This is a genomic window from Cryobacterium sp. Y29 (assembly GCF_002929825.1).
In the GTDB taxonomy this organism is placed as follows: domain Bacteria; phylum Actinomycetota; class Actinomycetes; order Actinomycetales; family Microbacteriaceae; genus Cryobacterium.
Window position 1 is genome coordinate 1 of sequence record NZ_PJJN01000029.1, and the last position, 57671, is coordinate 57671.

General features: G+C 60.8%; 50 protein-coding genes, 3 tRNA genes and 1 pseudogene (1 of these 54 running past the window's edge). 33 read left to right on the forward strand and 21 right to left on the reverse strand.

Annotated elements, in window-relative coordinates; translation table 11 throughout:
• The 3 genes from CXY74_RS05050 to CXY74_RS05060 form a co-directional block, all read left to right on the forward strand.
• The coding region (locus CXY74_RS05050) for a class I SAM-dependent DNA methyltransferase (protein WP_104199431.1) at window positions 1-1653 on the forward strand (1653 nt) is incomplete at its 5' end.
• Complete coding sequence (locus tag CXY74_RS05055; protein WP_104199432.1) at window positions 1650-2945, forward strand: restriction endonuclease subunit S; 1296 nt, start codon at window positions 1650-1652, stop codon at window positions 2943-2945. The genes CXY74_RS05050 and CXY74_RS05055, both read left to right, overlap by 4 nt.
• Window positions 2945-6022: a type I restriction endonuclease subunit R gene (locus tag CXY74_RS05060; RefSeq protein ID WP_104199433.1), complete on the forward strand. Its 3078-nt coding sequence runs from the start codon at window positions 2945-2947 to the stop codon at window positions 6020-6022. Before CXY74_RS05055 ends, CXY74_RS05060 begins: the two co-directional genes overlap by 1 nt.
• A gap of 805 nt (window positions 6023-6827) precedes the next feature.
• On the opposite strand, the gene CXY74_RS05065 is transcribed toward CXY74_RS05060, so the two are convergent.
• On the reverse strand, window positions 6828-7106 hold the full coding sequence (locus CXY74_RS05065; RefSeq protein ID WP_104199434.1) for a helix-turn-helix transcriptional regulator: 279 nt from the start codon (window positions 7104-7106) through the stop codon (window positions 6828-6830).
• Between the two features lie 114 nt (window positions 7107-7220).
• Here CXY74_RS05065 and CXY74_RS05070 point away from each other — a divergent pair, with 114 nt between their 5' ends.
• Together CXY74_RS05070 and CXY74_RS05075 are read left to right on the forward strand one after the other, a co-directional pair.
• The gene (locus tag CXY74_RS05070; protein ID WP_146070060.1) at window positions 7221-8108 is read left to right on the forward strand and encodes a site-specific integrase; all 888 of its coding nucleotides are present in this window, start codon (window positions 7221-7223) and stop codon (window positions 8106-8108) included.
• Window positions 8105-9862, forward strand: a complete 1758-nt coding sequence (locus CXY74_RS05075; protein ID WP_104199436.1) for a hypothetical protein — start codon at window positions 8105-8107, stop codon at window positions 9860-9862. Before CXY74_RS05070 ends, CXY74_RS05075 begins: the two co-directional genes overlap by 4 nt.
• A 223-nt stretch (window positions 9863-10085) precedes the next feature.
• Here the strand turns inward: CXY74_RS05075 and CXY74_RS05080 are convergent.
• Window positions 10086-10169: transfer RNA gene (locus CXY74_RS05080), tRNA-Leu, on the reverse strand.
• 347 nt (window positions 10170-10516) lie between these two features.
• On the opposite strand from CXY74_RS05080, the gene CXY74_RS05085 reads away from it, so the two are divergent.
• The 7 genes from CXY74_RS05085 to pknB all read left to right on the forward strand — a co-directional run bounded on the left by CXY74_RS05085 (window position 10517) and on the right by pknB (window position 19371).
• Window positions 10517-11275, forward strand: a complete 759-nt coding sequence (locus CXY74_RS05085; RefSeq protein ID WP_104199437.1) for a DUF3662 and FHA domain-containing protein — start codon at window positions 10517-10519, stop codon at window positions 11273-11275.
• Window positions 11272-11820, forward strand: coding sequence for an FHA domain-containing protein (locus tag CXY74_RS05090; protein WP_104199438.1), 549 nt, complete (start codon window positions 11272-11274; stop codon window positions 11818-11820). Before CXY74_RS05085 ends, CXY74_RS05090 begins: the two co-directional genes overlap by 4 nt.
• Before the next feature lie 3 nt (window positions 11821-11823).
• Entirely contained in the window at window positions 11824-13053 is a 1230-nt protein-coding gene (locus CXY74_RS05095) for a PP2C family serine/threonine-protein phosphatase (RefSeq protein WP_104199439.1), read from the forward strand.
• Window positions 13046-14431 (forward strand): FtsW/RodA/SpoVE family cell cycle protein, encoded by a 1386-nt coding sequence (locus tag CXY74_RS05100; protein ID WP_233193232.1) that lies wholly within the window; start codon window positions 13046-13048, stop codon window positions 14429-14431. The genes CXY74_RS05095 and CXY74_RS05100 overlap by 8 nt, the downstream gene beginning before the upstream one ends.
• Entirely contained in the window at window positions 14432-15883 is a 1452-nt protein-coding gene (locus CXY74_RS05105; protein ID WP_104199440.1) for a penicillin-binding protein 2, read from the forward strand.
• Window positions 15880-17598, forward strand: coding sequence for a protein kinase (locus tag CXY74_RS05110; RefSeq protein WP_104199441.1), 1719 nt, complete (start codon window positions 15880-15882; stop codon window positions 17596-17598). Before CXY74_RS05105 ends, CXY74_RS05110 begins: the two co-directional genes overlap by 4 nt.
• 78 nt (window positions 17599-17676) lie before the next feature.
• The gene (pknB, locus tag CXY74_RS05115) at window positions 17677-19371 is read left to right on the forward strand and encodes a Stk1 family PASTA domain-containing Ser/Thr kinase (RefSeq protein WP_104199442.1); all 1695 of its coding nucleotides are present in this window, start codon (window positions 17677-17679) and stop codon (window positions 19369-19371) included.
• 187 nt (window positions 19372-19558) lie between these two features.
• Here pknB and CXY74_RS05120 read toward each other — a convergent pair whose 3' ends face one another.
• Both CXY74_RS05120 and CXY74_RS05125 read right to left on the reverse strand, forming a co-directional pair.
• On the reverse strand, window positions 19559-20197 hold the full coding sequence (locus CXY74_RS05120) for an aminodeoxychorismate/anthranilate synthase component II (RefSeq protein WP_104199443.1): 639 nt from the start codon (window positions 20195-20197) through the stop codon (window positions 19559-19561).
• A gap of 167 nt (window positions 20198-20364) precedes the next feature.
• Complete coding sequence (locus CXY74_RS05125; protein ID WP_104199444.1) at window positions 20365-21183, reverse strand: class E sortase; 819 nt, start codon at window positions 21181-21183, stop codon at window positions 20365-20367.
• Window positions 21184-21263: 80 nt separating this feature from the next.
• Between CXY74_RS05125 and CXY74_RS05130 the strand changes: the two genes are divergently transcribed.
• Window positions 21264-21509 carry a cell division protein CrgA gene (locus CXY74_RS05130; RefSeq protein WP_104199445.1) on the forward strand — a complete coding sequence of 82 codons (246 nt, stop codon included), beginning with the start codon at window positions 21264-21266 and terminating at the stop codon, window positions 21507-21509.
• Between the two features lie 160 nt (window positions 21510-21669).
• Here the strand turns inward: CXY74_RS05130 and CXY74_RS05135 are convergent, their stop codons facing one another.
• Together CXY74_RS05135 and CXY74_RS05140 are read right to left on the reverse strand one after the other, a co-directional pair.
• Complete coding sequence (locus CXY74_RS05135) at window positions 21670-22368, reverse strand: rhomboid family intramembrane serine protease (protein ID WP_370446124.1); 699 nt, start codon at window positions 22366-22368, stop codon at window positions 21670-21672.
• Window positions 22369-22532: 164 nt separating this feature from the next.
• A complete protein-coding gene (locus CXY74_RS05140) occupies window positions 22533-23072 on the reverse strand; it encodes a peptidylprolyl isomerase (RefSeq protein ID WP_104128760.1) in 540 nt (179 codons plus the stop codon).
• A 153-nt stretch (window positions 23073-23225) separates the two neighbouring features.
• Between CXY74_RS05140 and CXY74_RS05145 the strand changes: the two genes are divergently transcribed.
• On the forward strand, window positions 23226-23750 hold the full coding sequence (locus tag CXY74_RS05145; protein WP_104199447.1) for a hypothetical protein: 525 nt from the start codon (window positions 23226-23228) through the stop codon (window positions 23748-23750).
• Between the two features lie 198 nt (window positions 23751-23948).
• Here the strand turns inward: CXY74_RS05145 and CXY74_RS05150 are convergent.
• The 9 genes from CXY74_RS05150 to dnaA form a co-directional block, all read right to left on the reverse strand.
• A tRNA-Ala gene (locus CXY74_RS05150) sits at window positions 23949-24021 on the reverse strand.
• 59 nt (window positions 24022-24080) lie between these two features.
• Window positions 24081-24154, reverse strand: a tRNA-Ile gene (locus tag CXY74_RS05155).
• A gap of 139 nt (window positions 24155-24293) precedes the next feature.
• Window positions 24294-24698, reverse strand: a complete 405-nt coding sequence (locus tag CXY74_RS05160) for a DUF3566 domain-containing protein (RefSeq protein ID WP_104128758.1) — start codon at window positions 24696-24698, stop codon at window positions 24294-24296.
• Window positions 24691-27255: a DNA gyrase subunit A gene (gene gyrA / locus CXY74_RS05165; RefSeq protein ID WP_233193233.1), complete on the reverse strand. Its 2565-nt coding sequence runs from the start codon at window positions 27253-27255 to the stop codon at window positions 24691-24693. Before gyrA ends, CXY74_RS05160 begins: the two co-directional genes overlap by 8 nt.
• Window positions 27256-27331: 76 nt before the next feature.
• Window positions 27332-29362 carry a DNA topoisomerase (ATP-hydrolyzing) subunit B gene (gyrB, locus tag CXY74_RS05170; protein ID WP_104199449.1) on the reverse strand — a complete coding sequence of 677 codons (2031 nt, stop codon included), beginning with the start codon at window positions 29360-29362 and terminating at the stop codon, window positions 27332-27334.
• 121 nt (window positions 29363-29483) lie between these two features.
• The gene (locus CXY74_RS05175; protein ID WP_370446125.1) at window positions 29484-30023 is read right to left on the reverse strand and encodes a DUF721 domain-containing protein; all 540 of its coding nucleotides are present in this window, start codon (window positions 30021-30023) and stop codon (window positions 29484-29486) included.
• A complete protein-coding gene (gene recF, locus CXY74_RS05180) occupies window positions 30016-31182 on the reverse strand; it encodes a DNA replication/repair protein RecF (protein WP_104199451.1) in 1167 nt (388 codons plus the stop codon). Before recF ends, CXY74_RS05175 begins: the two co-directional genes overlap by 8 nt.
• Window positions 31183-31187: 5 nt before the next feature.
• Window positions 31188-32345, reverse strand: coding sequence for a DNA polymerase III subunit beta (gene dnaN / locus CXY74_RS05185; RefSeq protein ID WP_104199452.1), 1158 nt, complete (start codon window positions 32343-32345; stop codon window positions 31188-31190).
• A gap of 479 nt (window positions 32346-32824) precedes the next feature.
• On the reverse strand, window positions 32825-34243 hold the full coding sequence (gene dnaA, locus CXY74_RS05190; RefSeq protein ID WP_104199453.1) for a chromosomal replication initiator protein DnaA: 1419 nt from the start codon (window positions 34241-34243) through the stop codon (window positions 32825-32827).
• A 471-nt stretch (window positions 34244-34714) separates the two neighbouring features.
• On the opposite strand from dnaA, the gene rpmH reads away from it, so the two are divergent.
• The 8 genes from rpmH to CXY74_RS05230 all read left to right on the forward strand — a co-directional run bounded on the left by rpmH (window position 34715) and on the right by CXY74_RS05230 (window position 39860).
• A complete protein-coding gene (gene rpmH, locus CXY74_RS05195) occupies window positions 34715-34852 on the forward strand; it encodes a 50S ribosomal protein L34 (RefSeq protein WP_010204566.1) in 138 nt (45 codons plus the stop codon).
• Window positions 34853-34875: 23 nt separating this feature from the next.
• A complete protein-coding gene (gene rnpA, locus CXY74_RS05200) occupies window positions 34876-35253 on the forward strand; it encodes a ribonuclease P protein component (protein WP_104199454.1) in 378 nt (125 codons plus the stop codon).
• Complete coding sequence (gene yidD / locus CXY74_RS05205; protein ID WP_104199455.1) at window positions 35250-35561, forward strand: membrane protein insertion efficiency factor YidD; 312 nt, start codon at window positions 35250-35252, stop codon at window positions 35559-35561. The genes rnpA and yidD overlap by 4 nt, the downstream gene beginning before the upstream one ends.
• Window positions 35562-35569: 8 nt before the next feature.
• Window positions 35570-36544: a membrane protein insertase YidC gene (yidC, locus tag CXY74_RS05210; RefSeq protein WP_104199456.1), complete on the forward strand. Its 975-nt coding sequence runs from the start codon at window positions 35570-35572 to the stop codon at window positions 36542-36544.
• Window positions 36545-36582: 38 nt separating this feature from the next.
• Window positions 36583-37146, forward strand: coding sequence for a R3H domain-containing nucleic acid-binding protein (locus CXY74_RS05215; RefSeq protein ID WP_104199569.1), 564 nt, complete (start codon window positions 36583-36585; stop codon window positions 37144-37146).
• Between the two features lie 56 nt (window positions 37147-37202).
• Entirely contained in the window at window positions 37203-37868 is a 666-nt protein-coding gene (rsmG, locus tag CXY74_RS05220; RefSeq protein WP_104199457.1) for a 16S rRNA (guanine(527)-N(7))-methyltransferase RsmG, read from the forward strand.
• Window positions 37869-37944: 76 nt separating this feature from the next.
• On the forward strand, window positions 37945-38898 hold the full coding sequence (locus CXY74_RS05225) for a ParA family protein (protein WP_104199458.1): 954 nt from the start codon (window positions 37945-37947) through the stop codon (window positions 38896-38898).
• Entirely contained in the window at window positions 38898-39860 is a 963-nt protein-coding gene (locus tag CXY74_RS05230) for a ParB/RepB/Spo0J family partition protein (RefSeq protein WP_104199459.1), read from the forward strand. The genes CXY74_RS05225 and CXY74_RS05230 overlap by 1 nt, the downstream gene beginning before the upstream one ends.
• A gap of 313 nt (window positions 39861-40173) precedes the next feature.
• Here the strand turns inward: CXY74_RS05230 and CXY74_RS05235 are convergent, their stop codons facing one another.
• From CXY74_RS05235 to CXY74_RS05260, 6 genes are all read right to left on the reverse strand, one after another.
• On the reverse strand, window positions 40174-41130 hold the full coding sequence (locus CXY74_RS05235; protein ID WP_104199460.1) for a D-alanine--D-alanine ligase: 957 nt from the start codon (window positions 41128-41130) through the stop codon (window positions 40174-40176).
• Window positions 41131-41172: 42 nt separating this feature from the next.
• Window positions 41173-42537, reverse strand: a complete 1365-nt coding sequence (locus tag CXY74_RS05240) for a PLP-dependent aminotransferase family protein (RefSeq protein ID WP_370446126.1) — start codon at window positions 42535-42537, stop codon at window positions 41173-41175.
• 102 nt (window positions 42538-42639) lie between these two features.
• Window positions 42640-42963: a thioredoxin gene (trxA, locus tag CXY74_RS05245; RefSeq protein ID WP_104199462.1), complete on the reverse strand. Its 324-nt coding sequence runs from the start codon at window positions 42961-42963 to the stop codon at window positions 42640-42642.
• A 10-nt stretch (window positions 42964-42973) separates the two neighbouring features.
• A complete protein-coding gene (gene trxB, locus CXY74_RS05250; RefSeq protein ID WP_104199463.1) occupies window positions 42974-43945 on the reverse strand; it encodes a thioredoxin-disulfide reductase in 972 nt (323 codons plus the stop codon).
• Window positions 43946-44128: 183 nt separating this feature from the next.
• Window positions 44129-45754, reverse strand: coding sequence for a murein biosynthesis integral membrane protein MurJ (gene murJ, locus CXY74_RS05255; RefSeq protein ID WP_104199464.1), 1626 nt, complete (start codon window positions 45752-45754; stop codon window positions 44129-44131).
• Window positions 45747-47915: a DUF6049 family protein gene (locus tag CXY74_RS05260; protein WP_233193235.1), complete on the reverse strand. Its 2169-nt coding sequence runs from the start codon at window positions 47913-47915 to the stop codon at window positions 45747-45749. The genes murJ and CXY74_RS05260 overlap by 8 nt, the downstream gene beginning before the upstream one ends.
• On the opposite strand from CXY74_RS05260, the gene CXY74_RS18180 reads away from it, so the two are divergent.
• The 11 genes and pseudogenes from CXY74_RS18180 to CXY74_RS05310 form a co-directional block, all read left to right on the forward strand.
• Entirely contained in the window at window positions 47857-47979 is a 123-nt protein-coding gene (locus CXY74_RS18180; protein ID WP_255409520.1) for a hypothetical protein, read from the forward strand. The two genes, CXY74_RS05260 and CXY74_RS18180, sit on opposite strands and share 59 nt — an antisense overlap.
• A 165-nt stretch (window positions 47980-48144) precedes the next feature.
• Window positions 48145-49575, forward strand: coding sequence for a CCA tRNA nucleotidyltransferase (locus tag CXY74_RS05265; RefSeq protein WP_104199466.1), 1431 nt, complete (start codon window positions 48145-48147; stop codon window positions 49573-49575).
• The gene (locus CXY74_RS05270; protein WP_104199467.1) at window positions 49565-50446 is read left to right on the forward strand and encodes a carbohydrate ABC transporter permease; all 882 of its coding nucleotides are present in this window, start codon (window positions 49565-49567) and stop codon (window positions 50444-50446) included. Before CXY74_RS05265 ends, CXY74_RS05270 begins: the two co-directional genes overlap by 11 nt.
• Entirely contained in the window at window positions 50433-51263 is an 831-nt protein-coding gene (locus tag CXY74_RS05275; protein WP_104199468.1) for a carbohydrate ABC transporter permease, read from the forward strand. The genes CXY74_RS05270 and CXY74_RS05275 overlap by 14 nt, the downstream gene beginning before the upstream one ends.
• Window positions 51264-51306: 43 nt before the next feature.
• The gene (locus CXY74_RS05280; RefSeq protein WP_104199469.1) at window positions 51307-52647 is read left to right on the forward strand and encodes a sugar ABC transporter substrate-binding protein; all 1341 of its coding nucleotides are present in this window, start codon (window positions 51307-51309) and stop codon (window positions 52645-52647) included.
• Between the two features lie 152 nt (window positions 52648-52799).
• A pseudogene (gene rpsF, locus CXY74_RS05285) lies at window positions 52800-53168 on the forward strand (30S ribosomal protein S6); the annotation flags it as partial.
• 255 nt (window positions 53169-53423) lie between these two features.
• Window positions 53424-53942: a single-stranded DNA-binding protein gene (locus CXY74_RS05290; RefSeq protein ID WP_104197299.1), complete on the forward strand. Its 519-nt coding sequence runs from the start codon at window positions 53424-53426 to the stop codon at window positions 53940-53942.
• Window positions 53943-53990: 48 nt separating this feature from the next.
• Complete coding sequence (gene rpsR, locus CXY74_RS05295) at window positions 53991-54254, forward strand: 30S ribosomal protein S18 (RefSeq protein WP_035835236.1); 264 nt, start codon at window positions 53991-53993, stop codon at window positions 54252-54254.
• A 9-nt stretch (window positions 54255-54263) separates the two neighbouring features.
• Complete coding sequence (gene rplI, locus CXY74_RS05300; RefSeq protein ID WP_092110565.1) at window positions 54264-54713, forward strand: 50S ribosomal protein L9; 450 nt, start codon at window positions 54264-54266, stop codon at window positions 54711-54713.
• A gap of 458 nt (window positions 54714-55171) precedes the next feature.
• Window positions 55172-56599 (forward strand): replicative DNA helicase, encoded by a 1428-nt coding sequence (dnaB, locus tag CXY74_RS05305; RefSeq protein ID WP_370446127.1) that lies wholly within the window; start codon window positions 55172-55174, stop codon window positions 56597-56599.
• A gap of 508 nt (window positions 56600-57107) precedes the next feature.
• Window positions 57108-57671, forward strand: partial view of a DUF3375 family protein gene (locus CXY74_RS05310; RefSeq protein ID WP_158252299.1) — the beginning only. Its footprint extends 939 nt past the window's final position; the window shows 564 of its 1503 coding nt (coding positions 1-564); it begins with the start codon at window positions 57108-57110; its stop codon lies beyond the right edge, outside the window.

The window sequence follows — 57671 nt, forward strand, 5'->3', positions numbered from 1 at the left end:
CCACTACGGTTATCAACAGCCAGCATTGGCAGCGTAGAAGAAACCACTAATTCCGCTGTCCGAAATGCCCGCGGCAGGTCAAAATTCGCCGGCGTCGACCTGCACCCCGACCGCGTCAGCAACACTGAGATGGGCCTCATCTTCGAAGAGCTCATCCGCCGCTTCGCAGAAGCCTCTAACGAAACTGCCGGAGAGCACTTCACGCCGCGCGAGGTCGTGCGCCTCATGGTCAGCCTGCTCTTCACCGAGCATCCCGACGAAGACCCCGCCCGCTCCCTCACCGTGCCCGGCGCCGTTCGCACGGTCTACGACCCGGCCGCCGGCACCGGCGGCATGCTCAGCGTCGCCGACGACTACGTACGCGAACACTTTCCCGACGCCTCCCTCACCCTCGTCGGCCAAGAACTCAACGCCGAATCCTTCGCCATCGCCAAAGCCGACATGGTCATCAAAGGCCAAGCCATCGAGAACATCATCTGGGGCGACACCCTCACCCACGACGGCCACCACGGCAAAACCTTTGACTACGGCCTCTCCAACCCACCCTTCGGCGTGGAATGGAAGAAACAGCAAGCCTTCGTGCAGAAAGAGTACGACCTGCAAGGCTTCGACGGACGCTTCGGCCCCGGCTTGCCCCGTGTCTCCGACGGCTCCCTGCTCTTTCTCATGCACCTCGTCAAGAAGATGCGCCCGAAAGCGCAAGGCGGCGGCCGCGTCGGCATCGTCCTCAACGGCAGCCCCCTCTTCACCGGCGGCGCCGGCAGCGGCGAAAGCAACATCCGTAAATACGTCATTGAGAACGACCTGCTCGACGCCATCATCGCCATGCCCACCGACCTGTTCTACAACACCGGCATCGCCACCTACATCTGGATCCTCGACAACGACAAACCGGCCAGCCGCAAGGGCAAGGTCCAGCTCATCGACGCCACCGACCAATGGATCAAAATGCGCAGGAGCCTCGGCTCCAAACGCCGCCAGATCACCCCCGAACAAATCCAGCACATCGTGAAGCTCTACGGACAGTCCTCCAATATTTCCGAAGCGGATGCCGACGCTTCCAAAATTCTCACCATCGCCGACTTCGGCTACACGACGATCACCGTTGAACGACCCCAGCAATTCAATTGGGCGCTCACCACTGGGCGCCTCACCTTGGCGCTGACCGCGAAATCGCTCCTACCAGTGGCGGAGGCCGTAGAAACGGCACTCCTGCCGTTGGTCGAGCGTGCCGAGGACGCCTCAGCCGAACTGGCCGTTTTTGCGAAGCGCATCAAAACGGCCCTAGCAGCCGCCAACATCACCCTGACCGCCCCGCAGCTTAAAGCCCTCCTCGCCGGCCTATCTGAGCGGGACGAAACCGCCCCCATCGTCACGGGAAGCAAAGGCCATCCGGTTCCGGACACCGACCTTCGCGACACAGAGAACGTGCCGCTCGGCGAGGACATTGACGCCTATATTCAGCGTGAAATAGCCCCGCACGTCGAGCATTTCTGGGTCGACCGCACCAAAGACAAGATCGGGTACGAGATCCCCTTCACCCGCCATTTCTACAAATACGTACCGCCGCGCTCCCTTGAAGACATCGATACTGACCTCAACAAACTCGTGGCAGAAATCACTGTCCTTCTCCGGGAAGTTGAGCGCGCGTGAGTGAAAACTCGGCTCTACCGAAGCATGTTAGAAACCTCCCAGACGGGTGGCGTCATCTCCCGATTAAACGTGTTGCCGACACTTTCAGCGGGGCTGGCTTTCCGATAGATCAACAAGGAGTTACCGACGAAGAAATCCCATTTCATAAGGTTGCTTCGCTTTCCGGAGCCGATTCGACGGGCTGGATTCACGGCTCCGACGACACAATTTCCAAATCGACTGCGGCTAACCTTCGCGCCCCTCTGCTTGATTCAGGAACGATTGTGATCGCGAAAATTGGCGCCGCTCTCCTGCTCGGCCGAATTCGCCAACTTGCGCAAAGATCCACCATAGACAACAACATGCTCGGAATTATTGCCTCAGGTTCGCATGCGCGTTTCCTCTACTTCGCCCTACAGACCTTGGATTTCGCGGCTCTAGTAAATCCCGGTGCAGTCCCGTCGCTTTCTGACCGGAACCTGCGAATGTGGCCCATCATGCTGCCGCCGGACGCAGAACAGCAACAGATTGCAGCTTTTCTGGATCGGGAGACCGGGCAGATTGATGCGCTCATCACCAAGCAGGAGCAGCTCGTCGAGACATTGACCGAGCGCCGTCAAGCCGTGATCGCCCAAGCCGTCACCCGTGGCCTAGACCCCACCGTCGAAGTGAAAGCATCCGGCGTTGATTGGCTCGGCGACATCCCGTCGGGTTGGCGGATTCAGCGTCTAAAACGTTTGGGGTCAACCCAAATCGGGTTAACGTACGATCCGGACGACATCGTCGGCGAGGAATCTGGGACGCTTGTACTTCGCTCGGGCAACGTTCAAGGTGGCCAGATTTCGCTTGTGGACAAGGTGTACGTATCCACTCGTATACCCCTTGCTCTAAGGCTACGGGAGGGCGACATCCTCATTTGCGCACGAAATGGCAGTCGGGCTCTCATCGGAAAGAACGCCAAAATTGGCCCCGAGCTGGTCGGAGAGACCTTCGGTGCATTCATGTCCGTGCTGAGGTCTGATGTCGGCGACTACCTTCGCTGGGTTCTGAACTCATCGATATTCCAGTTTCAGATGGGTTCGTTCGTTACCGCCACAATTAACCAGCTAACAAATGGTACTTTGAATAACTTTGAGATTCCCGTTCCTCCTCGCCGCGAACAACTCGAAATCATCGACTATTTGACTGATGAAACCGTACGGCTCGACGCGCTCGTAGTGAAGGCGCGTCAGGTCGTCGAGGTCCTGAAAGAGCGCCGGCAAGCCCTGATCAGCGCCGCGGTGACCGGGAAGATTGACGTGAGGGGTCTCTGATGGCGGACCACAACGAGAAGCCGTTCGAAGATGAACTGGTGCAGCACCTGCACGCCAACGGATGGCTCTACTCCCCCACCAGCACTGGATACGACACGGAACGCGCGCTGTTCCCCGCCGATGTCTTCGGCTGGCTTGAAGATACCCAGCCCGAGGTGTGGGCTCGGGCGGTGAAGCCCATTGATGCGGCTTCCGTTCAGCAAAAATCACGCGATGCACTGTTGGACCGGCTGGTGAAGTCGCTCGACGCGTCATTCGACAGCGTGAACGGGGTGCAGGGCGGCACTCTCTCGGTGCTGCGCCGCGGCTTCAAGGCGACGCCGCTGTCGTTTCGGATGGCGCAGTTTAAGCCGGTCACCGCGCTGAACCCGAAAACCACCGCTGATTACGGCAAGATGCGCCTGCGTGTGATGCGGCAGGTGTTTTACTCCACATCAAGCAAGAAGAGCATCGATCTGGTTCTGTTCATCAATGGGCTGCCGGTCGCGACGATCGAACTGAAAACCGACTTCACACAGAACGTGCAGGACGCGATCTCGCAGTACCGCACCGACCGCAACCCTAAAGGCGAACCGTTGCTCTCATTCGGGCACCGCGCACTGGTGCACTTTGCGGTGAGCAACTCCGAAGTGTTCATGACCACGCACCTGCAGGGCCCGGACACGTTCTTCCTTCCGTTCAACAAGGGCAATGACGGGCGGGCCGGCAACCCGGTCAACCCCACAGGGTCAGAAACGGCGTACCTCTGGGAGCGCGTCCTGCAGAAGGACGCTTGGCTCGGCATCCTCGGGCAGTTCATGCACCTGCAGGTGGAAAAAAACATCGATCCCGTGACGGGCAACCTTGAGAAGAAGGAGACCTTGCTGTTTCCGCGCTTTCAGCAATGGGAATCGGTTACGCGGCTCATCGAGACGGCCCGGGCCGAGGGGCCGGGGCATCGGTATCTGATTCAGCATTCAGCGGGCTCGGGCAAGACGAACTCGATCGCTTGGACCGCGCATCAGTTGTCGACGCTGCACCGCGCCGACGGAAGCAAGGTGTTTAACTCGGTGATTGTGGTCACGGACCGCACCGTTTTGGACACGCAGTTGCAGGATGCGATCAAGCAAATCGATTCTAAGACCGGTGTTGTCGTTGGTATCGATAGCAAGGTCGGCGGGTCGAAGTCGAGCAGGTTGGCGGAAGCCCTCACGCACGGCGCACAGATCATCGTCGTAACCATTCAGACGTTCCCGTTCGCGATGGCGGAGCTGGCCAAGCTGGAGGGTTCCCTCGCGGGACGCAGCTTCGCAATTATCGCCGACGAGGCGCACTCCTCCCAGACGGGAACGACATCGAACAAGGTGAAATCGGTGCTCAACGCTGATGAGCTTGCGGATCTTGCCGATGGTGGTGAGGTCGACATGGAGGCGCTCCTCGCCGCTGACATGGAATCGCGGGCAAACGCCACGAACATCTCTTACTTCGCGTACACGGCCACCCCGAAGGCGAAGACACTGGAACTTTTCGGTCGGTCCGTCGACGGCGGCCTGCCGAAACCCTTCCACCTCTACACAATGCAGCAGGCCATTGAGGAAGGCTTCATCCTCGATGTGCTGCGCAACTACACGCCGTACAAGGTGGCATTTAAGCTCGCACACAACGGTCAAGAGTACGACTCCGACGGCCCCCTCGTCGAAAAGGCGCAGGCGGTGAAGGAGCTCATGCAGTGGGTTCGCCTGCATGACTTCAACATCACTCAGAAGGTCGCGCTCATCATCGAGCACTACCGCGAAAATGTGGCTTGGCGACTGAACGGTAAGGCGAAAGCCATGGTCGTCACCGGGTCACGACGCGAGGTGGTGCGGTACAAACTCGCCTTCGACGCCTACCTCAAGCGCACCGGCCACACGGATGTTCGCGCTCTCGTCGCCTTCTCCGGCGAGGTACTCGATACGGACCTCGGCCCCGAGAAGTTCACGGAGACGAGCATGAACCCCGGCCTTAAAGGCCGCTCCCTTCCCGAGGCGTTCAAGACGGATGGCTACCAAGTGATGCTCGTGGCGAACAAGTACCAGACCGGGTTCGATCAACCGTTACTCGTGGCCATGTACGTCGACAAGAAACTCTCCGGCGTCACGGCGGTGCAGACCCTGTCTCGGCTGAACCGGATGGCGAAGGGCAAAGACAATACCTTTGTGCTCGACTTCGTGAATGACCCCGAGGTCATTCGGGAGTCGTTTGAGCCCTATTTCAAGGACGCTCGGCTGTCGGCGGTGTCGGACCCGAACATCGTGCACGACATCAAGGACAAACTTGACGCCCTGCATCTCTACGAAGAGCACGAAGTGGATGCGGCGGCATCCGTCGAGGTTTTCAAGAAAGGCAACAACGCCCTCGCTGCCGCCGTCGCACCGGGAAAGGACCGGTTCAACAAGCGTTATGACGCCGCGATTGAGGCTGGCGACCATGAAGAAGTCGACCGGTTGGAGCTATTTCGCAGCGACCTGACCTCATTCATCAACGCCTACGACTTTCTGTCGCAGATCATCAACTTTGAGGATGTGTCGATCGAGAAGCACGCGATCTTCTACCGAGCCCTTGCGCGCGTGATCAGCGAAAAAACTCGCCGCAGCGCGATCGACCTAACCGGCGTCGCCATGATCGGGTACGGCATCAAGAAACAGGGCCAGCAGAACATCAGCCTGACCGGTGACAAGGAATTGGACCCACTCAGCGGCTCCGGGTCCAAGAGCCCCGTCGATCCGGTTCTCGCGCGTCTTCTCGAGGCCGTGAATCAACTCAACCAACTCTTCGACGGTGATGGCCTCACGGATGCCGACATGATGGGGTTTTATTCCCACGTGAAGGGCAAAGCATCCGAGAACGAGAGGATCACCATGCAGATCAAGGTGAACAGCGAGCAGCAGTTTCTGGCGAGCCCAGACTTGGGAAGCACGGTCACAAACGCCATCGTTTCGTCGGGCACCAACTTCACCGCGATGGTGGCCGAGGCTCTCACCAGCGACGACAAGCTCGCCAAGATCATCGATATCATCGGCCGCGCCCTCTACCGGGACGAGCGCGAAGCAGCGTAGGTCGATATTGGCATGTGGAATCCCCGTGACGGCGGGCCCCGGTTGCCGCGACATGACCAAATACCAGTGCAATACGGCAATAGTGGCGCGACTAACTTCACCCTGCGCCTTAAGTGCGGAAAGGACCGGCCAACCCGAACTGGTTGGGCTGAACCGTGCCTTCGGTTACGAAGCCGGCGTTGAAAGCTTCACAGCCGACGGCGAAAATGCTCGACCGCCACTCCCAGCGTTATCTGGACCGGTGGCCTCAGCTGGTATCCAACTGTCCTCGTCCGCCAGAATTGCTCGCACTGTTGCGAATCGTTGCGCCCAGTTGACGAGGTCGGCAAGTTGCATGAGGGTCTCTCCGCGTTGGATCCGGACGAGGCGGTCGTACGTCATTCCCGGGGGACGCGGCCTCAAGCCGGTGACGAACGCCTCAAGACTCGGGCCGCGCAGCAGCGCTTCCCGAACTGCGTTTGCCACTCGATGTTGCAGTTGGGCGGCGATGAATCGCGGGTCACTCAGGCTAAATCCCGGCGCCGGGCGGAGCGGTTCACTTGATTTGCCGAATTGTCTGGGGGCGTCTGCCATTGCGCGCGGTTCATATTTGAACCCGCCTGGTGCCGTAGCTGTTCTCACCTAATGATATTAGGGGTGAAGGTTGACTGAATTTGTCTACCTTGACGGAATTATTTTTAATGTAGACATAATTTTGCTCTACTACTAGGGAAATTCCCCGCCTAGGTCTTGAGCCAGAACCCAGCCGATCGTCGGGCTCGCGCATGGAAGGGGTATGACACCATTCTCTGACCGCCCAGCCGCTTTAGTCGACCACGCCGGGCCACAACGAGGCCTTCAGGCCAAGCTCCAGCTTGGCGAGGGTAGCAATGTCCGGCCAAGACAGTCCGTTGAGCAGGGCGCCGATGCTTGCGCGGTCAACGCCGGTCTCGCGGGCGACTTCTCGTATGCTGCGACTACCCATAGCACCGCGGAGGTTCAGCACGAATTGCCGCGCTATTTCGGCGACAGGGTCATTGCTCCGCGTCCCCGGCCAATCGACACACAGCTCGTGTGGGGTGACACGAGATGGGCGCGGACTCATAGAACGAGCCTAACCGCCCACATTGGCACGTTCGCCGATTCTACGAATGCTGACATCTGTGCTTTACTCAGTGGCTGTAGCTACGGCCAAATGAGCGAGAGGGTGCGCGCGACTATGACCAAGTACAAACCCAAGCGCGCGCCCGGTGAATGGGCGCTTATGGAGTCGTTCGTCAAAGACGCGTGCTCTCTCGCCGCACCGCACACCGCCTATACCGCATCGATGCTCCTGACGGTCACGAGCGCCTTTGCACTGTGGTGCGTCACCAATCAGGGATGGCCATTACAGACCGACGTTGTCTTCAGTCGCCTCGCCATCGACTTGTACTGCACCCAGAAGAATTCACCGCTCTCTGAGGGAACGCGGCGCAATTACCGCGCCATCCTGATGCGCGTCTCTGAGGTTGTCGCGCCGGAAGAACACCCGGAGGCAATGACGCCCCTTGCTCGGAAACGCGTCGCACCTCCGTACACGTCAAAGGAAATGGAAGAATTTTCGCATTGGGCGCGCGGTCAAGTCACCGATGAAAAACGTCGTCGCGCCATGCTCATGCTTGTGCTCTGCGCGGGTGCAGGACTCAGGCCGAGCGACGTCAGCACCATCTACCCCGACGACGTTCTCGTCGACGACGCCGGCATCATTCTCACCATCCACGGCACAACCCCCCGCATTGTGCCGCTGCTCCGCCCGTGGGAAGAATGGATGGTCGCCATCCTGCAACAGGTCCCCGATGACGTGCCTCTGTGGGGTCCCACTAATACCGTTCGGGCGAGCAACCTGCTGTCGAATTTCACGCAGTACACGGTGGGCCAGCGCCCCCGCAGTGACCGTCTTCGGGCCACGTGGATTGTTGCCCACCTTCGGGCGGGCACTCGTATCAAAGACCTCACCGCAGCTCTCGGTGTGGAGAAATTCGAAAATCTTCCACGTTACCTCGAACACGTTCCAGCACCCGATATTGCTTCTTATCGCGCGCAACTTCGCGGGGCGGTCAATCAGTGAGCGCCGCCTCGGTCTCGTCGGATGCCGCCCTGCTCGAAGAGCGGATGCAAACCACATTCGGGATGACACGCTTGAAACACGAGACTGAACGCGCCCGCGGACCCGTATCGCGCGCGTATCTCAACAACGCCCTTCGCATCGTTGACAACTCAGCAGTGATAACAAAACTCGAAGACTGGCGGCACGAGCGCCTCAAATCAAACGCTGGCGTCAAACCACTAATTCCATTCCGGGCCGTACTCGTTCTCTTTTTACTGCATGTTCAACTCGGGTACGGCATCAACTACCGCCGCATCGCGGAAACTCTAGACGTTCACTTTAAAGCGGAAGAATTTGCCCTACTCGGGATACTGAATCAGGCGGGAGACCACCGCGATTGGTACCAACGACTGTGGCGTTCAGCCAATCGCATGATGGCCCTCATTGACCCCCACCCGGGCCCGCGCAACCTACGACTCAAGCCAGAGGCCTACGCCATACTGCTCGCGGAACAAGCAACACCGAAGGCGATGAAGAAGTCCGAACGAAACTCGGAGCGCCTCGACTGGCTCTGCGAACAACTCCTGCACACCAGCGTCCGCATGCTCCCCGCGGACATTTGGGCCAAATATCACGGCAACATCGCAGCCGACGCGACCCTCATTCCGGGCACCGGCCGACCCAACCCTACAGACCCGACAATGCGCCGCGGCAATGCCGACCCGCAATCCGGACGATACCGTCGAGAAGGCAGCCACGGTGGTCTCGGCGCCAAGACCGACAAAGCCGGATACGAACTCGAAATGAGCGTCATGGTCTGGAACAAACCCGGGCAAAACACGCTGTTCCCGTCGCTCATCACGGCCGTCGGCTTCCACCGACCCGGAGAAATCATCGGGCACGGAGCGAAGCTCGTTGACTCACATCAGCGGCTGGGATTCACCAGTGGCCTCGTCATCGTCGACCGTGCCTATAACAACGAAAAGCCTCGCAACTTCCAGATTCCTGTGCGCCTCCGTGGCTGCGAACTCGTCATCGACTACAAAGAAACCGACCTTGGTTTGCAGAACCAATGGAAGGACCTCATCCTCGTCGACGGCAACTGGTACGTCTCCGGAATGCCCCAAGACCTCATCGACGCCTCCAAAAATTACAACATCTGGGAAGCGGACCCGCTCGACCCCGATAAGCCGAAACGGAAACTCGACGAGGAGACTTACAAGACATATCTCCAACGGCGGGACGCCTACCGAATGAAGCCTAAGGGCTGCTCAGACAAAGACGGCTTCCAACGATTCATGTATCCCACCAAAAGAATAATGACCGTTGACCGCGCCACCGGCCGCCCAGCAGTCAAACGCTCGACACTGTTAAGCGTCACCATCCCCCTCGACGCGGGAGCGCCCGCCGAAAAAAATCGAGACCCCCGACTAGCGGTGAAGCACCTACAGAAATTCGCCTACAAGTCCCCAGAACACCGCCAGTATTTTGGTATGCGGAGCCTCGTCGAATCCGCCAACGCAACTCTCAAAACCAAGAACTTCGAAGACCTCGCCAATGTCAGCAAACGCTCGGGCCGCGGATTCGCCTTCAACTATCTCGCCGCAACACTCGCCGCGGTCTCATCGAACCTGCGCAAAATATACGACTTCTTCGTAAAAGCAGCCGAGCTCGAACTCGGCGAAAAGCTTCCGCGGGAACGTCGGCGCAAAGAAGCCACCGGGACACCGTTGACCAAGCACAGTGCGCTACCCGCGCTGGCGCCACCGCGCTAACAACCGCGCCCCTGACTCTGGCATGACCCCACCGCACACCGAAAGCTTTAGCCTGCCCACCAGCAGGCATATTTGCATTTAACCGGCCGTCGCCAACGTCACCGAGCCGATCAGCGTCGCACACACCGTTAAAAAACGAAGGCCGGCCGAGTATTTCTACTCGACCGGCCGGTTCGCTTGGATTTCATGAAAACGAATACTGAATTTCCTGAAACACCCGCTGTGCGCGAGAGGGGACTTGAACCCCTACGTCCTTTCGAACACTGGCACCTGAAGCCAGCGCGTCTGCCAATTCCGCCACTCGCGCGAACTTAGGAATGCTAACACTGCGAGGGGGGTCAGCGCCATTCGAGGGCCCGTCGCTCGCCCTGCGGGCCGTATCCGGCGTGAGCGCGCCCGATGCCGGTGGCCGCTCCACCCACACGTGGCGCCCCTGCCCGTAGCTGGCGCGCCGACACCATCGCCGCCAACGGATGCCCGTGTGGCCACGCTCCCCTACAAAAAAGTCCCACGGAATGCCCCGAACACGCGCGGAATTCGGTCAGGGACGCTCCGCGGGTAGTATGACTGTTCGTGCCGTTTGCGCCCCCAAGGTGGGTTGCCACGCGAGACAAGTAACATGCTCATAGCCAAACGGACCGGATCGGGAGACCTGTGGGCATACTGGATAACTTTGAAAAGGGCTTGGAACGCGCCGTCAACGGAGCATTCGCCAAGACCTTTCGATCGGGCTTGCAGCCGGTGGAAATCACCTCCGCGCTGCGTCGTGAGCTCGACACCAAGGCCGCAGTAGTCTCGCGGGATCGCATCCTCGCGCCTAATCGCTTCACCGTGCGCATGTCCCACGCGGACTACGCCCGCATGAGCGCGCTCGGCGTCACCCTCCTCGACGAACTCACCGCCCTTGTGCAAAAACACGGTGCCGAACAGCGCTACCAATTCACCGGCGGCATCACGATCACCCTGCAAGACGACCGCACCCTCAGCGAGGGCATGGTGCAGATCGACTCCAGCTCGGTCAAGAGCAACGTCGCCTGGACCCCGGTGCTCGATATCAACGGCACCAGGCACCCGCTGGTCAAGTCCCGAACCGTGATCGGGCGCGGCTCTGACGCCGACATCACCGTGGAGGATACCGGCACCTCGCGCCGCCACGTCGAAATCCTCTGGGACGGCGCCACCGCCCAGGTGCGCGACCTCGGCTCCACCAACGGTTCCCAGCTCAACGGCGCTCCCGTCAGCCAAGCCATTCTCGAGCCCGACTCGATCGTCACGATCGGTCGCACCCGCATCGTGTTCCGCGTCCTCGCCCAGGCCTCGCCAGACTCTCACGAATACCCGCGCGCCGCACCACCGGTCGATCCGGCCACCGAACGCCACGACATGGGCGGATTCTGGGGGCCGACGGCATGAACGTCAGTGAACTCACCCTGCTGGTGCTGCGCTTCGGCTTCCTCCTGCTGCTCTGGATGTTTATCTTCGGCATCGTCTACGCCCTGCGCAGCGACCTATTCGGGCAGCGCGTGCGCAAGTTGAAAACGGATGCCACCCCCGCGCCTGCTTTCCCGCTATCCGCTGTTCCCGCTGCAGTCCCCGCCGCCGCCGCCTTCGCGGCTCCGGTAGCGCGCGCCAGTCCGGCTACCGACGCTGAAATGGCTACCGCACACAACACCACCCGTCTGGTGATCACGAGCGGCCCGAAAGCCGGTACCGAGTTTCCGCTGGGCACCGACACTGTCACGATCGGGCGTTCGAGCGACTCCAGCCTGGTCATCCGCGATGACTACACCTCCACACACCACGCGCGCCTCATGCTCTGGAACGATGAGTGGATGTTGCAAGACCTCGACTCCACCAATGGCACCTTCCTGGCCGGCTCCCGCGTCACCGTGCCGACCAAAATTCCCCTGAACGCCACCGTGAAGATCGGCGCCACCAGCTTCGAGCTTCGGCGGTAGGTCATGGCGACGGTAAGTCATAGCGCAGCCGCGTCCCACGTCGGCAAGGTTCGCTCCAACAACCAGGACTCCGGCTACGCCGGACGCTCCCTGTTCGTAGTCGCTGACGGCATGGGCGGCCATGCCGGCGGTGACGTCGCGTCGGCGATCGCCACCAAGCGCATCATCGAGGCCGACAAGCCATACACGAGCGCCCAGGATGCCGAGTTCGCCCTGCAGGCCGCCCTCATCGGCGCCAACGCCCAGCTGGCTGAGACCGTGTTCGAGCACGCCGAACTCACCGGCATGGGCACCACCGTCAGCGCTATCGTCGTACTCGAAAACGAGGTCGCGATCGCGCACATCGGCGACTCGCGCATCTATCTGCTGCGCGATAACGAGTTGTCCCAGATCACCGTCGATCACACCTTCGTGCAGCGTCTGGTCGACAGCGGACGCATCACCGAGGCTGAAGCCATGGTGCACCCACGCCGCTCCGTGCTCATGCGTGTTCTCGGCGACGTGGAGGCGAGCCCCGAGATCGACACGTCCATCCTCGCCACCATCGCCGGCGACCGCTGGATGCTGTGCTCCGACGGTCTCACCGGCGTCGTCTCCCACAACGCCATGGCCTCAGCTCTGGCGAGCGGGGCGAATGCGCAGGATGTCGCCGATCTTCTCGTCAAAGAAAGCCTCGACGGCGGCGCGCCCGACAATGTGACCGTCGTCATCGTCGACATCGGTGCGGGCGTCGCTCGCACCGACAGCCCGGTCGTTGTGGGCTCCGCGGCGAATCCGCTCGCGTTCGGTGAGGAGCCCAGCCGCAATCGGGCCCTGCGCATCCCGGCCCTCCGCCTCCACCCGGTGCGTGAAACGCATTTCGAACCCGATTCTCAGGACTACCTGTCCGAGCTGATCGAAGAGGATGCCCGCCGCGCCCGCCGCCGCAAGGTCACCTGGCTGGTCGCTGTCATTCTGCTGGTGCTCAGCATCGTCACGACCACCGTTCTCGGCTACCAATGGACCCAGACCCGCTACTTCGTGGGCGCTGACGGTTCCAACGTCGCTATCTATCAGGGCGTGCAGCAGGATATCGGCCCGATCAAACTGTCTGGTGTCTACGAACATACCGACCTCAATCTCTCTGACCTGCGCGTCTACGACCGCCAGCAGGTCGAGCAAACCATCAACGCCGGCTCCCTGGCCGACGCCCTGGACATCATCGAACGATTGAAGGGTGCAATCGTTGAGTAAGGCATCCGCTCTTTCGGCACAACCGGCAACCGAGCCGGTTCGTCGCCTGCGCCTGCCGCAGAAGCTGCGCAACCTTGAACTGTTTCTACTCCTGATCGCGTGCTTCATCAACGCGAGCGCGGTCGTGCTCGTGCAACTCGGCGCGCTCGGCGAACTCGACCCGACCCTCGTGCTGCTCGGCGCGGGCCTGTCCGTTCTGGTGATCAGCCTGCACGTCGTGCTGCGGTTCGTCGCCCGCGATGCCGACCCGTTCATTTTGCCGATCGCAACGGTGCTCAACGGCATCGGCATTGCCATGATCTATCGCATCGACATTGCCGACCAGCAGGGCGGCTGGGAGAGTGCCGCCGTACGCCAGACGGTGTGGAGCGCCCTGGCTATTTTCAGCGCCATCGTCGTGCTGCTGGTCATTCGAAACCACCGAGTGCTGTTTCGGTACACCTACATCGCCGGCCTCGTCGGTGTGCTCCTTCTTTTTCTGCCGCTCATTCCCGGCCTCGGCCAGGAGATCAGCGGTGCCCGGGTGTGGATCCGCTTCGGCAGTTTCGCTACCTTCCAGCCCGGTGAGATCGCCAAGATCGCCCTCGCCGTGTTCTTCGCCGGCTACCTCGTGCGCAACCGCGACAGTCTCTCAATGGTTGGCAAGAAGATTCTTGGTGCCCGCTTTCCCCGCTTCCGTGACCTCGGCCCGATTCTCGTCGTCTGGGCCCTGTCGATGTCGGTCATCATCTTTCAGCGCGACCTCGGCACCGCCCTGCTCTACTTCGGCCTGTTCCTGGTCATGCTCTACCTTGCCACCGGCCGCCTCAGCTGGGTCATCATTGGTATGAGCCTGTTCCTGGGTGGCGCCCTCATTGCCAGCCAGACCCTGAACTACGTCAATGGACGCTTCACCAACTGGCTCGACGCGCTCAACCCGGATGTCTATAACGCCAAGGGCGGCAGCTTCCAGCTGGTGCAGGGCCTGTTCGGCCTCGCCAAGGGCGGCCTGCTCGGCACCGGTTGGGGCCAGGGTCGCCCGGAGCTCACCCCGGTACCTCAGAGTGACTACATCATCGCGAGCCTCGGCGAGGAGCTTGGGCTCGCCGGCCTGTTTGCCATCCTCGCCCTGTACCTGATGTTCGTCGCCCGAGGGTTCCGCATCGGCTTCGCCGGACAGGATGACTTCGGCAAGCTGCTCGCTGTCGGGCTCGCCTTCGTCGTGGCCCTCCAGTGCTTCATTGTCATCGGCGGTGTCACCCGGGTCATTCCCCTCACCGGCCTGACCACCCCGTTCCTGGCCGCCGGCGGCTCATCGCTCGTAGCCAACTGGATCATCGCGGCTCTGTTGCTGCGACTCTCTGACACCGTGCGCAATCAACCCAGGCTGGTGGTCTAAGTGAACCGTGAACTCAAGCGCGTCAGCATCGTCGTGATGCTGATGTTTGTCGCCCTTCTCGGCTCGACCTCGGTCGTGCAGGCTTTCCAGGCCGACAACCTGTCGGCCGACCCACGCAACAGCCGCACGCTCTACGACAGCTATCAGGTCGAGCGCGGTGCCATCCTCGTCAAAGGTAAGCCGATCGCCCAGTCGATGCCGGTCGACGATGATTTCAAGTTTCTGCGGACCTATACCAACCCCGAGCTCTACGCGCCGATCACCGGGTATATTCCGATCAATGGCGAACCGACCGGGCTCGAGTTCGCCCTCAATAGCGAGCTCACCGGCACGTCAAACTCCCAATTCTTCGACAAGATCAGCGCCCTCGTCACCGGCCAGGACCCGAAGGGTGCCGCCGTCGAGGTGACCATCGATCCGGTCGCCCAGCAGGCGGCGTGGGATGCCCTCGGCGATTACACCGGATCCGTCGTCGTCACCGAGCCCGCCACCGGTCGCATCCTGGCGATGGTCTCCAAACCGGGTTTCAACCCGAACCTGCTCACGGTGCACAACAACGCCGAGGTCACTGCGAGCTACGACGCCCTGGTGGCCGACCCGAACGATCCGCTGATCAACCGGGCGATCAATTCGCTCAACCCTCCCGGTTCAATATTCAAACTCGTCGTCACCACGGCCGCGCTCGAATCGGGCAACTACACCCCGGAGAGTACTTTTTTGAACCCATCCGTCTACATGGCCCCCGGTACAACGAGTGCGATCGAGAACTCCAGCGGAGGAACCTGCGGCGCCGGCGAGACGGTTACCCTCGCGACCGCACTGCGGCTGTCCTGCAACATTCCCTTCGCTGAACTCGGTGTCGAGCTGGGCGACACGACCATTCGTGAGACCGCCGAGAAATTCGGTTTCAACAGCACCTACAGCATTCCCATGACCGTCTCCGAGAGCACGTACCCGCGCGGGCTCGATGACCCTCAGACCGCGCAGTCGGCGTTTGGCCAGTTCGACGTGCAGGCGACACCGCTGCAAATGGCCATGGTCAGCGGCGCCATCGCCAATGGCGGTGTTGTGATGGCGCCCAACCTGGTGCAGGAGATTCTCGCCCCCAACCTCAGCGCCATCCAAACCTTTGAAGCAACCGAACTTGGGCGGGTGATGAGCGAAGAAACCGCCGCGACGATCACCGCGATGATGGTCAACGGCGTTCAGGATGGTGCGGCAAGCAATGCAAGAATAGATGGGGTTGACGTGGCGGGGAAAACAGGCACGGCGCAAAACGGGTCAACGGATCCGTTCACACTGTGGTTCACCGGTTTCGCACCGGCGAACGACCCGCGATACGCCATCACCGTTCTCATAGAGAACGGCGGGGGAGAAGGACAAACGGGGTTCGGCAACAAACTTGCCGCACCTGTCGCACAGAAAGTACTAGAGGCGGTGCTTAACAAATGAGACCCACAGCAGGCCTCACCTTCGGGGGACGATACGAGCTGCAGTCGCGCATTGCGATTGGCGGCATGGGCGAGGTGTGGAAGTCCACCGACCTCGTCATCGGACGAAGCGTCGCCATCAAGATTTTGAAAGACGAGTACCTCGGTGACCCCGGTTTTCTGGAGCGTTTCCGCGCCGAAGCCCGCCACGCCGCGCTCGTCAACCACGAGGGCATTGCGAATGTCTTCGACTACGGCGAGGAAGACGGCAGCGCCTTCCTCGTCATGGAACTCGTTCCCGGCGAAGCCCTCTCCACCATTCTCGAACGCGAACACGTATTGCCGACCGACAAGGTGCTCGACATTGTCGCGCAGACCTCGGCCGCACTGCACGCCGCCCACGCCGCGGGACTCGTGCACCGCGACATCAAGCCCGGCAACCTGCTCATCACGCCAGAGGGACGGGTGAAGATCACCGACTTCGGTATCGCCCGCATCGCTGACCAGGTGCCGCTCACCGCGACCGGCCAGGTCATGGGTACCGTGCAGTACCTCTCTCCCGAGCAGGCCAGCGGCCACCCGGCTTCGCCGACCACCGACATCTACTCGATCGGTATCGTCGCGTACGAGTCCCTCGCCGGCCGACGTCCGTTCACGGGCGAGTCGCAGGTCGCCATCGCCATGGCACAGATCAATGAGATCGCGCCGGACCTGCCGATAACCGTGTCCGAACCGGTGCGCAACCTGGTCTTCGCCTGCCTGGCCAAGAACCCGGCCGACCGACCGGCGTCGGCGGCCCACCTGGCGCGCGCGGCATCCGCTCTGCGTCGTGGTGATGTGGCCGCCGCCGCCGTGGCCGTGCCCTCAATTTTGGGCGGCCTCACGGCCACCAGTGCCACCATGCTCATGCCCGGTGCCGGCGCTGATTCGGCCACGTCCATTCTTCCGGCCAACGGTGCCCCCACCACCCGCGCCTCCGCTGCTGCAGCGGCAGAGGCACAGGAGAAGAAGCGCAGCAAGTGGACCTGGCCGCTCATTGCGCTCGTCGCGCTGCTGGTGATCGTACTCACCGGCACGCTCATCGCCCTGTTCACCCAGAACAATGACACCCCGGTTCCTGCCGAGACGTCGGCGACGCCGTCGACCACACCTACGCCATCGCCCACACCGACACCGAACCCAACGCCGACACCGACGCCGACGCCGACACCGACCAATACGTCGGTCAATCCCGACGACTTCATCGGAAAGCCGAGCGCCGAGGCCGCCGCCTTGCTCGTCGACATGGGATTTGCAGCTGACGTCGAACCCGGCAACGCTGCTGCGACCGGGGAAGACGTTGACCGGGTGTACCTGGTCAACCCCAGAGGCCCCGTTCCGGCCGGCTCAACGATCACCCTCACCACCTACGGGCCGGTTGCCACACCGAGCACGCCAACAGCAGCTCCGACCGCCACACCGTCACCGGCGGCTCCGGCAGGTACCGTCACTGTGACCTGGAACGCCCAGACCTGCCCGACCGGCCAAACACTGGCCGGCTATGAGGTAGCCACGGAGGGCGGTGCCGCCGTGATCACCTCAGCAAACCCGTCCAACGCTCAAACGACTACGGCCACGATCACCGCTGGTACAGAAAACTTCACGGTAAAGTTCCGCTATTTCTGCGGCCAGATCAGTTCTGCATTCTCCCCGGCTGCCGAAGTACTCGTCACTGGCGACACTGCTCTCGGAGAGTAACTCCCCAATTCCGTGCGGTAAAGTAACGGTCACTGTGTCCAACCCGAATACGGTGTCTGATTGTGGGGGAGTGCGTACGTGGCTGACTCTGGTCGTTTGATCGCCGGTCGCTATCGTGTCGGGGCCCTGTTGGGCCGTGGCGGAATGTCCGATGTGCACATCGGCACCGATTCCCGGCTCGGTCGCACGGTAGCGATCAAACTGCTCAAGTCGACCCTCGCGGCTGATCCGGCGTTTCGCACCCGCTTCCGTCAGGAAGCGCAAGCCGCCGCACGGATGGCGCACCCCACGATTGTGCGCGTGTTCGATGCCGGTGAGGAGACCGTCACCGATGAGTCGGGCCACGACTCGCAGATTCCGTTCATCGTCATGGAACACGTCGACGGCCGGCTGCTCAAGGACATCATCCGTGAGGGTGCGATTGAACCCGCAGAGGCTGTACGCATCATCGACGGGGTTCTGACCGCTCTCGAATACTCGCACCGGGCGGGCGTCGTACACCGCGATATCAAACCAGGCAACATCATGATCACCAAGTCCGGTCAAGTGAAGGTGATGGACTTCGGCATCGCCCGCGCTATCTCCGACTCGGCCACGACGGTCGCCCAGACCACGGCAATCCTTGGCACCGCTGCCTATTTCTCCCCCGAGCAGGCCAAGGGTGAGTCCGTCGATGCGCGCACCGACCTGTATTCGACCGGTGTGGTGCTGTTCGAAATGCTCACCGGTCGACCGCCGTTTCGCGGTGACACGCCCGTCGCAGTCGCCTACCAGCACGTCAGTGAGATGCCGGTCAAACCGTCTGCGCTCAACCCGAGAGTGTCGCCGGCCCTCGACTCGGTCGTGCTGCACGCCCTGGCCAAGGACCGATTCGCCCGATATCAGAGCGCCGTCGAATTTCGGGGCGATGTCGAGACCGCCGGATCCGGCCAGATTCCTCTCCATCACGCCGGCGAAGAGGTTGGCGCCGGACTCTTCGGCGCCGCGCCCACCGCCGTCACCGGCTCGGCCCTCGCCCTCAAGCAGCTCTCCGAAGATCCGACTATGGTGCGCACGCAGCGGCGCCCTCCGGTGATCTGGGTGTGGGCTGGAATCGTCTGCGTCGTCGTCATCGTCGTAGCGGTCATGATCTGGGTGGCGAACCTGCAACCGTCGGTGGAACTGCCCGACAGCTCACGAAAGGTGCCCTCACTCACTGGCCAGACCTTCGATGAGGCCCAAAACACGCTTCTCGACCTGGATCTCGCTGCCACCCGTGCCGGGGAGTCGAGTACCACGGTACCCGCCGATCAGGTGATTCGCACCGACCCTCCGGCCGACACCATCGTCAACCCCTCGGACGTGATCAAGATCTTCGTCTCCACCGGCCCGGTACCCGTTGTAGTTCCTGACGTCACCAACCAACCCATAGCAGACGCCCAGGCCGCGATCGAAGGGCTCGGTTTCGTTTCCGGATCGGTCACCGCTGAGAATTCGCCGACCGTGGCCGTCGACGTGGTCATCCGCACCGATCCGGCCGCCGCCGCATCCGAGTTCTCCGGCGTCATCGTGAACTACACCGTCTCAAGCGGGCTCGTCACCCTCGGCGACCTGACCGGCCAGTCCCTCGTGGCCGCGATCGACCTCGTCAACAATGAAAGCCTCATGCCGGATTCGCAGGCGGATTACACCTGCGCCCAGCAATCCGGTTCCCCGATCAAAGCCCAGTCGCTGGCGCCCGGTGACGTCCCGCAACGTTCCGAGATCACCCTGACCTACTGCGCCGGCACCTAGCATCGTGTGGACGGGGCCCGGGCCCCGTCCGTGGGCCCAGTTTATAAACTGGGCCCACGGCTACAGGGTGGGCCCCGCAGCCTGGTCCGTCGCCGATACCACTGTCGGCCTCCAGCGTCTTTCCTGCCCTAGTCAGGGCCAAAACGCACGAGTGCCCGGGTACAGGGCTAAAACGCGCCGAGTGGACTCAGCTGAGGCGTAACAGCGGATGCAGAGACTTCGCGGTCTCCCGCGCACCCTCCAGGCCAGCCAAGGCCAGCCAGTTGCCGAGCATGAGGTAGCCGCCCTCGGTGAGCACCGACTCCGGGTGAAATTGCACGCCCAGAATGGGAGCGGATGCATGCCGCAGCCCCATAATGACGCCGCCCTGCGTGCGTGACGTCACGATGAGGTCACTCGGAACGGTCGACGCGACGACGGCGAGCGAGTGGTACCGGGTGGCCGTGAATGGCTGCGGTACACCGCCGTAGAAGTCGCTGTCGTCGTGCGTGATGAGCGATGTTTTGCCGTGCATGAGTTCTTCGGCATTGGTCACCGTGGCCCCGAATGCTTCAGCGATGGCCTGATGGCCAAGGCACACGCCGAACAGGGGCAGATCGGTGGTCAGTGCCGCTTCGACGACGGCAATGGACACACCAGCGTCCGAAGGCTTACCGGGACCCGGCGAGATCAACACACCGTCAAAGTCGGCGAGGCGGGAGACGGCATCCGCTTTTTCGAAGGAGTCGTTGCGCACGACTTCGGTATCCGCGCCGAGTTCCATCAGATAACCGTTGAGCGTATAGACAAAACTGTCGTAGTTGTCGATCACGAGAATACGGGTCATGAGCCGCCCACTGTCGCTTCCTGATTGTTGAGAATGCCGTCGATCCACGGGTACGTCCAGGTGGCGAGTACGGCGAGTACGGCCATCAGCAGGATCAGAACAAGAATAATGCGCACCCAGATTGGTCCGGGAAGAACACGCCATAGTGCTGCGTAGATGGAAGCCTCCTAGCCCTGTGCTGCGATGATCGGTGCGAGTTCGGCGGGAGCGCCGGACGCGAGCGGCTGCCACGATTCGAGCACGCCGTAAGCGATGATACGTTCCGCGGTGGAGTAGAGCGGGTTGCAGCTGGTCAGGGTGATGATGCGGTCGACGGCGGTCGCGTCGGGCCGGTTCGGAACGGATGCCAGCACCTGTACCTGCGAAGGTGCCACGTACTCGGTATCGCGATACCGGTACGTGTAGTAACCGTCGGCAGTCTGAACGTATATGGCATCCCCGAGCTGCAATTCATGGATCAGATGCATACCACCGCCGAAAGCGCTGCGGTGGGCGGCAAGGGCGAAGTTGCCCACCTCCCCCGGCATTTGCGTGCCCTTATAGTGCCCAATGCCCAGTCGATTGCTGTTCAAGACGTCGTGGCCGGTGCCCTCGGCAATGGTGCGGTGATAGTCAGCTCCGAAACGGGGAACGTACAGCACCGCGAAAGCTGTGGCGTTAGCTGGAACGGCAGGCACGACCGGATCTCCGTTGTCGACGGAGACCGGTACGGTACCCGGCTTGGCCGGATCGACGATGGGAACGGGTTTGGCTGTTGACGTGTTCTGCTCGATCCAGTCCTGGCTGACCTCACTTGCAGCCGAGGTCTGTGAGTTCGCCATGACCATGTCATTCCACCACAGCTGCCAGCCCAGAAAGAGCAACACGAGGATGCCTGCGGTGATGAGAAGTTCGCCCAGCACGCCGGTGACGGTGATCTTGCCCGATTTCGCCCGCCGTGGGCGCTTGCTGACGATCTCGATGGGATCATCTGCCTGGGGACACATGCAACGAGTCTACCGACCTGATTGACTTCCAGCCCCCGCATCATGTCCACTCAAACAGGCGAAGACGCTAGGATCACAGAATGGCACGTAAGAATTCTCGCACCCGGTCCGTCCGCACCGATGTTGCCCGCTCGAACGAGGACGCTCCCAACGCCGTCTGGTTCAAGCCGGTCATGTTCGGTTTCATGCTGCTCGGTCTGGCCTGGATCATCGTGTTCTACGTCAGTGGCAGCCAGCTTCCCATCGCGGGGCTCGGTGCCATGAACATCCTGGTCGGGTTTGGAATTGCCTTCATAGGCTTCCTCATGACCACCCGCTGGCGCTAACTCTTCGGCTCGATCGAGCGCCGTTCGCAAACTGTTCATTGAACGCTAATCGCTCGGTCACCGAGGCGCTGTATCGGCGGTAATGACACCGGTGTAATTATCCCCATGTGGATAAACCTGTGGATAACTCAAGGTGGACCCGGCGAGCTCCCGCCGCCAGCTAGCCCACCGGTGCGAGCAGACTCAGAATCCTGAGTACGGCAATAGCCACAAAGAGAACGGCAACTGCCGCGATCAAAACGATCTGCACGACCTTTTGCTTCGGTCGACGGGTACGCATGAGCACGAAACCGATCAGCGCACCCCCGACGATGCCGCCGAGGTGGGCTTGCCATGCGATACCGGGAATGAAGCTCACGACAACGTTGATTCCGAGGAGCACCAGCAGTTGCTTCGAATTTCCACCCAGACCGCGTTGAATGATCAGGAACGCACCCATGAGCCCGAATAGAGCCCCTGATGCCCCAACGACGGAGGTGTACGGCGCCAAAACGAGAACGCCGACCGAACCCGCGAACCCGCTGATCAGATACAGGGCCAGAAAACGTCCGCGGCCGAGCATTCCCTCCAGCATCGGACCGAATAACCACAGCGCATACATGTTCAGCAGCACGTGAAACGGCAGTCCGCCCTGCGAATGCAGAAAGACACTGGTCAACATGCGCCAGGGCTCAATGATGGTGAGGGCTGGTACGTATGCGAATCGCTGCGTGATCCCGAGGCCCGGGATCCATTGCAGCACGAACATGAATACGGTCAGCGCGATGAGGGCATAGGTGACCGTCGGCTGGCCACTGCCGGTCAATCTGGTGAGCACGGCTGGTTTGATGCGGGGAGCGTTCTTACGCTGGATTTTCATGCACTCAGGGCAGATAACCCCGACAGCAGCCTGAGTTTGGCACTCGGTACAGATGGTGCGGCCGCAACGTTGACACAGAATGAAGCTCTGCCGCCCCGGATGGCGGTAACAAAAATTCGCCGCCGAGACCGGCAGATCACTCATTCTCTGTACGGGGATACTGGTTAGACGGACTCGACAGAAACGCTCTGAATGGAAACATCTTCGAGGGGACGGTCGCGCCCATCCGTGGCGACGGTGGCGAGCTTGGCAACGATTGCGCGACTGTCTTCGTCTTCGACAGCACCAAAGATGGTGTGCTTACCCTGCAGCCACGTGGTCGGAACGACGGTGATGAAGAACTGCGAGCCGTTCGTGCCATGGCCCCCCTGAATTCCAGCGTTTGCCATGGCGAGCACGTAGGGCTGGGTGAAGTCGAGGTCGGGGCTGATTTCGTCATCGAACTGGTAGCCCGGGCCACCGGTGCCCTGGCCGAGCGGGTCACCGGCCTGGATCATAAAGTCTTTGATAATGCGGTGAAAGATGGTTCCGTCGTAGAGCGGCGCAGAGGAAGCGGCGCCCGTTGCGGGGTGCTTCCACTCGATTTCGCCGGTCGCAAGGCCGACGAAATTCTTCACCGTCTTCGGCGCGTGGTTGCCGAAGAGGTTGACCTTGATGGGTCCGAGGGTGGTATTCAGGGTGGCGACAGCGGTGTGCTTAGACATACCCCCGATTCTCGCACAGCAATCTCCACCGAATCTGACTCCCAGCGTGCGCTCCCAGTGCATTCGCTGGTAAGACGAAGATTGAGTAGCATGATGGGCACTCAGTGGCAAGATGGATATACATTCGCCACACGACATCGATGGAGGGTCTAGATGAGCCTGTCACGCAAGCGCCGCAAGGAACTCACTCGGCTGCGCAAAAGCGCAGACGAATTATGGAGCCACCAACAAGAGGTTTTAGAGCGGGCCAATGTTCTTGCTCGCCAGGCCGGTCACCACGCCGGCGTCCTCGCTCGCGAAGAAGTAGGTCCGCGCGTTCGCGAGGGCTATGACCACTACGTTCGCCCGGGCGTGAACGCTACCCACGACGTCGCCGACGGGGTACGACGCCGCGTGGTCAACGACGTCCTACCCGGAATCGGAAGCGCGATCGGAACGGTCATGTCCGTCGGGGACGTCGCACGCGACGCCCGCGTCCGGGCTGCACTGGGCCGCATCCGCTTTCAGAAGCCCGTTGTGGTCGAACCGAAGGGCCCTGGCGCCGGGACGTACTTCGCCCTCGGCCTGGCCGTGGTCGCCGCCGTAGGCGTCGCGTACGCCGTCTGGCAGACTTTTCGCGCCGACGACGAGCTCTGGGTCACCGATGATGAAGTCGAACCGAGCACGCAGGAAGACTAAGCGAAGGCCACCAGCTCAAGCAGAGCCCGCATCCATCGGATGTGGGCTCTGCCGCGTTAAGCGCTCTATCACCCAACACTGCTCCGCTGGGAGCTTGAGAGGAGCACTACAGGAGGCTGCCGACCGTCGGTGAACGACACGGCGACACGGAACGGTACACGAAAGGCCCGTCCGAAGACGAGCCTTGTGCCTGAACTGTGGAGCCACGGGGAATCGAACCCCGGACCTCCTGCTTGCAAAGCAGGCGCTCTACCAATTGAGCTATGGCCCCGATTTCTCAGGCCGAACATTCAGCGCAAGCGCTGGATTCGGAGTGAATCTGGTACTGCGTGGGGATACCGGGATTTGAACCTGGGACCTCTTCATTATCAGTGAAGCGCTCTAACCAACTGAGCTATATCCCCCTCGTGAGCAGATTGAAGACTACCGGAATCTGGCCGGAACTTGAAATCGAGTCATCCTCCTGAAGAAGAAACGACGTGAATTCGGCATACGAGGGCTGTTTTACGGTAAAAACAGCCCTCAATCGCGCAAAATAACCGATTAGTTATTGGTGAAGCCGACGAGGAGCCCGCCGGTGATTTTGACACTCAAGTTGTACAGAACAGCGTAGATGGCACCGAGAGCAGTGATCACGACAATATTCAGCACGGCCACGACGACCGCAAAGCCCATGACATTGCCGATCGAGAGGATGGCGGCCAGATCGGCCGATTCTCCCGCGACGGTTGCGTACAACTCGTCAACCGTGGTCAGCACCTCGGTCTGCACCAGAACGGTGTAGGTGAGGAAGGTCGCCACGATCGTAACGATGGCGAGGCAGACCGCCACCAAGAATGACAGTTTTACGCTCGACCAGAAATCAACGTAGACCAGTTTGAGGCGAACCTGCTTGCTCGCGGTCTTGCGAGTGGATTTTTTTGCGAGTTTTTCGGCAACGCTACTCATTCGGTGTCTCTACTTTCCCTGAATCCGCGTTTGGAACAGCGTCCTCCGCAGCAGTGGTGTCGATGGCACCAGCTGGTGCGTCGGCATCCGTAACGCCTTCTTCGTCGGTGGCGACCAGATTACGTTCGATGTTTTTCGCGATGGAAATGATTCGGTCGTCATCCGCGAACTTCGCGAATACAACGCCCATCGTGTCCCGACCCTTGGCCGGAACCTCAGCGACGTGAGAGCGTACCACCTTGCCACTGGCAAGAACCACAAGAACCTCATCCTCGGAGTTGACAATCAACGAACCGACCAGGTCACCACGATCGTCGTTGAGCTTTGCCACCTTGATCCCGAGGCCTCCACGATTCTGCAGCCGGTATTGGTCAGCCGCGGTGCGCTTGGCGTAACCACCCTCTGTCACCACGAAGACATAGCCATCGTCGTTGATAACGGATGCGTCCAGCAGGTTGTCCTCACCGCGAAAGTGCATTCCGATCACGCCGGACGTGCTGCGCCCCATCGGGCGCAACGCCTCGTCGGTCGCGGTGAAGCGAATCGACATGCCCTTACGAGAGACCAGCAGTAGGTCGGAGTCATCTTCGACGAGCAGGGCGGACACGAGTTCGTCGCCTTCGCGCAGCTTGATCGCGATGATGCCGCCGGTGCGGTTGGTGTCGTACTCACTGAGCGCAGTCTTCTTGATCAAGCCGTCGCGGGTAGCGAGGGTCAGATACTGGGCCACCTCGTAGTCGCGAATATCGAGGATCTGCGCGATTTCCTCCCCTGGCTGCAACGCGAGCAGATTGGCCACGTGCTGGCCTTTAGCGTCGCGGCCGGATTCCTGGGCCTCATAGGCCTTGGCCCGGTAAACCCGACCGGTGTTGGTGAAGAACAACAGCCAGTGGTGCGTAGTGGTGACGAAAAAGTGTTCGACCACGTCGTCCGCGCGCAACTGGGCACCCTTGACTCCCTTGCCGCCGCGGTGCTGGTTGCGGTAGTTGTCGCTACGGGTGCGCTTGATGTAGCCGCCGCGCGTGACGGTGACCACCATTTCCTCTTCAGGGATGAGGTCTTCGACCGACATATCGCCGTCGAAACCGAACATGATCTCGGTGCGGCGGTCGTCTCCGAACTTTGCGGTGATCTCGGCGAGTTCTTCACTGATGATCGTTCGTTGACGCTCGGGGCTGGCCAGGATCGACTTGAATTCCGCGATCTGCAATTCGAGCTCGGCAGCCTGGTCGATGATCTTCTGGCGCTCGAGGGCGGCGAGGCGACGCAACTGCATGGTGAGAATCGCGTCGGCCTGCAACTTGTCGACGTCGAGCAGGGCCATGAGGCCTTCTCGGGCGTCGTCGACCGTGTTCGAGCGACGGATGAGCGCGATCACCTCGTCGAGGGCGTCCAGTGCCTTGAGGTAGCCGCGCAGAATGTGCGCATCCGCCTCGGCTTTGTTCAGGCGGAACTGGGTGCGCCGAACGATAACCTCGACCTGGTGAGCGACCCAGGCCGAGATGAAACCATCGAGGGCGAGGGTACGCGGTACGCCGTCGACGATGGCGAGCATATTCGCACCGAAATTCTCCTGCAACTGCGTGTGCTTGTAGAGGTTGTTCAGCACGACCTTGGCGACGGCATCGCGCTTGAGCACGATGACAAGGCGCTGGCCGGTGCGACCACTGGTCTCATCGCGGATGTCCGCAATGCCGGTGACTTTGGCGTCCTTGACCAGGTCCGCGATCTTGATCGCGAGGTTGTCAGGGTTCACTTGGTAGGGCAGTTCGGTGATGACGAGGCAGGTTCGGCCCTGCAACTCTTCAATACTCACAACCGCCCGCATGGTGATCGAGCCACGCCCGGTGCGATAGGCGTCCTGAATACCCTTGACTCCCAGAATCTGGGCGCCGGTGGGAAAGTCAGGTCCCTTGATGCGGGAAATCAGCGCTTCGAGCAACTCATCGCGCGTAGCGTCGGGATTCTCGAGATACCACTGGGCGCCGGCGGCAACCTCACGCAGGTTGTGCGGTGGAATGTTGGTGGCCATACCGACCGCGATTCCGACCGAGCCGTTGACCAACAGGTTCGGAAAGCGGGCCGGCAGCACGGTCGGCTCGAGGGTTCGACCGTCGTAGTTGTCCTGAAAATCGACGGTGTCCTCGTCGATGTCCCGAACCATTTCCATGGCCAGCGGGGCCATTTTGGTCTCGGTGTATCGCGGGGCTGCCGCACCATCGTTGCCGGGGGAACCGAAGTTGCCCTGGCCGAGGGCGAGCGGATACCGCAGGCTCCACGGCTGAACGAGACGCACAAGCGCGTCATAAATCGACGAGTCACCGTGCGGATGGAATTGTCCCATCACGTCTCCGACGACGCGGGCGCACTTGGAGAAGGCCTTGTCCGGTCGATAGCCGCCGTCGAACATGGCGTAAATCACACGTCGGTGCACGGGCTTCATACCGTCGCGCACGTCGGGCAGCGCACGCCCGACGATGACGCTCATCGCATAATCGAGGTAGGAACGCTGCATTTCCAGCTGAAGGTCGACCTGGTCGATCTTGCCGTGCTGCACGAGGTGGGCTGCCGCAGCGGCCGCGGTTGCAGCCGCCTCGTCCGGGTTAGTTGAACCGGAGTTGCCCGTGGTGTCGTCAGATGTCAAGGAAACGCACGTCCTTCGCGTTTTTCTGAATGAAGTTACGTCGTGATTCGACGTCTTCACCCATCAGGGTGGAGAAGATCTCGTCGGCAGATGCCGCGTCGTCCAGGGTGACCTGCAGCAGGGTGCGGGATTCGGGAGCCATGGTGGTTTCCCACAGTTCCTTGTAGTCCATCTCGCCGAGGCCCTTGTAGCGCTGGATTCCGTTGTCTTTCGGGATGCGCTTGCCGGACGCTGCTCCGTCGGCCAGGAGCGCATCGCGCTCCACGTCGGAGTACACGTACTGGTGCGCAGAGTTGCTCCATTTAAGACGGTACAGCGGCGGTTGAGCGAGGTACACATAACCCAGGTCGATCAGCGGGCGCATGTAGCGAAACAGCAGGGTCAGAAGCAGGGTGGTGATGTGCTGGCCGTCGACATCGGCGTCGGCCATCAAAACAATCTTGTGGTACCGAACCTTATCGGGGTTGAATTCTTCCCCCATGCCGGCGCCGAAGGCCGTGATCATCGCTTGAACCTCATTGTTACCGAGGGCACGGTCGAGGCGCGCCTTCTCCACGTTGAGGATCTTGCCGCGAAGGGGCAGGATGGCCTGGAATTCGGGGTTACGTCCCTGCACGGCCGAGCCGCCGGCCGAGTCTCCCTCCACGATGAAAATTTCGGAGAGCGACGGGTCCTTACTCTGGCAGTCCTTGAGCTTGCCTGGCATACCCCCACCCTCGAGCAACCCTTTGCGGCGCGCGGTTTCGCGAGCCTTTCGGGCTGCCATTCGAGCGTTTGAGGCCTGCAGGGACTTGCGGATGATTTCGCGGGCCGGGTTCGGATTGCGGTTGAACCAGTCGGTGAGTTGATCGTTGGCGACCTTCTGCACAAACGATTTCGCCTCGGTGTTGCCGAGCTTGGTCTTGGTCTGGCCTTCGAACTGTGGTTCGGCGAGCTTGATCGATACGACCGCTGTCAAACCCTCGCGGACATCATCGCCGGTGAGGTTGTCATCCTTCTCTTTCAGGATGCCTTTCTCACGGGCGTACTTGTTCACCAGCGTGGTCAGTGCGGCGCGGAAACCCTCTTCGTGCGTTCCACCCTCGTGCGTGTTGATCGTGTTTGCATAGGTGTGCACGCTCTCGGTGTAGGCAGTGGTCCACTGCATGGCCACTTCAAGGGCCATCTTGCGTTCCTGGTCTTCCCACTCGAAGGAGATGATCTCATCGTTGACAAGGTCGGCCTTCTTGGCGCGATTGAGGTATTCGACGTAGTCGACGAGCCCCTGGTCGTACTTGAAGGTGTTACTGACGGCTGTGCCATCATCGGCCTGGTGGTCTTCACGCTCGTCGGTGAGGGTGAGTCGCAGGCCTTTATTGAGAAAGCCCATCTGCTGAAAACGCGCGCGCAGGGTTTCGTAGTCGAACTCGATCGTCTCGAAAGTTTCAGCACTCGGCCAGAACGTGATGGTCGTGCCAGTTTCGTCGTTGGCTTCGCCCTGTTCGAGGGGAGCGTTCGGAACACCGTTAGCGAAGCTTTGACGCCAGATATATCCCTGGCGGCGCACCTCGACCTCGAGACGGCTTGACAGGGCATTGACGACGGAGCTTCCCACGCCGTGCAGACCACCGGAGACGGAATATCCACCGCCGCCGAACTTACCGCCAGCGTGAAGCACGGTGAGTACTACCTCGACGGTCGAGCGTCCCTCTGCCTTATGGATGTCGACTGGAATGCCGCGACCGTTGTCCTCGACGCGAATCGCGCCATCGGCCAGGATTCGAATGTCGATAGTGTCACAGTGGCCCGCAAGAGCTTCATCGACGGAGTTGTCGACGATCTCATACACGAGATGGTGTAGTCCGCGTGGTCCAGTGGACCCGATGTACATTCCGGGTCGCTTACGAACGGCCTCCAGGCCTTCAAGCACCTGGATATCATCGGCACCGTATTCATGCTCCGTTTCCCGCTCCCCCTGTTGCTGGGAAATGACTGGGGATATATCTGGGGACGGACGTTCGGGCGTCGGTTCAACTGTCATCTGAAATTAGGCTCCTGACCATCGCACGGGCGACCCCTCAGTCTACCAAACAGGGGAAGATGAACAGGCCATAATCGCTGTTTGACGCGTTTTGTTCAAGGGGTTGACCTTAAATGTGGGGTTACCCGTAGGTATCGCGTGGACCACGCCCTGGAATTGATCTGGGGCCCTTTTTCCAGGACGGCGCGTTGGGCCCTTGGAAACGAATTGATTGAATACCAGCATCCGGGTACCGATTTGCAATATGTTCCATGATCACATTGCGCATGAGTCGCAATTGGGTCGCCCAAGCGGTGGATTCACAGCGCACCGTGAGCACACCGTCGTCGATGCCGGCCGGGGTCGAATGATTGGCAGTTTCTTCGCCCGCAAGCTCTGCCCACGTCGCGAGAAGTTCAGACTGGGCCAACGGTGAGTTCCACCCCAACTGCAGGGTCAGCGAATTGATCGTGTCGCCGAGACCGCGCGGGTCGCGTCCTATCCCGAACGGAACACTCGAGCCAGCAACCGGCGCAATTCGCTTACGACCGCGCGCACGCCTGGCGTTGGGATCACCGAAAATGCTCTTGAAGCGCAGGTAGACGTTGGTAGCTTCACTGGTACTAAATTCCACCGAATCGTCTGCTTCGGTTGTTTCACGTGGAACATTTTCGTCAACCATTGGTGACGACTCCGGCATGAATGTGGATGGTGTGTGCCACAAGCGCAGCGGGGACGTCTTCGAGAACCGCGGCCGTAATCAAAACCTGTTCGTACGTCTCGATCGCGGCGGCCAACCTGGCCCGGCGGTCCAGATCCAGCTCGGCAAAAACGTCATCGAGGATCAAAACCGGGTCTCCGCTGGCTGACTCTTGCCGCAACAGCGAAGCGGATGCAAGTTTCAACGACAGCGCGAACGACCACGATTCTCCATGGCTGGCATAGCCTTTGGCCGGCAAGGCGTTGAGCATGAACACCAGGTCGTCGCGGTGCGGTCCCGCCAGGGTGATGCCTCGTTCCAACTCGCGCTTTCGCAGGCCGACCAGCGCTGCGCGAAAAATCTCATTGGTAGAGGACTCTACCGACGCCGCCGGTTGAGAGGCGATAGGCATGACCACGCCGAGTTCGGCGTCTTCATCAGCACCGAGGATGCTCAAGCTCGCGACTAGGGCCGGACCATGGTCTTCATTGACGACGGCTCGATACGCCGCACGCAACGGTTCACCGAGCTGCCGTACAAGTTTGGCGCGTTCGTCGATAATTTCAGAACCGAATTCCACGAGCCTTTCATCCCAGATTTCGAGGGTCGAGAGCTGGTTACCACGCACTCCCGATGCTCGGGCCGATTTGAGTAAGGTATTGCGCTGCTTGAGCACACGATCATAATCGCTGAGCACTGCGGCCAGGCGCGGATTACGCAGCACCAAAAGCTGGTCGAGAAACTTACGACGCCCCGATGGATCGCCTCGGACGAGGGCCAGATCCTCCGGTGCAAAGACCACACTCGAAAAATACCGGGGCAGATCACGGGTCTTGATAACCGACCGATTAACTTGAGCCCGGTTTTGACCGGATCGATTGAGCTGCACCTCGGCCAGGATATCGCGGCCGTTGTATTCGAGTCTGGCTCGGATTATGCCGGCATCCTGGCCGGCGCGAATCATCGCCTTATCCGTGGAGACTCGGTGCGACCCTAGTGTGCTGAGAAAGCCGAGTGCCTCGACCAGGTTGGTTTTGCCTTGTCCATTGCGCCCGACGATGAGGTTCGGACCCGGGACAAAAGCAACCTCGGCGTTCGAATAGTTTCGAAAGTCGGTTAGTGAGAGGTGGGTAACCCGCACCGGCGTTAGCGCAGCAGCAGGTTGGGCTGGAGCAGATACTTGTAGCTGTCCACTCCGGCTTGCTCGCGCGAGGTCTGGCTGGTGATCAACACCGGCCCGGGCTTATTCGGATTCTCTGTTTTCGTGAACGAGATCCGCACAAATTCGGAGCGGACAGCGCTGAGCCCGTCCAGAAGAAACTGCGGCTTGAGTGAGACGACGGTTTCGGTCCCGGACAGGATGGCATCAATAGTTTCCGAGGCCTGTGCCTGCTCGGAGCCCACGGCTTCCAAGGTGACCCCGTCAGTGGCAAAGGTGAAACGTAAGGCGGCTTCACGTTCCAGTACAAGTTGCACGCGCCGGGTGGCTTCGATGAGGTCAGCCGTGTTCATCACCGCATAGTTGTCAACGGTGGCCGGGAACAACCGGCGAACTGGCGGGAAATTGCCTTTGATCAGCAACGAGGTCACGGTTTTCTTATTCGCGGTGAACGCGATCAGCTCGCGATCGTCGCTGTTGGTGATCGAGACCGAAATGGTTCCGCTGTGGCCGAAAGTCTTACCGACTTCCTGCAGGGTACGGGCCGGTACGAGGGCCGTGACGGTGCCTTGCGCGTTGTCCGCCGTGTTACTGCCCGCGTCCCAGTCAATTTCTCGAACCGCAACGCGGTACCGGTCGGTGGCGACCAGGCTCAGGCTGTTTTCGGTGACCTCAAGCTGTACGCCGGTGATAACAGGGGTGACGTCATCTCGCGACGCCGCTACAGCGACCTGGGCAACAGCCGCCGCGAATTCCTCAGCCGGAACGAGTCCCGATTGGGTCGTGACGATAGGAATACTGGGGTATTCCTCAACGGGCATAGACAGGAGGGTGAAGCTTGCGGAGCCGCAGCTGACCTTGATGCGGGAATCTTCCGTGGAAAAACGTACCGGTGCGTTGGGCAGACGACTGGCGATTTCAGCGAGCAAACGCCCCGACACGAGAACCTTGCCGGTCTCCTCAACCTCGGCCAGAATCTCCGTTTGAGCAGAAACCTCATAGTCGAACGAGGAGAGAATCAAACCGGTGGCGGTGGCTTCAATGAGGACGCCACTGAGGATTGGCAAGGTGGTGCGCTGAGGCAGAAGTTTGACCGCGAAGGACACTGCTTCGCTGAAGACATCCCGATTGGCCTGAAATCTCACGAAACATTCCTTGCGTTCGACGGGCGAGTGGGTGGTCCTCAATGCTAGCTGTGTTCACGGGCTGGTTCGTTACCGTCGTGGTTGAGCGGCGCCGGCCGTCAAGGTTGTCGGCTAGATCAAGGTTAAGAAATTCTTGTTAATCTTCTTAACCGTTGTGGAAACTGTGGATAACTCTGTGAAAACAGCTCAGGCATTGGGAATTACACGTTTGTAAGTTGTGAGCGAGCTGTGGAAGTTTGTCATTCGTTTGGGCAAGCGCGCGGCGGAAGAATTACACGTTTCCACAGGGTGCCCCCGAGTTTCTACAGGCGATGACCGGTTGTGTGAGTTAATTCCACAGGGTTATCCACAGGTGTGAAAACTAAAAAAAATTCGGTCCCTCCGGGCCTAAGCAAGGCGTACCTGCCTAAACCGTCCGAAGGGACCGCTCAAATTTTCGCGCCACAGCGGTGGTTCTGACCTGCAGCGAAGCTTGTGACCTACTTGTACCGATGATCCTGCTTGATGCGGTTGGTCAGCTCGGTCACCTGGTTGTAAATTGAGCGACGTTCCTTCATCAGTTCACTGATCTTCTTGTTGGCGTACATCACGGTCGTGTGATCCCGATTACCGAACAGTTGACCGATTTTGGGCAGGGAAAGATTCGTGAGTTCGCGGCACAGGTACATGGCAATTTGACGGGCGGTAGCTATTGCCTGAGACCGGCTGGATCCATAGAGGTCATCAACGGACAGTTTGAAGTAGTTGGCCGTATTCGTAATGATGTCAACTGGAGCGATGACGTTGTCCTCGTCCAGGGTGATCAGGTCTTTCAAAACTGTCTGTACCAGATCCATATCCACCGGCGTGCGATTCAGGCTAGCGAAGGCGGTGACCCGAATCAAAGTGCCTTCGAGCTCACGAATGTTAGACGAGACCTTCGACGCCATGAACTCGAGAATGTCGTGTGGGACTTGCAGTTTCTCGCTCTGCGCCTTTTTTCGCAGGATAGCGATGCGGGTTTCCAGGTCCGGAGCCTGGACATCCGTGATCAGGCCCCACTCAAAGCGGCTGCGCATGCGGTCTTCAAAGCCGGTGAGGTGTTTGGGAGGCAGGTCACTTGTGATCACAACCTGCTTGTTGTGGTCGTGCAGAGTGTTGAAGGTGTGAAAAAAAGCTTCCTGGGTTTCCGCTTTGTTTTGAAGAAACTGGATGTCATCGATCATGAGGATGTCGATGTTTCGATATCGAGCCTGGAAAGCCGAGCCGCGGTTGTTCGCGATGGAGTTGATGAAGTCGTTAGTGAACTCCTCCGAACTGACGTAACGAACACGAATTCCGGGGTAAAGGCTCATCGCGTAGTGGCCGATTGCGTGCAAAAGGTGTGTCTTGCCGAGGCCCGATGATCCGTAGATGAAAAGCGGGTTGTATGCCTTGGCCGGTGCTTCGGCGACTGCAACGGCGGCAGCATGGGCGAATCTGTTTGATTGCCCGATCACGAAGTTGTCGAAACTGTATTTGGGGTTGAGCCGGGTTTCGTGGGGTTGTGCCGCGACTGAACCCTCAAAAACCGATTGCGCGGGGGCGGGAGTGATGACGTCCGGCGGGGTCATCGTTTGTTGCACCGGTCGCAACGCTTCCTGCTCGAGTTCGGGGTTGACGACCACATAGAAGGTTGAGACGGCAGTCGCCTCATCGAGCTGGCCCATCGCAGTCAGCAGGGGAACCCTCATCCGCTGGTTGAGCATGCTGGCCGTGAACTCGTTCGGGACCTCGAGATAGAACGTGCCAGCCGCGATGCCCTTCGGCTCGACCAGGCTGAGAAATCCGTACAGCATGGGTGTGATGGTGGCGTCGGATTCCAACGTCGTCAGTACAGACCGCCATGTTTCAGCTATCGGCGCTTCTACGTCTGCCATTGTTCCTACAATCTGTGCATTTCGAGTTTTCACTGTTGGGCGACCGGCGGATGCGGGTGGCTTTAATGCCGGGCACCGGCCGCCGGCCTTATCGGTCCGCGTGAGCCCGTTTCGGAGGCCCGTGTGAGTTCTTGGACCGAACTCATCGTTAAAGTTATCCACCGCCTGTGTACAAAATCAGCTGAATTCTCAGGTTGGTGCGACCAACCTGTGGATAACTTGACTTTACGGTACTCAATGCCGCGCAGCGAGGCGAATTCATCGGGCGCTACGCAACCTCCCTTCAGTATTTACGTTGGGGTCATTATTGTGCAGAATCCCCCGATTCGGAGTCTGAGTTTGACCAGACGTGGCCGAGGCCGTAGTTTTAATCAGTTGACCCCATCCCGCGGGCTTCCATACTCTGTGCGCGCTGTTGTTTTGGCCGAGGGGAATTGGCCAGCGGTGATTCAAATACGTGGAGATTGAATTATGAGCAAAAGAACTTTCCAGCCGAACAACCGCCGTCGCGCCAAGGTGCACGGCTTCCGCCTGCGGATGCGCACCCGTGCGGGCCGCGCCATCCTCGGTGCTCGCCGTCGCAAGGGTCGCACCGAACTCTCAGCGTAGGTTTTCATGCTCGCCAGGTTCTCGTGCTCGCTCACATAAATCGCATTACGAGCGGCAGTGACTATCAGGGCGTCGTTCGGCGTGGTCAGCGGATCAGTGGTGCGCATACCGTTCTTTATGTGCGAAAAAACGCTGGAGTCCAATCTGATGTCGCCGGTGCTCCGGTTCGGTTCGGCTTTATCGTCGCAAAGAATGTGGGTGACGCTGTGAAGCGCAATCTCGTTCGGCGCCGCCTCAAGGCGGTCACGTTCGAACTGCTCCCACTGGTTCCGGCAGGAACGGATGTTGTCATCCGTGCTTTGCCGGGAGCGAGCAATGTCGCGTGGCAGGCGCTGCGCGATGAAGTTCACCAGTCCCTCTCCCGCCCGCAGTCCGCGCGGAAGAAGAGTGTGGGCCGATGAATCCGGTACTCGCGACGATTATCTTGATACCCCGCAACGTTGGTGTCGTGGTTCTTCGCGTGTATCGCGCCGTGATCTCTCCACTGTATGGAGATGTGTGCCGGTATTACCCGTCTTGTTCGGCCTACGCACTGGGGGCCGTTCAGGAACACGGACTAGCGTGGGGTTGTGCTCTTGCGGCGCGCAGGCTGAGCCATTGTCATCCGTGGTCACCAGGCGGCATTGACGATGTTCCACTCAAAAGCAAGCGTCGCTTTCGTCTGACGTCGTTCGGTTTTGTTGTCGCACCTAGCCACGGAAAGGGCTAACCCACAGTATGGACCTCATAGGTACGATCCTCTGGCCTCTGAAATGGGTGGTCGAGCTGCTGCTCGTAGCCTTCCACTGGCTCTTTTCCAACTTGGGGATGGGCTACAACGACGGCATCACGTGGGTGCTGTCCATCGTCGGCCTCGTCTTGGTCGTGCGCGCCGCCCTGATTCCTATCTTCGTACGGCAAATCAAGAGCCAGCGCAAGATGCTCGAAGTCGCGCCGCAGCTCAAGAAGATCCAGGACAAGTACAAGGGGAAGAAAGACCAGTTCTCGCGCGAGGCGATGTCCCGCGAGACCATGGCCATGTACAAAAAGACCGGGACCAACCCGCTGGCTTCGTGCCTGCCACTGCTCTTGCAGATGCCCATTTTCTTTGCACTCTTCTCGGTCCTCAACGACGCCCAGCGTTCTAATGCCGGTGTCGGTCCGCTGGACCAAAGTCTCGCGGAGAGTTTCGGTAATGCCACGCTCTTTGGTAACGCTCCCCTGCACGACACATTCGCCTCGCAGTGGACTCGCTGGATTGCCGGGACCGACTTCAACCTCGCCGTCATGCTCATCGCCGCCACCATGGTCATTCTTATGACCGCTTCGCAGTTCATCACGCAGTTGCAGATCGTTTCCAAGAACATGTCGCCGGAAACCAAGGCGAGTCCGATGTTCAAGCAGCAGCGCATCATGCTCTACCTTCTCCCCCTCGTCTTCGCCTTCTCCGGTGTCGCGTTCCCGCTCGGCGTGATGTTCTACTGGCTCACCTCTAATATCTGGACCATGATTCAGCAGTTCCTGGTCATTCGAAACATGCCGACCCCTGGCAGCGAAGCCGCCAAGGCCCGCGAAGAACGTTTGGCGCGTAAGGGCAAGCTCATCGCGACCGATGGTGACATCATTGTGGTGGAGGAGCCTGCCAAGCCCGTTCAGCGCCAGCAGCCGGTCGGCAAGGCCCGCGCCAAAAAACAAACCGGCCCGAAGAAGTAGTGGAGATCATCGTGACGGACAAAACCGGCCTCACTGAAATGGGCACTGTCACTGCTGACAATGCCGATGTAACTGCTCACCCAACGGATCCCTCATCCGGCGCTCCCGAAACCGGGAGCGTTACCGAGGCCCCCCTTACGACCGATCAGCTTGAGCGTGAGGGTGATATTGCCGCGGACTACATCGAGGAATTTCTCGATATTTGCGACCTCGATGGCGATATTGACATCGATGCCCGCAATGGACGGGCCTACCTAGCGGTCAAAGCGTCGGACGCCGACAATCTGCGAGTGCTTTCCAAACCAGATACGGTCAACGCCCTGCAGGAGCTGACTCGCCTCGCGGTGCAAAATAAGACGGGTTCTTTCTCGCGTCTGATCTTGGACATCGGTGGGTCTCGCGAGACGCGCGAAGCTGAGCTCGCGACCCTCGTAGCACACGCCATTGAGCGGATTGAGGGCGGGGCGACCGCGGCCGACCTGCCGGCCATGTCCTCCTACGAGCGCAAACTCGTGCACGACATCGTCGCAGCCAATGGTGGGTACCGCTCGGAGTCGTCCGGTGAAGGCCGCGACCGCCACACCGTTATCACCGCAGCGTAACCTCGTTGGTCATGTCGCAATCTGTTACGCCGGACCCGCTCCGAGCTGCTTCGAAGATGCCGGGATCCACGCCCGCGTCAGGGAGCGCGCTCGATCCGGTCACACTGGAGATTGAGCCGTTATCGGCGATAGAACTTTTGGGTCCCCAAATTGATCTCATGCGGGCGTTTACCAATAATTTAGCTGATCAGGGCGAAATTCTGGGGCTAATTGGTCCACTGGAACTTCCGCGTCTGTGGTCACGGCACATTCTCAATTGCGCCATTGTGGCGCCGCTTTTACGTCCCGGTCTCGTGGGGGACGTTGGTTCCGGTGCTGGTCTTCCCGGTGTCGTGCTGGCCATCGCCCGGCCCGACGTGAACTTCGTGCTGATCGAACCGATGGAACGTCGGGTTGCCTGGCTGAATGACCAGGTTGCTGCCCTGCACTTGCCGAATGTGACCGTAGTGCGTGCTCGTGCCGAAGACGCACGCCTGACGCACCCACTTGATCAGGTGACTGCTCGCGCTGTGAGTGCGTTCAGCAAGCTGATTCCGCTGACTGCCCCCCTACTGCGCAGTGGTGGTGAGCTCATTCTTATGAAAGGCGAGGGGGCGGAGCGTGAGATTGAAGCGGCGGCGAAGCCGATTCGCAAGTATCGCCTGCGCAAGGTTGAGGTAATTACCCTCGGCGCGGGCGTGCTGCCTGAGGTAACCCGGGTCATCAGAGCTACAGTGGAGTAGTTCCGAATGGTACTGGATTTGGTGTTCGGGGGTCCCTTTCGGGTGGCTCATCAACCGTCGAGCGTAAAGGTTTCACGTGAAACATCCTGCTGAAGATCAGCACACCGGCAAGGCGGCAGGCTTCGATGCGACAACACCGCTGGCCCGTGAAATTGCGGAACTGACGCGTCGCCGCCAGGTAATTGCCGCTGGCGAGTTGCCAAAACCGGATCAGACCCGGGTGTTGACGATTTCCAACCAAAAAGGTGGCGTGGGCAAGACAACAACCGCGGTCAACCTCGCCGCAGCCCTCGCTCGCCAGGGCGCGCGTGTGTTGGTCATCGACCTGGATCCGCAGGGCAACGCTTCTACTGCCCTCGGTGTTGAGCACCGTGCCGAGACGCCAAGCGTCTACGACGTCATCATCAACGATATGCCCATGGCTGAGGTCGTACAGAAGAGCCCCGAATTCGGTGCCTTGTTTTGTGTTCCCGCTACGATCCATCTGGCTGGTGCCGAGATTGAACTGGTGTCGCTCGTTGCGCGCGAGCAACGACTCCGCCGTGCTCTTGATCTGTACCTTGCCGAGGCGGTCGAACCGTACGATTACGTTTTCATCGACTGTCCACCGTCGCTCGGTCTCCTGACTATCAATGCTTTCGTCGCCGCTCGCGAAGTTCTCATCCCCATTCAGTGCGAGTACTACGCACTCGAGGGACTGAGTCAGCTGCTCAAAAACATCGCTCTAATCGAAAAGCATCTCAACCCCGAGCTCGTCGTCTCGACCATTCTGCTCACCATGTACGATAGCCGGACCAATCTGGCCACCCAGGTTGCCAAAGAGGTGCGCGATCACTTTCCGGAACAGGTCCTCAACACCGCTATTCCGCGCTCTGTGCGCGTTTCTGAGGCGCCGAGCTACGGCCAGAGCGTTGTGAGTTACGATCTCAACTCGGCAGGATCGCTTTCATACCTTGAAGCAGCAGCTGAAATGGCCCATCGTGGGGCGCCGCGAACAGAAAATAAGCCCCAAACGAAAGAAAAGCACTAATGGCGAAAAGAACCGGCCTCGGCCGCGGTATCGGCGCACTCATCCCGGTGCAAGACGACACGTCTGCGCCCCGCCCGGTCGATGTATTTTTTCCGCGCAGTGCAACCGCTCTGACGGATGCCTCCCCCGAAGTTCCTTCCGACGTCCCGCTGATAGCGGGCGCCCGGTTGGCGCAGCTGAATCCTCACGACATTGTTCCCAACCGGGCCCAGCCGCGAACTATTTTCGACGAGGATGACCTTGCTGAACTGGTGCACAGCATTCGCGAGGTCGGGGTACTCCAGCCAATCGTTGTGAGGCCATTGGCTGATGAACCGGGCAAATATGAGCTTGTTATGGGTGAGCGTCGACTGCGCGCCACCAAGGAGGTCGGGCTCGACACCATTCCAGCTGTCGTTCGTGAAACCGCCGACGTCGACATGCTGCGCGACGCGTTGCTGGAGAATCTGCACCGCGCCCAGCTGAATCCGCTGGAAGAAGCGTCTGCATATCAGCAGTTGCTTGCCGACTTCGGCATTACTCAGGAGGAACTGGCAAAACGCATCGGTCGATCGCGTCCGCAGATCACCAACACCTTGCGTCTCTTGAAACTGCCGGAATCGGTGCAGGTGCGTGTCGCCGCTGGTGTTTTGTCTGCCGGTCACGCGCGAGCGATTCTGTCGGTGGGTGACCCGGCCGGCATGCTACGCCTCGCCGACAAGATCGTCGAAGAAGACTTGTCCGTTCGCGCCGCTGAGGCCGCGGCAGTTGCGGTTCCCCGGGCAACAAAAGCGAAACCACTGCCGGGTCGACGCCAAGGGCACCTTGACGAGATCGCAGAGCATCTTGGAGATCGCCTTGATACCCGCGTCAAGATCAATCTGGGGCTAAGGAAAGGCCAGATCACAGTCGATTTCGCGACCATTGGTGATCTGAATCGCATTCTGACGGTTCTCGGCGAACCGGGTTTTAGCGCGAGCTGACGAGAGGCTTCCTCGGCGTCACGTTTCACGTGAAACGGTGTACTGAGGTGGCTGCACATCGTTTTACCGGACTCCCGGCGCCGGTGGTCCTCCCGAAAGGTGCGCCTTGTGCTTGGGTGTGTTTTGGCACCGTGGATATTAGTTTGCCCTGTTTGCCCTGTTTGCCCTGTTTGCCCTGTTTGCCCTGTTTGCCCGTACGCGACGGGTTTGGCGTGTTTCACGTGAAACATGCTGATCGTGCTGGCCGGCACGACGGTGTTTCACGTGAAACACGAGGATCGCTGTACGACAGTGTTTCACGTGAAACGGCACACTACTGAGTGGCTAGGGCGTTTGCTGCCAGGGCCGAGTAGGTGGCACCGAGAGTACGGCGGTCGGCTTCGATGGCCTGCGGAACCAGGGATGTTTCGGTCAGGCCGGGGAGTACGTTGGCCTCGAGAAACCAGGGGGTGCCGGCGGCGTCGACAATGAGGTCGATTCGACTGAGGTGGCGCAGCCCCAGGAGAGTGTGGATGGCGACTGCGGCCGCGGCGACGGTCGCGGAGATAGCGTCAGCAAGGCGGGCGGGGGTGTAAAAGTCCGTCTCACCTGCGTTATAACGGGCCTCGAAGCTGTACACGCCGTCGAGGGGGACGATTTCCACGATTGGCAGAGCCACGGGGCCATCCCCGGTGTCGAGTACGGCGACCGTAACTTCGGTCCCGTCAATGTAGGCCTCGACCAGGGCGGTGTCGGCGTAGGTGTACGCGTCGACCATGGCACGGGGAAGGTCGGCGGGAGTGCGCACGATCGTGACGCCCTGAGATGACCCGCCCTGGGCTGGCTTGACGACGAGCGGCAGGCCGATGGCGCTCACCAGGTGCTCGAGCACGCTCGCGGCGCCGAGGTCACGAAAGGTTTCGGTCGATAGGGCAATCGCTGGGGGAGTAGCGAAACCAGCCCGCAAGACCAGCTCTTTAGCGATGGCTTTGTTCCAGGCGAGGGCTGCTGCGGGGCCGCGCGAGCCAAGAAAAGGAATTCCGGTGGTTTCCAGAAGGGACAGGAGCGCGCCATCCTCTCCGGTGGCGCCGTGCAGGGTGGGCCAGATGAGGTCAGGAACCTGCTCTGCCAGCGTGCCCAGCAAGTTGGCGCCAGGGTCGAGCACGGTGACGGAATGGCCTTCGTCGGTGAGGGCATCCGCTATACGCCGGCCAGAACGCAGCGATACGTCACGCTCGTGGGAGATGCCACCGGCCAGCACAATGATTTTAAGTGCGGAGAATTCGCTCATGATCAGGTTTTTTCCTAGCTGGGTGTGGGTGGTAAAGCGAATTTAGGAGATATTTGCTGGCGGGCCGCCGAAACGCGGATTCTGGGTCCCCGGCCGATCTGGGGCAGCGCCGAGTGATCCTGTGCCCGCGAAGGTATCGAGTAGGTCGAGTTCGCCGCGAATAACAGTAGCCAGACGGCGTATGCCAAGTCGGATGTTGTCGGGGGTGGGATAGCAGAACGCGAGACGTAAGTTCTGGCGTCCATCACCGTCGGCGTAGAACGCGGTCCCGGGAGTGTATGCGACAAGTTCTCTGACCGCACGAGGAAGCATGGCTTTGGAATCGAGTTGTTCGGGCAGGGTCACCCACACGTAGAAACCACCGGTTGGATTGGTCCAGCTCAGGTCGGGGAGATATTCATCCAGGGCAGCCAGCATGGCATTCTTGCGTTCGTGGTACACACCACGAAACGTGTTGATTTGCGCTTTCCAGTCGGCCGTAGAGAGGTATTCCGAGATGACCATCTGGGTGAAGGCGCTGGGAGAAAGCACGGCCGCCTCGTTGGCGAGCACGAGTTTCTCGCGGATCGCGTGCGGGGCGAGTGCCCAGCCCACCCGAAAGCCGGGGGCGAGTGTCTTGGAAAAGGTGCCCAGGTAGACGACGCCGTCGCGCTCGAGCGAGCGGATGGCATCTGGCGCAGGCTGGTCGAAATAGAGCAGCCCGTATGGGTTGTCCTCGAGCACCAAGATGTTGTTCGAGCGGCAGATCTGTAGAATTTCCAGGCGTCGTGCCCAACTGAGCGTCACGCCCGCCGGATTGTGAAAGCTGGGAATGGTATACAGAAACTTGATGGTGCGTCCGGCTGCCTTGAGGGCCGCAATGTGCTCGATCAGCGCGGCGGGGATCAGGCCGTTCTCGTCCATCGGCACGTGGTCGATCTCGGCTTGATACGACTTGAAGATCACCATGGCGGTGACGTAGCTGGGGCCTTCGGAGATGACGACATCGCCGGGGTTCAGGAACAATTTGCTCACCAATTCCAGGGCGTGCTGGGAGCCGGTCGTGACGACCACGTCGTCGGCGTTGGCCTTGATGCCTTCGAGTGCCATGACGTCGAGAATTTGCTCTCGTAGCAAGGGAACTCCCTGACCAGAGCCATATTGCAGGGCGGTGGCACCCTTCTCCCGCATGACCCGGTCCATGGCGTTGATGACGAGGTCCTGTGGCAGGGCGGCGACGTACGGCATGCCGCCGGCGAGTGAGACCACCTCGGGGCGGGAAGCCACGGCAAAGAGTGCACGCACTTCGGATGCCTTGAGCCCGGCGGCTCGGTCGGCGTAGTGGTGGTACCACGGGTCGAGGTTATTGCCGCCCTGCGCAGTACTTGTCTGCACAGGGCCGGCCTGAGGGGAACCCTGAATTGTCACGTCACATCCGTTCTACTGTGTTCTTTATCGTATGGGGTGGTGCCGGGCAGGAAAAAACCCGCCCGGTCGATGCCGGACGGGTCTAATCGTGGGGAGACTGGTTTAGACGAGGAAGTCGGCCAGGTCCTTCTCGAGCTGCGGCTTCGGCTTGGCGCCGATGACGGTCTTGACGACCTCACCCTTCTGGAAGACCTTCATCGCGGGGATGGAGGTGATCTGGTACTTCGCGGCCAAGGCGGGGTGCTCGTCGACATTGAGTTTGACGATGTCGAGCTTGTCGGCGTTCTCGGTGGCAATCTGGTCGAGGATCGGGCTGACGGCGCGGCAAGGGCCACACCACTCGGCCCAGAAATCCACCAGAACGGTCTTCTCGTTGTTGATGACTTCTTGCTCGAAGTTGGCTTCGGTAACGGATCGTGCGGACATGTAATACTCCTTAGATAACTGATGCGAGTTCGGTGTCGCCGGCTTGGGCCAGCAAGGCAGGGGGAAGGGTGCTGAGGTAATGCTCTGCGTCGAGAGCGGCCGCGCAGCCGGAGCCAGCCGCAGTGATCGCCTGACGGTAGCTGGAGTCGATCACGTCGCCAGCCGCAAACACGCCGGCCTGGCTGGTGAGCGAGGATCGGCCCGCGACGGCGATGGTGCCTTCTGGCGTGAGATCGAGCTGCTTGTGCACGAGGTGCGTGCGTGGATCGTTGCCGATCGCCACGAACACGCCACCAACAGGCAGGCTGGTCTCGGTTCCAGAAACCGTGTCGCGCAGGGTGAGACCGTCGACAGCGTCGGTGCCGGTGATGCCGACGACCTCGGAGTTCCAGGTGAATTCGATCTTGTCGTTTGCGAAGGCACGTTCCTGCATGATCTTCGACGCACGCAATTCACCCTTGCGGTGGATGACGTGCACCTTGGAGGCGAACCGGGTGAGGAACGTGGCTTCTTCCATGGCGGAGTCGCCACCGCCGATCACGGCGATTTCTTTGCCCTTGAAGAAGAAACCGTCACAGGTGGCGCACCAGGAGACGCCGCGGCCGGAGAGACGTTCTTCATCACTGAGGCCCAGCTTGCGGTAAGCGGAACCGGTAGCAAAAATGACCGTGAGCGCCTGCTCAACGTCACCGTTGCCGAGGGTGACCGTCTTGATCGGTCCCGACAGGTCAACAGATTCGACGTCGTCGTAGAGGACCTCGGTGCCGAAGCGTTCCGCCTGCTCCTGCATTTTGGTCATCAGGTCGGGTCCCTGTACGCCTTCCGGGAAGCCGGGAAAGTTCTCGACGTCGGTCGTGTTCATCAATTCACCGCCGGCCTCCACCGAACTGGCAATCAGAAGCGGTTTGAGGTTGGCCCTGGCGGCGTAAATCGCCGCCGTGTAGCCGGCCGGTCCGGAACCGATGATGATGATCTGACGCACGCGCACGCTCCTTGCAGTAATGGGCAAGACGGGCAATATCCCGCCTCACGCTTCGATACAACACATCCTAATCGGCTGCTATTCCATGGCCTCCCAGCTTGGAGGCGCTGCACCGGCACGGGTTAGGGAAAACCGGGTGCAGCCTTCACCTCGGCGCTGCGGCGACTGCGGCCATCGTGGTACCTAGCGGCGCAACCGTTCACGCAAGGGCGTCAGGAACGCTGTGAGCTCGTCGCTGCGCATGAGCAGCAGCAGGCCGAAGTAGCTCGCGGCCATGACCATACCGATGAGAACCATGGAGACCATGGCCGTAAGCCGTGAGGACACTGCGAAGCCATTCTCAACACTGCCCCCCAGGATCACCATGAGGGTCAGACCCGCAGCCAGGGGAATGATGACGGCGACCAGGTATTTCACTAGGCTGCGCAGAATACGGTGCCCGTCGATACCGTGCATTCGACGGCGCAGAAGCAGCACGGCCAGAATGGCCTGCAGTGTGCCGGTCACAGTGATCGAACCGGCGATGCCCACAGCAATCCAGTCTGTCGGCAGCCACGCGCATGCCACCACGGCGCAGACGAGCAAAACGACCTGGAACAGGGTGAAAAAAAACGGTGTCCGTGTGTCGCCGAGGGCGTAAAAGGTTCGTTGTACAACGAACAATACGCAGAACGGGACGAGCCCCAGAATAAACGCAATGATGACGTTGCCGATGGATTGAACCTGGTCGAATGGTGTCACGAAAACGGCAGCGAAAGGATAGGCGCAGACCGCAATAATGGCCGCAGCGAGCACGATCACCAGCGACGTTCCCCGAATCGCGCTCGAGGCATCCGTTTTCACCAGAGTCCAATTACCGAGTGAGGCATGTTCGCTCATCCGGGTGAAGTACGCCGTCGCGACCGACACTGTGATCACTGAGTGCGGCAGCATGAAGATCAGCCAGGCGGTGGCAAGAACGGCAACGGATGCTTTACCGTGTGCCAGCGTCACGACTTGCGTTTCGACGATGCCCGCGAAAGTGGTGAGCAGCAGCATGCCGAAGGTCCAGCTCGCCATTTTTCCTGCGGCCCCGAGACCGACGCCGCGAAAGTGGAAGTCCGGGCGAAAGCGCAAACCGATGCGGTGCCAGAAATAGAACAGCACGACGGCTTGGGTAATCACGCCGAGGGTGGCACTGCCTCCCAGCACAGCGACCATGGCCGATGTGATCTCGGTAGCCGAACGATCACCGAATGGGTCGGGGCGAAACAGCGTCGCGAAAACGACCAGGCCGGCGATGGCTACGAGGTTGTTGAGTACCGGCACCCACGTGAATGGTCCGAAGGATTTGCGAGCATTGAGGACTTCGCCCAGCAGCGTGTAGAGGCCATAGAAGAACATTTGCGGAAGGCACCAGTAGGCGAATGCCACGGCCAGCGCCTTCTCGTTCTGTGGCAGGTTCAAGCCGATGAACCCGGTGATGATGGGAGCCAACAGGGTAGCCGCGAGGGTCGCCGCAGACAGCACGACCAGAGCCAGCGTGAGCAGTTTGTTGATATAGGCCGTGCCGCCGTCGGCGTGCAGGCTGGCACGAACAATTTGCGGAACCAGAACGGCCGTCAGGATTCCGCCGGCCACGATCACATAGATCGTATTCGGCAGCTGATTGGCGATCGCGAAAGTATCGGCAGCGGCTCCGAACTGGCCGATTATGGCGGCGAGCACGATGACCTTGACGAAGCCGAGAATGCGCGACACGATCGTGCCAGAGGCCAGGAACGCGCTCGCTCGACCGATTCCACCGGTGCCGGTCACGGTATTAGACATCGGACTTTGCCTCCGGCAACACCTTGTCGCCTGCAGTAGCTGATTCCGCACCGGCGCGTTCCCGGCGCCGGCGCACGATGTTACGCCAGATGCCGAAACCAAAGAAGCCGACCACGAGGATCGCGAAAATGCTGGCGCCGACTCCTTCCCAGTCGGCGCGCACGCTGACATCGATGGGGGCCGGCTGGCCCAGCGGAGTGCCGTTCAGGGTGAATAAAGTGACTCGCAAGACGACGTCGCCATTACCGACGGCAGCGCTGACCGGCACGGAAACCGCCTGTGCGGAGTTGGGCTGAATAATGGTCTCGAGAGTGTCACCGACAACGAGTCGACCGTTGGAGGGCACAATCTCGGCACGCACGGTGACGGCTTGGTCTAAAGCGTTATTGAGCGTGATGCGGAGGTCGACCTTGCTGCCGACCACAATAATCGGTCCACGGGTGGTGACGGTCACGGCGTGAATCAGGTCGAAGGAGGCAGCCAGGCTCGCCTGGACCTGCATATCCCAGGCCGCTGCCTGCGAAGCCCAGGTCGTGTCCAGAAGGGCCAACACATTCAGTCGTGCCGGCGCGGTGAACGCAATAGGGTCGGCCAAAATGGTGGCGAATTCAGCGATCGCCCCCTCACGCTGCAACAGGGATCGGGCGAGCGTGACCCGGCTGCTGTCAATGGCCTGGTCGTGAAACGTCACCGTGGTGGCCGGGGCGGAGTTCACGGCTGACTGCAGCGGAGCCGCGTTCGACCAAGCCGTAGAATCGAGCGCCGCGAGGGTCTGCGCGATCCGGGTGGCACTCGCCGGGCTGCTGCGATCGAAAGTGACCAACATCGTGCGTGCCGCGTTGGGGTTCTCCGCAGACACGATCGCCAAGAGCGAAGCCGCTTCGGCGACGTTGACCCGCCACTCGTCCTCGGTCGTTGCCTCGGCGGCGGCACGGACGGCGGTCGAGAGCACGGAGTCACTGACGAGGGCCAGCCCGCCCGGAAGAGTGAATGCGGCATTAGGGGTGAAGACGTCGGATTGTTCGACGTTGCCGCTGGAGAGGATGGTCGTGGTTTGGCCGCTCGCGGCAAACACGCCGAGGTCGGTGCGCGCAACGTGCCCGGCGACCGGCCACCCGATCGCGGTGCTCGTGTAATCCCACGCCAACAGGTCACTGGTCGAGGGGATGACCGTTGCACCGGGTTCCAGCGTGGGAGTCGGGGTGGGCGTTGGGGAGGGGGCAGTTGTGGCCCTGGTCCGGGACGTGATGCTGGGCACATCGGTCGGTCTAATCGTGGGTTCAAGGATTGGTGTGGCCGGGGGCACGACAAACAGACTGGCGTCAATCGCCGACAGGAAAGACGTTGGCGCGAGCAGCGTCGTGGCTCCGGCCTGCGCTTGCAACGCGATGTCAGCATCCGCGTAGCCGAGGGGAAAGATCTCATTGCTCGCCCCGGCCAGGCGATCGAGCCAGGCCACGGCCGAGGCCGGAGCTGCGGTGCCGAGCACCCGAATCGAGGCGATGATCTGCGGATCAAGGGCGATCGTTGCCGTGGGGGTATCTATGGCGGCATCCAGTTGGCGAGAGAGCAGACCGACCGAGCTTGTGTACGCTTCGAGCGCCTTCGTCGTGATCAGGCCGGTCGCGCTCTCCGGGGTCGTGATCGGCAAGATGGAAGCCAGCTCGACCGGGGTGATGGCGCTGCCCTGCGACCAGACAAATGTGCCGCGGCCCTGCGCCTGAATCGCGTCATCCACACTGAGGGTCGCGGCGAGCCCACGGGATCCCCATGCGTTTCGGTCGGTCAATCCAACGGCCTCGGCCGGAACCGTGATGCTGAGGTTCGTGCTGGTACGAGCCGGAATAACTTCCGTCGTCGGCACGCCCACCAGCTGGTCGCCGGAGTTTGTGTCCTCATCGGGCCGCAGCCAGCTATCGAGCGCAGCTCGTGTGGTGAGCGCGAGTTGCGCGAGGTACACATCGATGCGGCCGGTCGGAATGTCAGCGTCCGTGTTGTTGTGCACGGTCACCGTCAGAATCAAATCCTGGCCAGGCGATAATTGCGTTGAATTGGTCGGAGATACGGTGACGCTGATGGTGTTTTCGAGGGTTGCGGCGCTCATGACCGTGCTGTTCTCCGTGTTGGCCCCGGCCAATGGGAAAGAAAATATTGGTGCCAAAATCAGTGAAGCCAAGGTGAGCAATCCGGCCAGAAACGCCATGATCGGACGCAATCCCCGATGACCTGACCCGCGTCCGGCCGGGCGCACGGCAGCGCACGCGGCAACCGGGAGCGCGGGCCGATGCGCGGGATCTGACTCGGCCACCATAAGGGGATTCTACGGCGTACGGGCCTAGAGCCGCCTGCACCGCGACTGCGCGCCTCAGGATGCCAACTAATATGGGCTTATGCAGAGCGTCGCGGCAGCCCTCGCACGACTGGGCGACCTGGCTGCCACTCCCACGGTATCCCGTCTGGCGAACGCATTTGCGGCGGCCGGCCATGAACTCGCCCTGGTCGGTGGCCCGGTGCGCGATGCGTTCCTAGATCGTCCACTGCACGACCTGGATTTCACCACGGATGCGACCCCCGACCAGATCCTCGCGCTCGTCAAGCCACTGTCAGAAGCGCAGTGGGACATCGGCCGGGCATATGGCACGATCGGTGCCAGCCTGGCCGGCGAGACCGTGGAAATCACCACCTATCGAGCCGACAGCTACGACGGCACCACCCGCAAGCCCGACGTCGTGTTCGGACGCCACCTGGAACCCGACTTGCTGCGCCGCGACTTCACCGTCAACGCGATGGCACTGCGCCTGCCCCAGTTGACACTCGTTGATCCGGCCGGCGGAATCGACGACCTGCTGGCCAAACGACTGCGCACCCCGAGCACTCCGGAGGTTTCATTCGGAGACGACCCGCTGCGGATGCTGCGCGCGGCTCGGTTCACCGGGCAGCTGGGTTTTACGCTGGACCTCGACACTGCACTGGCCATGGAGAAGATGCGGGACAGTATTCGTATCGTGTCGGCCGAACGCATCGGTGACGAACTGTCGAAACTGTTGGTCGCCAAGGACCCACGCGCCGGCATCGAAGTGCTCATGGAGTCGGGCCTGGCCGAGATCGTGCTCCCCGAGATTCCCGGCCTGCAATTGGAGATCGACGAGCACCACCATCACAAGGACGTGTACCAGCACAGCCTCACCGTGCTGGAGCAGGCCATGGGCTATGAGAAATCACGCGGCAACCTTGAGTCTCCCGACCTGATTGTGCGCCTCGCCGCCCTGCTGCACGACATCGGCAAGCCGGCCACCCGCAAACTCGAACCGGGCGGAGTGGTGAGCTTCTATCACCACGACGTGGTCGGGGCGAAGCTGGCGAAGAAACGACTGCGCGCCCTGCGCTTCGACAATGACACCATCAACGCTGTCGCTCGCCTGATCGAGTTGCACCTGCGCTTCTTCGGCTACACCGAGGGAGCCTGGACCGACTCTGCCGTACGCCGGTATGTGCGGGACGCGGGGGATCAGCTGGAACGGTTGCATATTCTCACCCGCGCCGACGTCACGACCCGCAACCGGCGCAAGGCAGACCGGCTCGGTTTCGCGTACGACGACTTGGAACAGCGTATTGCCGCGCTGAACGAGCAGGAAGAGCTCGGCGCCGTGCGCCCCGACCTCGATGGTGAACAGATCATGGTCGTGCTTGGCGTGAAACCGGGGCGGGAGGTGGGCGAGGCCTATCGTTATCTGCTCGAGCAACGACTTGATGACGGCCCGCTGGGCGAGGAAGAAGCCACCCGCCGTTTGACTCACTGGTGGGCGGAGCGTGTCCAGTAAAGACAGCCTGCGTCGACGCAGTGCGATCACCGGCTATGCCCTGCTCGCGCCCAGTCTGTTCGGCGTGGTCTGCTTTCTCCTGCTCCCGGTGCTCGTTGTGCTGTGGCTCAGCTTTCAGAGCTGGGACCTGATCGGCCCGATCACCTTCGTCGGTCTCGACAACTACCGATCCGTTCTCAGTGACGGTGTCTTTGGCAATTCACTGCTGGTAACGCTCATCTTTGTCGCGCTCGTGGTCCCGATTCAGACCCTGATCGGACTCGCCGCGGCCACTCTGCTTACGCGCGGGCTGCCGGGGTCGGCCTGGTTTCGCACCGTCTATGTATTGCCGTGGATTTGTGCACCACTCGCTCTCGGAGTGGTGTGGAAATGGATCCTCGCGCCCACCGACGGGGCACTCAACACCCTGCTCGGGCAGCGCGTCGAGTGGCTCAGTGACCCCGCACTGGCACTGCCGGCCGTGGCTGCAGTGGTGATCTGGACCAACGTCGGCTACGTCACCCTGTTCTTCATGGCCGGGCTGCTCAACATTCCCGGGCAGATTCTCGAGGCGGCCCGCATCGACGGGGCCGGCGCGGTCAAGATGTTCTGGCACATCAAGCTGCCCCTGTTGCGTCCAACGATGTTCTTTGTCTTGGTCACCACCGTTATTTCGGCCTTCCAGGTCTTCGACCAGGTGTACGCGCTCACCCAGGGTGGCCCGGCACGATCGACGGATGTTGTCGCCGCGCGCATCTACTACGAAGCTTTCGACGCCTTCGACCTCGGCCGCGCGGCCGTCATGGCCGTCGTCCTGTTAGTCATCCTGGTTGTCATCACCCTCGCCCAGCAGCTCTATTTTCGCCGGAGGGTCACCTATGAGATGGACTAAATTCTCCACCACGGCCGCTGTCTACCTGGTGCTGCTCCTTGGCGCCGTATTCACCCTCGGCCCGTTCCTGCTGAGTATCCTGACCGCGTTCAAGACGCGTGAGCAGTTCGCGCAGCAGTCGGCGCTGAGCTGGCCTGACCCGTTCACCCTGGAGAATTTTGCGCTGCTGCTGAACGGTCCGGCTCAATTCGGGCGCGCCATCCTGATCACGGTACTGGCGGCGGTGCTGATTCTGGTGGGGCAGTTGGTCTGCTCGATCCTCGCCGCCTATGCCTTCGCCCGGGTCGACTTCCCCGGTCGCCAGGTGCTGTTCTGGGTGTATCTGTCGACCCTGATGATCCCGCCGGTCGTGATTGTCGTTCCGCTGTACCTCATGATGACCGAGGCCGGGCTGCGCAACTCGTTTTGGAGTCTTGTACTGCCATTCGCGTTCGCCTCCCCCTATGCGATTTTTTTGCTGCGCGAATATTTTCGCGGAATTCCCCAGGAACTCATCGATGCTGCCCGGCTCGATGGGGCGAACACCCTCGACGTGTTGGTCGAGATCGTCGTGCCACTGTCCCACCCGATCATCGCCACCCTGGCCCTCATCACAATCGTGAGCCACTGGAACAGTTTCATGTGGCCGCTCGTGGTCACGACCGGCACCGAGTGGCGCGTCGTTACCGTGGCCACAGCGAGCCTGCAAAGCCAGTTCAACGGCAACTGGACACTCGTGATGGCGGCCACGACGCTCGCGCTCGTTCCGCTCCTTGCACTGTTCCTGATGTTCCAGCGCAGCTTCGTGCGGTCGATCGCCATCACGGGATCTGCGTAGGCTGGTCCACTGGGGAAGGTTCGATCCGTCAACAAAGGACATCATGGCCAAGCGTTCCACCATCATTGCTGCCGGCGCGCTCGCCGTGCTGCTTGTCATCACCGGGGTTGTCGCCGTACTGAATTCCTTCGACTCCGACACGGGAGACACGGCGACCACGGTGACTGTGCGCTTGTGGGATGAACAGGTCGCTGCCGCCTACGAGGAGTCTTTCACCGCCTTCGAACAGGACAACCCCGACATCCATGTCGACGTCGAGATCGTGCCGTGGGACGACTATTTCGAGAAGCTGCGCACCGACGTCGCCGGTGACAGTGCCCCCGACGTGTTCTGGGTCGATGGAGGCAGTTATCCCGCCTATGCCGACGCGGGCGCACTGCTCGACATTACGACTGCTATTGGAGCGGATGCCCAGGCCGGCTGGGTTCCAGCCGTCGTCGCCCAATACACCCGGGATGCCACGCTGTGGGGAGTACCGCAGCTGGCCGACCCCGGCATCGCGGTGTACTACAACGCCGACCTGCTCGGTGATGCCGGGCTGAGCGCCGAAGACGTATCTGCGCTCACTTGGGATCCCACCGGGAACAATGACACCCTCATCAGCGTGCTGCAGAAACTCACCAAGGACTACAACGGGAATACGGCCGACAGTGCAGAGTTCGACGGCTCCAACCTCAGCCAATACGGCTACAACGCTGGCTACGACCTGCAGGCGATGGTGCTGAACTATCTGGCCTCCGGTGGCGCCCAGTTCCAGAATGAATCGAATCAGTATGCCTTTGCGTCTGACCCGGGCCTCACGTCATTCCAGTACCTCGTCGACCTCATGAACAAATGGCACGTCGCTCCGTCGGCCGCCGATACAAACACCAACGGCGATTTCAGCCGCGAGCAGTTTCTGCAGGGCAAGATGGCCCTGTTCCAGAGCGGGGTGTATAACCTCGCCAACGTGAATGCAGGGGCGAATTTCGACTGGGGCATCGTGCGACTTCCCAGCGGTCCCGCCGGCTCGATCAGCGGGGTCGATGGCATTGCTGCTGCCGGAAATGCTTCATCGGAGCACCCGGTGGAAACTCAGCGGGTGTTGGAATGGCTCGGGAGCGCTGCCGGCTCCGAATTCATCGGAGCGTCCGGCGCAGCGTCTCCGGCCGTGCTGGCCGCGCAGCCTGCATACGCTGCTTACTGGGCCGCCGAAAAGGTCGACATCAGCCCGTTCTACGACGTTTTGGCTGCCGGAACGGCGCCGGCGCCGCGCGGGGCTGGCTGGCCGGCCGCCGAGAACGCCATGCGGCCACTGCTGGACGAGGTCTTCCTCGGTCGCATTCCGGTGCACCAGGGCGTGCTCGCCGCCCAGAACGCGGCAAACGAGACTCTGACCGAGTAGACCGGCCGATCAACTGGCGTAACGAGTCGGTATCCGGTAGTCTGGGCAGGTTGCCTGCGTGCCGGATTCCTGGCCTCCGCGTTCAGCACATGCACAACCCTCCTGTTACAGAAAGTCTGTAGCCGTTTTAGTCCGAAGGAGGTGGGTTAGTCATGCATCAGTACGAACTAATGGTTATCCTCGATCCCGAGATCGATGAGCGCACCGTAGCTCCCAGCCTTGACAAGTTCCTCAACGTTGTTCGCAACGATGGCGGAACCATTGACAAGGTTGATGTCTGGGGTCGTCGTCGTCTCGCATACGAGATCAACAAGAAGACCGAAGGCATTTATGCCGTCGTCGACTTCACCGCGAACGCCTCAGCCACGGTCGAGCTCGACCGCCAGCTGAGCCTGTCCGAGGCAGTCATGCGCACCAAGGTGCTCCGCGCCGAAGAGGGCATTGCCCAGGTCGTTGTCGCGACCAAGCTGGCCGCAGAGAAGGCTGCCCGCAAGGCTGCCAACCCCAAGGTCATCGCGGCCAAGGCTGAAGCTGCTGCTGCTGCCGCTGCCGCTCCGGCGGCCAAGGTTGCCGCTGCTGCGAAGCCTGTCGTCGCCGATGCAGTCGAGGCTCCGGCCGCTGCTGCTCCGGTTGCCGCCAAGGTCGACGCATCCACTCCGGTTGCTGCCGCTTCCACCGCGGTCCCCTCCGCGAAGGTTGCTGCCGCCAAGCCTGCTGCTGCCAAGGCCACTCCGGCTCCGGCCGCTGTTGCCGACAAGGCAAGCGACAAGTAGCCCATGGCTGGCGAGACCGTAATCACCGTGGTGGGAAACCTCACCAGCGACCCGGAACTGCGTTATACGCAGAACGGGCTGGCGGTTGCCAACTTCACCATCGCTTCCACTCCGCGCACATTCGATCGCGCGGCTAACGAGTGGAAAGATGGCGACGCGCTGTTTTTGCGTGCGAGCGTTTGGCGTGAATTCGCCGAGCACGTGGCGGGTTCACTGACCAAGGGGTCGCGTGTCATCGCTTCCGGGCGTCTCAAGCAGCGTTCGTATGAGACGAAGGAAGGTGAAAAGCGCACGAGCATGGAGCTCGAGATCGACGAAATTGGTCCCTCGCTGCGCTACGCCACCGCTTCCCTCACTCGCGCGCAGTCGTCCGGCCCCCGCAGCGGCGCTCCCGCTGTCGGCGGTCAGGGCAATGATGAGCCGTGGGCACCCAGCGCCCCCGCCAAGGCCGCTGCGCCCGCAGCGTCCGGTGGAGACGTCTGGAACAGTCCAGGCAACTTCAGCGACGAGACTCCCTTCTAAGCCACGCCTGGCGCGTAGCTAACACCTTTTTGAGAAAGTAAGGAAATCATGGCTGGAAAGTCGAGCGGCGACCGCCGCAAGCCGCTTCGCGGAGCTAAGGGTGGCAAGAACGCCGCCCCCGCGAAGTCGATTCGGGTTGGTGTCATTGATTACAAAGATGTCCCCACCCTGCGCAAGTTCATCTCCGAGCGTGGAAAAATCCGCGCCCGCCGCATCACAGGCGTCTCCGTCCAGGAACAGCGCCTCATCGCCCGTGCCGTCAAGAACGCTCGCGAAATGGCTTTGCTGCCCTACGCAGGCTCAGGCCGGTAAGGAAACCAAATGTCGAAATTGATTCTGACGCATGAGGTCTCCGGCCTCGGTGCACCCGGCGACGTCGTAGACGTCAAGAACGGGTTTGCTCGTAACTATCTCGTTCCCAAGGGTTTCGCTGTTGCGTGGACCCGTGGTGGCGAGAAGCAGATCGAGCAGATCAAGGCCGCCCGCGCAGCGCGCGAGCACGCCACCTTCGAAGAGGCCGAGGCACTCAAGGTCAAGCTTGAGAACACCAAGGTCACCCTGGTCGTCAAGGCCGGCGCCGGCGGGCGCCTGTTCGGTTCGGTCAAGACCACGGATGTGGCTAACGCCGTTGCAGCCGCTGGCCTCGGTACGGTTGACAAGCGCAAGATCGAACTCACCGCGATCAAGCTGACCGGTGAGCACACGGCAACGGTTCGTCTTCGTGACGAGCTCAGCGCCACGATCACCCTCGTGGTCGTCGCCGCCAAGTAACAACGCACCTCGGTGGGTCCGGTGCGGTACGACCGGCAGCTTCCACCTACTCCCGTAGCGGGGGATTCCTCAGGGAATCCCCCGCTACGTGACGTTAACGATCGTTTTGGGGGATTGACCCGGTGCTTTTGTGCACAGGTGAGCATTCGTATCGGCAAGGTTCAACGGTTTATTGAAGGTACTTTACTCACAACCATGTTGATAATTTAAAAGCCTGATCAAAGTGGTTTTATTCGTCTAATTTTAATATCTGTCCACAGGTGAGTGCACAGGTTCTGCACAATCTCCACGGCGTTTCGCGCAGATTATCCACAGGGTTATCCACAGGGGGGTTTGTGGCGGGTGCTGCTCGCTCTTTAGGGTGATCCAGTGTCGGCATCTCGCTCAGGCTGGTGTGTCCCGTCTTGTGTCGGTGGGCCCTGATACACCTATGAGAACGACAGAGAAAGAGGTGCCGAGTGTCAATCGCTCACCTGGGCCTGGCAAATCAGCCAGCGTCAAATGAGTACGGTTTGTCCGCGAGTGGTGGACCCGGTCGCAACGAGCGGCCAGCTGAAGCCTGGAAATCGGAGCGAGCACTGCCCCACGATCTCCTCGCAGAACAAAGCGCCCTCGGTGGCATGATGCTCAGCAAAGACGCTGTCGCCGACGTTGTCGAGACCGTGCGGGGCGGCGATTTCTACATCCCCAAGCACGAGATCATCTTCGACGCCATTCTCTCGCTCTACGCCCAAGGCGAGCCGACCGACGTGATCACCGTCACCGATGAGCTCACCAAAGTCGGTGAACTGTCGCGGGCCGGCGGTGCGGACTACCTGCACACCCTGACGAGCCTGGTGCCCACCGCTGCCAACGCGGGGTTCTACTCGACCATCGTGGCCGAACGCGCGCTGCTGCGCCGTCTGGTCGAGGCTGGCACCCGTATCGCCCAAATGGGCTACGCCGCAGAAGGGGAGGTTCTCGACCTCGTCAACACCGCGCAGGCCGAAATCTATGCCGTCACCGGGGGGACTCAGACGGAGGACTATGTTCCGCTCACCGATGCTGTGACGGCGGCGATCGAGGAAATCGAGGCCGCCAAGCTCAAAGACGGCCAAATGAGCGGCGTCCCCACGGGATTTGCAGACCTCGATGAACTGACCAACGGATTCCACGGTGGCCAGCTCATCATCGTGGCGGCTCGTCCGGCGTTGGGTAAGTCCACCCTCGCCCTCGACTTCGCACGCTCGGCGTCCATCCACCACAACATGCCGAGCATCTTCTTCTCGCTTGAAATGGGGCGCAGCGAAATTGCGATGCGCCTGCTTGCGGCGGAGGCTTCCGTTCCTCTCCAGAGCATGCGCAAGGGAACCGTTGAGGCGCGCGATTGGACCACGATTGCCGCTACCCGCGGCCGCATCAACGACGCACCGCTCTACATCGACGACAGCCCGAACATGACCCTGGTTGAGATCCGCGCCAAATGCCGCAGACTCAAGCAGCGGGTCGGCCTCAAGATGGTCATCATCGACTACCTGCAGCTGATGACCAGTGGCAAGAAAGTCGAGTCACGCCAGCAAGAGGTCAGCGAGTTCTCGCGCGCTCTCAAGCTGCTCGCCAAAGAGCTGCAGGTTCCGGTGATCGCGTTATCCCAGCTCAACCGTGGGCCAGAGCAGCGCGCTGACAAGATGCCGGCTATTTCCGACCTTCGTGAGTCGGGTTCACTCGAGCAGGATGCCGACATGGTTATTTTGCTCCACCGCGAGAGCGCCTACGAGAAAGAAAACCCGCGCGCCGGCGAGGCCGACCTCATCGTGGCCAAGCACCGTAACGGCCCGACGCGCACCGTCACGGTTGCCTTTCACGGCCACTACTCGCGCTTCGCCGACATGGTGGCGGGCGGGTAGTTGTGAACGTTCCAAATAAAGTGTCGCCTGGCCAAATAAAATGTCGCCGGTCGCTCGGAGCGACACTTTATTTGGCACAGAGGACTTCCGACCGATGCTAGCCAGCGTCCGTGAAGATCTTCGAGGTGGCTCACCAGCTGTCCGAGACCCGAGTCGGGGTCCGTAAAACTTAGGGGCGCCGCTCGACGCACAGCAAGCATGAGCCGGGACACGAAACGCGAATTGAGTGAACTGGCTTCTTTCGCGGATCTTGGCCGACTCCGCTCTAGATCTGAGTCGGCACTGGGCCTCCTTCTCCTCTGATTGTCAGGGCTGGATGTGTTGAGTGCATTGCTGGTCCGATTCGGGCGGCCGCCCGTTCAGTAGCAGTACCGCGACCTCCCGGCTCCCTCAGCGAAATCCTTTGTCGGTGGTCTTAGGGATAATGATGTGAGTGCCAAGCGTTGGGGTCCCGCTGTCGAACGTAACGATGATTGGGGAGCGGCTGGCACGGTCAAGGGGGCAGTCAATGGCAGACATCGGTACGGCATACTCTGACGCCGAAAGTGCCCTTGGGCGGCCTGCACTGGCCTTGTTGACGCGGAAAGCAGCACCGGCGATCCTGACGATCTTCACAACCGTGTTCACCGCCGGCCCCATTCCTGCCGACCGTTTCCTTGCTGTCGTGGGCAATCATTTCCAAGCCCTCCGTGAGCAGGGACGATCGGGCGTCCCAGAGAACCTATCGACCCGGGCCGTCGTCAATACCTGGGTGAACGAAGGCTGGTTGCTTTACGCCACCACGCCTGACGGAGATGAGCAGTACGCGCTCACATCGCATTCCCAAACCGCATTGGACTATGTCGGCCGGGCGGGGAAGGGCAGGGCAATGGTGTCACAGTCGCGTATTCGCTCGATCCTTGAAGCCGCTCGGGAATGTGCCGACGCAGCGAACCCCGACCGGCCTCAACGCATCGCTCGGCTCGATGCCGATATTGCCTCTTTCACGAAAGAGCGGGAACGGCTTGCTTCGGGCGGGGACATTGTCCAGACCAGCGACGAAAGAGTCCTTGAGGCCTACTTGAACCTCAAG

What these genes read in the sequence shown, in the direction of transcription:
- CXY74_RS05280 (WP_104199469.1), top strand. Translation starts at nt 51,307, where the DNA reads ATGGCCAAGCGTTCCACCATCATTGCTGCCGGCGCGCTCGCCGTGCTG.
- dnaA (WP_104199453.1), bottom strand. Translation starts at nt 34,243, where the DNA reads ATGGCAGACGTAGAAGCGCCGATAGCTGAAACATGGCGGTCTGTACTG.
- CXY74_RS05110 (WP_104199441.1), top strand. Translation starts at nt 15,880, where the DNA reads ATGAGACCCACAGCAGGCCTCACCTTCGGGGGACGATACGAGCTGCAG.
- CXY74_RS05140 (WP_104128760.1), bottom strand. Translation starts at nt 23,072, where the DNA reads ATGTCTAAGCACACCGCTGTCGCCACCCTGAATACCACCCTCGGACCC.
- CXY74_RS05095 (WP_104199439.1), top strand. Translation starts at nt 11,824, where the DNA reads ATGGCGACGGTAAGTCATAGCGCAGCCGCGTCCCACGTCGGCAAGGTT.
- CXY74_RS05060 (WP_104199433.1), top strand. Translation starts at nt 2,945, where the DNA reads ATGGCGGACCACAACGAGAAGCCGTTCGAAGATGAACTGGTGCAGCAC.
- CXY74_RS05070 (WP_146070060.1), top strand. Translation starts at nt 7,221, where the DNA reads ATGACCAAGTACAAACCCAAGCGCGCGCCCGGTGAATGGGCGCTTATG.
- CXY74_RS05130 (WP_104199445.1), top strand. Translation starts at nt 21,264, where the DNA reads ATGGCACGTAAGAATTCTCGCACCCGGTCCGTCCGCACCGATGTTGCC.
- gyrB (WP_104199449.1), bottom strand. Translation starts at nt 29,362, where the DNA reads ATGACAGTTGAACCGACGCCCGAACGTCCGTCCCCAGATATATCCCCA.
- CXY74_RS05090 (WP_104199438.1), top strand. Translation starts at nt 11,272, where the DNA reads ATGAACGTCAGTGAACTCACCCTGCTGGTGCTGCGCTTCGGCTTCCTC.
- CXY74_RS05135 (WP_370446124.1), bottom strand. Translation starts at nt 22,368, where the DNA reads ATGAAAATCCAGCGTAAGAACGCTCCCCGCATCAAACCAGCCGTGCTC.
- yidC (WP_104199456.1), top strand. Translation starts at nt 35,570, where the DNA reads ATGGACCTCATAGGTACGATCCTCTGGCCTCTGAAATGGGTGGTCGAG.
- CXY74_RS05235 (WP_104199460.1), bottom strand. Translation starts at nt 41,130, where the DNA reads ATGAGCGAATTCTCCGCACTTAAAATCATTGTGCTGGCCGGTGGCATC.
- CXY74_RS05265 (WP_104199466.1), top strand. Translation starts at nt 48,145, where the DNA reads ATGCAGAGCGTCGCGGCAGCCCTCGCACGACTGGGCGACCTGGCTGCC.
- CXY74_RS05215 (WP_104199569.1), top strand. Translation starts at nt 36,583, where the DNA reads ATGGGCACTGTCACTGCTGACAATGCCGATGTAACTGCTCACCCAACG.
- yidD (WP_104199455.1), top strand. Translation starts at nt 35,250, where the DNA reads ATGAATCCGGTACTCGCGACGATTATCTTGATACCCCGCAACGTTGGT.
- murJ (WP_104199464.1), bottom strand. Translation starts at nt 45,754, where the DNA reads ATGTCTAATACCGTGACCGGCACCGGTGGAATCGGTCGAGCGAGCGCG.
- CXY74_RS05230 (WP_104199459.1), top strand. Translation starts at nt 38,898, where the DNA reads ATGGCGAAAAGAACCGGCCTCGGCCGCGGTATCGGCGCACTCATCCCG.
- CXY74_RS05065 (WP_104199434.1), bottom strand. Translation starts at nt 7,106, where the DNA reads ATGAGTCCGCGCCCATCTCGTGTCACCCCACACGAGCTGTGTGTCGAT.
- CXY74_RS05160 (WP_104128758.1), bottom strand. Translation starts at nt 24,698, where the DNA reads ATGAGTAGCGTTGCCGAAAAACTCGCAAAAAAATCCACTCGCAAGACC.
- CXY74_RS05145 (WP_104199447.1), top strand. Translation starts at nt 23,226, where the DNA reads ATGAGCCTGTCACGCAAGCGCCGCAAGGAACTCACTCGGCTGCGCAAA.
- rpsR (WP_035835236.1), top strand. Translation starts at nt 53,991, where the DNA reads ATGGCTGGAAAGTCGAGCGGCGACCGCCGCAAGCCGCTTCGCGGAGCT.
- CXY74_RS05120 (WP_104199443.1), bottom strand. Translation starts at nt 20,197, where the DNA reads ATGACCCGTATTCTCGTGATCGACAACTACGACAGTTTTGTCTATACG.
- CXY74_RS05275 (WP_104199468.1), top strand. Translation starts at nt 50,433, where the DNA reads ATGAGATGGACTAAATTCTCCACCACGGCCGCTGTCTACCTGGTGCTG.
- rpmH (WP_010204566.1), top strand. Translation starts at nt 34,715, where the DNA reads ATGAGCAAAAGAACTTTCCAGCCGAACAACCGCCGTCGCGCCAAGGTG.
- CXY74_RS18180 (WP_255409520.1), top strand. Translation starts at nt 47,857, where the DNA reads ATGACCGTGCTGTTCTCCGTGTTGGCCCCGGCCAATGGGAAAGAAAAT.
- rplI (WP_092110565.1), top strand. Translation starts at nt 54,264, where the DNA reads ATGTCGAAATTGATTCTGACGCATGAGGTCTCCGGCCTCGGTGCACCC.
- CXY74_RS05290 (WP_104197299.1), top strand. Translation starts at nt 53,424, where the DNA reads ATGGCTGGCGAGACCGTAATCACCGTGGTGGGAAACCTCACCAGCGAC.
- CXY74_RS05175 (WP_370446125.1), bottom strand. Translation starts at nt 30,023, where the DNA reads ATGGTTGACGAAAATGTTCCACGTGAAACAACCGAAGCAGACGATTCG.
- CXY74_RS05125 (WP_104199444.1), bottom strand. Translation starts at nt 21,183, where the DNA reads ATGTGTCCCCAGGCAGATGATCCCATCGAGATCGTCAGCAAGCGCCCA.
- trxA (WP_104199462.1), bottom strand. Translation starts at nt 42,963, where the DNA reads ATGTCCGCACGATCCGTTACCGAAGCCAACTTCGAGCAAGAAGTCATC.
- rsmG (WP_104199457.1), top strand. Translation starts at nt 37,203, where the DNA reads ATGCCGGGATCCACGCCCGCGTCAGGGAGCGCGCTCGATCCGGTCACA.